Raw genomic sequence first — 57,671 nt, 5'->3', positions numbered from 1 at the left:
CCTCACATACCGTGTGCAGCGTCTTGCCGCGCATCATATTTTTTAATTCTTTAAAATTGTCGCCTGTCGCCAGCTTAATTTTAAGCCAATCCGGCTTGCGTTCTATAGGTTGAGTAGACATGCCATAGGTCCCTGCTTTCTCGTTCTCTTTGTCCATACTCTTGAAGCTATTATATCAACGAAAGACGTAACAATCCACTTTCCTTTTGAATTGTGATAAACTAGGAGGGCGTATATTCACGACAGCAAATTATACATACCACTGCGGAGGACTGGCTTTCATATGATAAATGTTGAATCGATTTTAAAGTTGGTGCGCTCCGGTGATTTGGATGTAGCCGAGGCCCAAAAGCATCTGGAGGAAATCGCCCAAGCATCGGGCTCGCAAGGGTACCGCGTCGACGACCTCGGGTTCGCACAGCTCGATGTGGACCGCGAGCGACGGACCGGCTTTCCCGAGGTTATCTTCGGCGAGGGCAAGACAGCGGAACACATTTGCATGATTTTCCAAAGGTTTATGGAGCACAATGACCGTGTGCTTGCCACCCGGGTCAGTAAGGACAAGGCGGAATTTATCCAATCGCAAATCGCAGACCTGTCCTATCATCCAGAAGCACGCGTACTGAGCTGGGTGAAGCCGAATGCGGCTGTCCCATCCCAAGAGACCGATTACATTGCCGTAGTATGCGCAGGCACCTCCGACCTGCCTGTGGCGGAGGAAGCGGCTCTTACGGCAGAGCATTTAGGCTGCCGTGTGGAAAGGATCTACGACGTTGGCGTTGCCGGCATTCACCGCCTGTTCCGGAGGCTTGATGTGATCCGGAATGCAACCGCTATCGTCGTTGCCGCAGGTATGGAAGGAGCCCTTACAAGCGTGATCGGAGGCCTTGTCGCCAAGCCGGTCATAGCCGTTCCGACCAGCATCGGCTACGGAGCAAGCTTTAACGGGATTGCCGCACTGCTGGCCATGTTGAACTCCTGCTCTCCCGGTGTATCTGTGGTAAACATCGACAATGGCTTTGGCGCCGGTTATAATGCCGCATTGATTTATAAAACAACGACAAAGAGGGATTAAGATGAAAATAGCCTATTTGGACTGTTTTTCCGGAATTAGCGGGGATATGACCCTCGCAGCCTTGGTGGATGCCGGTGCGGACCGCAGCTACATCGAGGAAGAGCTGAGTAAAATCAGCATCGAGCCTTTTACCTTGTCTTGGAAGCGAGTAAACAAAAAGGGAATTTCGGCATTGAAAATGGATGTTGTCCTGGATCCGAACCAGCCTCCTACCTATCATCGGCACTACTCTGAAATCGTTGAGCTGATTCATCGTGCGGGCTTTAACGAACGGGTCGTCAGCCTGAGCCTGGCCATCTTCGACAAGATTGGCGTGGCCGAAGCGAAGATTCATGATATTCCGGTGGAAAAGGTCCATTTTCACGAGGTGGGCGCCATGGATTCTATCGTCGATGTCATCGGCGTCGCATTAGCTATGGATTCCCTGGAAATCGAGAAAATAGTGGCTTCGCCTGTGCCTTTGGGCTCCGGTACAGTGCATTGTGACCATGGAATTTATCCCGTCCCTGCTCCTGCGACACTCGAAATGATGCGCGGGCTGCCCATCGCTCCGACTCCATACGCACTGGAAATGACAACGCCTACAGGGGCTGGCATTATTTCCGGGCTTGTGGACGAATTCAGCAAAGGCTTTCCGCCGATGATCGTCGAGTCCATTGGTTACGGAGCCGGCACTCGGGATCTGCCGAATCAGCCGAATGTATTGAGAGTCGTCATCGGTAAGGCCGATCCTTTCCTGCATAAATTCCAAGTACATCACCAGGAAATTCAGCACGCTCATGAGCCCCACGCGCACCACCATCATGAGCACAGCCACGGCCATCATCACGAGCATGGACACAGTCACGACCACGGGCATGACCAAACACAACCGCACAGCCATGAGCATGGACACCATGACCACCACCATCATGCTCATGACCATCATCACGAGCATTCAATCGACCACGATCATGATCACGATAGTCATAAGCACGAGCACGATCATGGCCATCACCATGACCATCACCATGACCATGACCATGACCATGACCACGAGCACGGGCATCATCACCATGAGCATCATAAGCATTCTCATGCCCATGATCCCGTCCGTCACGGACAGGATCCTGATGGCGATTGCCTGCCGCTCAAGCAATAAAATCCATCGGGCAGATCGACCCGACTCTCAAGCAGCCGTTAGCTGCTTTGAGGACGGATCGATCCTTGCCCTCAATGGATGAAATCTCTTTGGTTGTGCTGGACTTGTCAAATGAATTAAAAGGCGCAGAAATTATATTCAAAGGTGAAGGGACAGGAATTCGTATTGGTGACCATAAATCTGCAGAATTTGGGCCAATGAGGAACAGACTCGAAAGAAATACAGCTTTCAGCGCAATTCCCTTGGGGCGAAACAATAAGCTCAATTTACGATAAAGCAATTATACGCTTGGCAGTGGATCACACTTCTACTTTATACCTGATGAAGAATTCGCTAATAAGCTGTTCCTTGGCTTTGCGGAGGGAATACGCCTAAGCAAGCGTAGTATTGATAAGGCAAACTTAGGCTCTTTCGTAAATATTCCAAATCAAAATGAAGAGTGCAAATACGTTATAGCAAGTGCAGAAAAATAGAACTACATTATTTAAAGATAGTACACATAAACAAGAATGGCCACTATGGATCAGTGGGATCATTCTTGTTTATGTACACAAAAGATAATTCTAGAATAAACCGGCAGCTTATGAAATATTACATATGCCAGGTTATAAATTTGTACAGTGCTATACTTCGTACAGGGTAAAATGGTACGAATCAGATGAGGTATATGGAAATATTTATATCAGCTTTTTTTGGATATTAAAGCTAACTTATTCCCTGTGTTTTACCAAGGCACGACTCCATTTTCATCAAAAAAGCCACCAGTTGGACCATCATTATTGATTGTCGCAAGCTTCACAACACTAGAAGCTGCTTGTTCGACTGTACGATAGCCACTATTACCATTTAAATCGGTAGCTGTAAATCCTGGACAAACCGAGTTGAATTTAATAGGAGTATCTCTTAATTCTTTAGCAAAGAGAACAGTTAAAGCATTTACGGCCGTTTTGGAACTATTGTAGGCGAGCGAATTCACATTATAAAATTCCGACGTTGGGTTAGAATTCAAATTCAAGGAACCTAATCCGCTAGAAAGATTGACGATTCTTCCGGCGGAAGATTTTTTGAGCAATGGAAGTATTGCTTTAGTGACAGAAAATACACCGAAAACGTTTGTTTCATATGTTCTTTTGAGAACGGACAGTTCCAATTCACTTGGAGGTGTGTTGCCTTCAAAAAATACGCCTGCATTATTAATCAAGATATCAAGGTATCCATATTCTTGTTCAATCCATTCTACTGCGGATAGAACGGAGCTGGGGTTTGTGACATCAAGAACAACTGTTTTAGCTTTATTGTTCTCCGTTTCCAATAACTTTACGGCCTCATGTCCCTTTTCTTCGCTTCTTGCTCCTATTAAAATCTCATACCCCATGTTCCCCAATTGTCTTGCTGTTTCATAACCAATACCTTTAGCAATTCAATAATTTCAAAACTCGGATAAGTAAGTGTAGCTGTCTGATATGCTAAAGCTATCGCTTTAACAGCAAGACACCTGGAGCGGCCTTCTACCAGCAGGTGCGTTTTTTTTCGTTTTCCCCAAATCGTAAGGTGTCCGGTCCTTCCTTCATGTTTCCGGTCCATCGATTGATTTATTATTTGTATATTGATTGACCAAATCCGTTAATACATCGAGGATGAATTGAGCATCCCTCAGCATGTAGGCAGACGATGCGCTTGAGATATGTTTACCGCTTTGGGCTTGAACTTCGCGCATAAATTCCCGCAAATCGCCATGATCCAGTTTTCTTTGCAAACTATTGGCAATGCCTGCGTTATCGATCCATTTCATATCCGCAAACCGCGCAACTAACGCATGCAACGAATCCAGATTGGCGTAAGTCGAAAAGGTTACCGTTACGTCCCCCACGTTCCCTGCCATATCGCCAGACGATATTTTCACGGTGTTCGGGCCAAGCGGCAGCGTATAAAGAGGGATGACGGCTCCCAGCGGAACAGGTTGTTCATTCAGCGTTACGGCGGCCTTGCCGGCGTCAACCCCGGACAACACGTCCGACAATGTATACTGTACCGCCAAACCGCCGGAATCCAAGTAACTGCGACCTGCGATCGGCGAAGCAACCGAGATTGACGGAGCGGAGCTGTCCAGTTGAAAGCGGATCGTTTTAGGAAGCTCTTGATTGTCCGCCAGGTCGGTCGAACGGTAACTGATCGAGTATCGGCCATCCTGACGAAACGTGACCGGCCCCGAGTACAGCTGCCAGTTCGTGCCGCCGTCCGCACTGTAGACAGTCTCGGCTACGCCGGAAAGTTGGTCCGCTCCCGTGAGCTGAAGCGTGACCGGTTGCGTATACCAGCCGTTCATTCCATCCGGAGCGGAAGGCGATAAGGCGCTGCTTGTCTCCGGCTTCGTTTTATCGATATGGATGTTACGGATCTCAGTACTGACCTGATTGCCTGCCTCATCGACAGCCGTCCCCGTTACGGTCTGGTTCCTCCCTTCCGTCGATACGATAATATCTGGAGTAACCGAGGCCACCCCCGATCCGTTATCGTAGACGGCAAAATGTACCGTCACGTCCCCGTTGAACCAGCCGTTTCCGTTCGGCGGCGTGAGGAATACTCCCGTGATGACCGGAGGCGCCGTAAAAAGATTAAGAATTTCATGAAGTAACGAGCCTTCTGTGTCGTTATCAATAAACTCACGATCTGCTCCTACAACTATAAGCCCGCTATTATCCAAGAAAATATCTTGACCGATCATCTCACTCAGCACTCCGAGCGGTACAAGTGTTTCTTCACCTATTAGCTGGGGAGCGCTGCTGATATAGTACCCTTGCCCATCTACGTAAATGGTATGATTGCCAATTTTCATCTTTATGACCTTATCGCCAACAACTATTTTCATTCCCGACGTCGTTGCATCCCACTCTGTTTTCGCACCAAATCCTTCCGCTATAAATTTCAACGGTACCCATGTAGTGCCATCTTGAACAATAGGCGTAATGTGATTTTTTTCAACATCAATTTGTGTTTTTATACCGTTTTGATAAGCAATTGAACTTCCAACTTTTAATGCCATAACATTACTAATCTTATTTTTCACCAATTCCTGAACGGTTATCGGGCTTTGCGATAATGTAATCTCACCAAATGCAGTTGTATCTTTAGAATTGTTTTTTGTTCCTGCCCAGATCGTTTTATAATCACACAAAACAGAATCATGAAACAAACCATCATCATCATCATAAAGTACATCCAGGCCAAGCCTAGCGCCCATCACTGGAACAACTCCGAGATTCGAGAACGGTATTGCCATCTCAATACTCCAACCTCCTACTACCTCCTGCTTTGCAAATTTCACCCCGGTTGAATTAAATTTAGCACTCTTTCCGTCACTATAAATACCTTCATATTGTCTTCCAATGATATACTGCCTATCATTTGCATCATACTGAGGACTTTTTTCATTGCCACCGTCAATAAACAATTCCATCGCATCATCTTCCCAGACACTAGGTTGTGAATTGGCAACATTCACCTCATCTTTTGCCATAAAACCTACATATAAGTTGTTATCATCCCATCCAACCATGAAATAGCTTGCTTCCGGATTTCTATTGCGCAGATTTTTACTTAACCTTGCCTTTGTTGCCGATTTCCAATAGTCTTCATCTAATTTTCCATCAATATGGATAGCCTCATCTACTTTTCCCGCTTGATATTTTGTTTTATCAGTTGCCCTTCTAGGAACCGGGGCTGCAGGAAGATCGTCAGAATCAACGATCTTTATATAATCGATATTCACAGTTCCACTTGCAACGCCTTGTGCAGGAGAAATTCTTAAAGCCTCTATATAGGCTTTCCAGTTAGGTATGGAACTAAGATCAATGCTATATTCCGTATAATCCTGATCATTAGGCTTGATGTCAAAATATATCGTATTCTCAACCAGAAAGCCTCCTGACGTATATGGAAAAGAACCGACCATCGCTCCATCAATTCTCCAAGCTACAGCTCCTTTGGTCGCAGCTGTGTTATTTTTCATTTTAATCTTAATTTGTCTGTATCTCCCTGAATTGATATGAGAAGCAGTTCCATTATGCGGCCGTATTAAACCCGGATTGTCATTCTTCACCGTAAGATTCAAATTTCCGTCTGAAACAACCCCGCTGGCATGTCCGTTTCCTTCAATAACCCATCCTCCAAAATCGCCATTACGATCAAAATTGGCTGCTATGTCATATGGCGCCGCATATACAGTAGAAGGTATGATCATCGCTGCCAACAAAACAAATATCAATACTAGCTTTTGGATGCAAAAAGCTCTACTATGCTTCACCCTCTCATTCCTCCATAACTGTACAGTTTCACTATCTCATCAACAACCGCCGACTCATTGGTAAAATCAATTGTATTTCCTATCATTATTAAGCCTTTATCGTCCTTTACATAACTTTTTCCAAGCGCCTCTGCCAGTTGTTCAACCGGTATCAGCAATTCTGTACCTGCTTTTAACGGCACAACTCCCATATCCATTGTTTGTCCATTGACCACCATATTTGTATCTCCTTCATTCAGGACAATGTTTTTGTCTTTATAAGAAATACTCATGGATGTATTGGACCCGTTCCATTGCACCGAAGCCCCCAGCTTCTCAGATACAAACTTGGCAGGCACAAAGGCAATTCCTCCTGCAAAAACCGGGGATTTGTCTGTAGATCCCCCATCAATCTGCGTCCTTGTTCCATTGACATAGGCATCCCCGCTTCCGTTATACATCACTACAGCATTATCAATTTTATTTAATATGTAAGCAGATACATATATAATTCCATCGGTATAGTCGGCAATCCCAATGTCTCCTGACATAGTTGCAGGCATACCCTCCACTTTATTGTTGAATAAGGTTATATTCGTCGCAGCGGTAACATAAATACCATATGATGGAGCAGGATGAAAACCGTATACGGTTCCTTGATTATTGGGAGTCGGATCACTATACGGATGAATAACCCTGTTTCCTTCTATTCTACTATTTCTTGCATTTGACATATAAATGCCAACCAATGATGGATTTGTAATCGTATTTCCAATAATATCAATATTAGAGCTTGGCTTTTCTTTGGATAAAATATCCGTATCATTTAAAACTGTAATACCCCCAATTAAATAGTGTCTATTACTCAGAAGTATATTGGTATCTGAAATTTGATTTCCTTTAACCAAAACATTGCTTGGTATTGCAGATTCCATCCAATATCGTTTTCCGCTTACTAGCACACCTGCGTGTGCTGTGCGTTCAATTCTGTTATTTTCTACTATTGCATTGGTACTGATCACTCTTACACCATTGGCAAACCCATCATGATAATAATTATTCCTGAACACGGCGCCCTTGCCCATTTGATCCTGACTGTTCAACATATCAAAAGTTCTTACTTTGACCGGTTTATCCAGTTTCAAGGTATACATCGAACCCCTATATAAATTCGTTACATCATAGCCGGTCTGCATCCTTGCCAATGTGTTAAATTTTTTGGCATTTTCTATCAGGGTAGGATCTTCGATTTGCTTCATGTCAATGATTTCCGCTCGATCCAAGTACTTTAGGGATTCAAAATCGTAAAAATCAACGGATGAACCCTTCAAAAAATCAACAATATTTACAGTTACTACACGAATTTCATCAGGCGCCGGTTGATCATAGACCATACTGAAGAAACCATGGACATTAGAGAGGTCATCTCCTGCATGAGAAAACTCGGAATCTTCTACCAACGGTCCGTTTTTTACCATCCATGAATGAAAAGCATCGGTATTAGATACGAGAAATCTTTTCGTTCCGGGACGCCGTATCATTTTTATCCTTTTATAGGTATTACCACCATTTCCATACAGTTCATGGACACCAAAACCCGGTGATGCATAGATAGTAATATCTTCAAAAGTCATTTTTTCGCTGTTTGTCGAATAGATCACAATTCCTCTATTCCATGCAAATATATATTTGTCCCCAATCACTATATTGCAATTATTATTAAATATTGCGTTATTAACAAACCTAACACGGAATTCATTTGTTTTTCCTTCAACGCGTTCAATAGTTTTTGCCCAATCCATCATGCCTTTTTGGCGAGATCCATCCGCAGCATAAAAAATGGCTCTCATATTATTTCCCGCCGTTCCTTGAATCCAACTGTCATCTAGAATCGGAAAACCATCATCGATTCTAACCACGATATACTTATTAACTGTGTTAATTTCAATAACATCTCCCTGCGAGGTTGGCAAAGGATCATAATCAATGGTTATTCCTTTCAATGTAACGTTCTTGCATTGGTCAAAATAGATGGCTTGCGAGGCCGGAGCTTCATTCCAAAAAGTAACCTCGCCATTTGCTTCTATTGTAAAATCAAGAAGTTGTTTGAAATAAAATTTGGTGCTATTATTGAACCGATAATTTCCAGCGGGTATCATAAATGTTTTTTGACCGCTGCTAATTGCATTATTTATGTCTTTCATCAGTTTATTTGCAGCTTCTCGCTGTCCTGCCTTTACATTCTCATCCCATGAAGCAATAGGCTCTGGAAATGCATAATTATATTTGGGAGCTACTCTTATATAATCAATTAACGCTTCTGTTTCGGCAGTAGTTGTTGTATTACGACTTGCTGTAATCGCTAAATACTTCACTGTATAAGTATCAATTTGTACATTTGACGGAAAGTTATAAGGTCCATATTGTTTTCCATTAAGAGATATTGTATATTTTTTTTGCGTTCCTGTTGTAAAATCAAGTTCCAAAGCAATGTTATACCATTCACCCAACATATAATCTGCAATTTTTTGTCCATTGGCGTTTTGCACCTGATTACCGGAAGCAAATCGAATAGGCGCAATATCCGTGATTCGGTCATTCCCATTAAAAGCAGATAATGCAAAAAATAGTCCCCCTCCTCCAACGGTTTGCACTTTAATGCGTCCTTCTAAACTATATTTAGCTCCATTTTTAAAAACCAAAGTCTTATTCTTCACATAAGTCGGTTTCGCCTTGTCCGAACCTGCATTTGTACTCTTTACCCAACCGTAGTTTTCACTGCCATTAACGATCACCTTGGTTCCTTCATTTTGATTGCCAATTTCCTGCCAAGGACTTGGTTGCGTATTAGGAATGGGCATATTGTTTATATATTCGCCGAAATCCTCGCTAAGCATGCTTTCTGCATGATCCGCTGCCTGCACAAGTAAACTTGTTAGGTTGTTCAAGACCAAACTTATGACTATCAGCAATATCAAATGTTTTATCGTTACAAAATCTCTCATTCTATCCCCCACCTTTCAGGTGAACTAGTTATTTGCATTGTTTGCGCTTTCATTTTGTCCTTAAGTTCCTTGATTTTCCCTAAGATAGTTATCCCTATACTCCCCAGAGGTTAAACCCGTTTCTTGACGAAAAGCGCGGGCAAACGATTGGGATGACAAGTACCCGACTTTCTCGGCAATATCCGCAATTTTGTTATTCGGATTCTCCAAAAGTCTCTTCGCCTGTTCCAAACGTACATTTTGAATGAAATCTTTAAGAGTCTGCCCCTTCTCCTCCTTAAACACCTTCCTAAGGTGGGAAGCGCTTACGCCAAACAATTCTCCAATCCGGTCTTGAGACAAGTCTTTGCTCAGATTGGCGCGGATATAATTGCAAATCGCATCGGAAAGCTCTTGATTCTTGGCGTTGCGTTTGGTGGACATGTATTGGAAAATGACAAGATAAAATTGCTGCAAGTAACCTAGCATGTCCGGAATTGTGTCCATTTCCATCAACTCTAGGCTATGCGTAAACTCCAACGTCGCTACTAGATCCGGATTAATCTCGAACACGCACTTGAGTGAAGATGAATAAAGTTGAATAAAGTAGTACTTGATAATTCCCCGATTATAGGGAGCCATATCTAGGACGTACAGGCCAAATTCATCTAAGGCTTGCCGGGTACCCGCTTCATCCCCCGATTTCAACGCAACCAGTATTTTCTTCTCGATAGCATACGGATAAAGAATCATCTCGTTCCTCGTCTTGACATCGTTATAGAAATTTACGGAATTGCCGCCATAGATGATCTTGTCATGAACTGCGCTCTGGGCTTCGTAATAGGCAAGGCTGATATCACGTAAACCTTGTTGAGCCTTGCTCACTCCAATCGTAAATGTGTAGAGACCCTCCGTATTCGTATTCATTAATGCATGCAGCCGCTGGGCAGTCTCCTTTGTCAACTGCTCTACTTCCTCCGAATCGATTTCGTTATTCAGAAGCAGCACGGCTGCAATCTGCCCGGAGTCAAGCTCTAGCACGAAGCCTCGGGATACCGACAGAACCTCCATCTCTATCGCATGAGCAAGTTTCAAGAACAGGGTATTTCGTTCCTTCTCCGAATGCTCCTTGCAATATTTGGTGTATTGATCCATGGATACCAGCAGCGCAGTATACCAGCTTTCTTCATTCATTTCGTGTCCGTAATAGCGGAAAGTCTCTGTCAGCTTTCCATCATCCGCTTCCTGTTTCCCCTCCAGCAAACCATGCAAGAAACGCTTTCGAATATCTGCCTCGTAGGACTGCAGCATTTCCTCCATATTCCTTGTTCGATGGAGTATCGAATGAATATTCATCTCCAACTGCGAGGTCTCCTTGGCGGCGGGCGGAATCTCCGCCAAGCTGCTTTCGGATCGGAGCAATGTGAGCATTCGTCGGATCGGAGTCAATATCCGACCTGATAACAGATAAGATCCCAAGATACCGAGCACTGTCATGACCAACCATATAAAGAACAGGGTCTGCCCCCATAGCCGGATACTCCCGGTTACTTCCGACATAGGAATGGTGTAGAGGAACATCCAATCATGACGTTTAGATGCTACGTAAGAAACGAGTGTCCCCTTTGTCTTGGAACCAAGTATTTGGTACCCGTTTTCAACTAGTTCACCGTTCGCTAATCGTTCAGATAACTCAGACTGAATAGCTGTTGCTTGACTGGACTTCTCCGCAATCAATCGTCCTGTGCGATTCATAACCATAATTCGAGCATTATCATTCGTGTTGATCATATTAAGAGTACCTAACAGATAGGAAGCCTTGACATTAACAACCAGGTATGCAGTTGGGCTTTGGGAGACTAGCGGGATCGTCTTGACCAGCGTGATCACATCTTGCGCCTCAACATCCCAACTCCCCTTTAACTTCCGGGTCATGACTTCTCCCCTGGGATTCGGGGTACTAAGCATCTCGGAGATAAATCTTCGGTCGTTAAAGTCCTCGATTGACTGTACACCTGTTTGATCGCCCAATACACGATTATAGCCGGGATACACCAAATAGAGGGAATGAATATATTTATTAAGGAAAACAATATTATCCAGCTTCTTCTGCACATCGATCATCATCAGAATATCCTGATTCTCATAATATTCATTGAATGAGGCGTAAACAGAATCAAAAAAGATGCTCTCGAGAGACCTATCCACTTCATTCAGAACAGTTTCCTGAGCATTTCTCAGCAACTGGAGCGTATTGCTATTATTCTGAATAGCCTCATTGGCAAGCTTCTCTGAAGTATAATAATAGATAGCACTGCCAAATAATATAATCAGCAAGGATGACAACAGAAGAAGATAAACAAAGTATTCCAGCCGATTTCCCCGGATAAACCCCCATCTTTTCACGATTATGTTTACCTCCCCTGACGTATCAACAAATTGTAAAATCTATGATACAGAAGCCTTTGGAGTCTGGCAAGCCACGAATAAATCCGCGGGAGACTGACTCCTACGGATTTATTGATATGCCTTTCTCTCAAAGACCTGGGGACAGCTTAGTTCCTTTCAGTTCGTTGTATTTCGCTACGCGAGACTCCAGAATTTTCTGGCCGCCTTTCTTCTTCCACTCACTTACGTAATTGTCCCAATTGCTCAGCGGCTCTAAACCAGTTACGAACTTGATGAACATATCTCTTTCGTATTTGGTCAAATCTGAACCGAGGGTCTTCTGTTCTTCAGTTTGAGGTAAACCGTAAAGCGCATCATTGAACAGCGGGTATTCAAGCCCCGCCTTCATAAATTGGTAGTCCTCTACTTGTTCAGGCGACTGGCCTGAAGCAGCAGCTTTTTTGAACAGATCGGTACGGAAGATGACCTGCCCGAGCGGGTCCAACCACTTCTCGTCACTGGCCTTCTTGCCTTCCGGCAACAAACCTTCTTCGACTGTATTGTAGTGGAGACCTTTGACCCCGAATCTGGAAAGCTCCCAACCCTCGTCCGTAGCCAAATAATCAAGGAATTTGATCGCTGCCGCCGGATCCTTAGCATTGGACGATATTTGTATCGATCCGCCGATTTCCCCGAGGGACAACATAGAAGCTTTCCCGCTGGGACCTTTGACCAGCTGCGTGAATGGATCCAACTTGGCGCCTGGTACGACTTCTTTCATTTTCAAATTACGCGTCACAACTTGGGGCCCTATGGACCACCATGCTTCAAAGGTACCGATCTTACCTTGAGCGATTTTCTGTTGCGCTGCATCCGACTTGATAATAAAGAAATCAGGGTCGATAACTTTGGCATCCCATAGTCCCTTGATATACTCAATAGCCTGTTTGTACTCCGGAGTAATGATATGCGGTACAACCTTGTTGTCCTTAATCTCATGCTGAAACGGGAATGCTCCAAAAGCACCGAAGATCATCATTAGATCCGTTTGCCAGGCACCTGACCCTGCGCCAATTCCATAGGTATCCTGTTTTCCGTTCTTATCAGGATCATTGAATGTAAACTTCGTGACGACATCCTTGAATTCTTCCAGTGTTTTCGGCTGTTTCAAACCTAACGCTTCCAGCCAGTCGGTCCGAATTACTGGTACGATTTTCCCTGGTGTGTTCTCGTAAGGAATCGCAAAGGTTTTGTCCTTATACTTGAGAAGATCCCATGCTTCCTTACTTATCTTGGACTTCAGGTTCGGTGCATTCTTTTCCACCAGATCCGAGATTTCCAGATAAACTCCACTATCCGCATAATTTTGGAATTCAAATCCGTTGGTCTTACTGATATCCGGCAAATCGCCGGCAGCAGCCAAAACACTATACTTATTGGTATAGTCCTGAGAGTTGCCTGGAACTAATTGAGCGTCGATGATCGTGTTTGTTCGCTTCTGCAGCTCGACGATGACCGGGCTCTCCGGCTTCCATACTCGTGCTCCGTCAGGAATCATGATAGACAGCTTGGCCGGCTCCAGCTTCCCTCCCTGGCCGTTCTTCTGGTCAGATCCACTGGGATTCTCTTTACCGCCAGAGCAAGCGCTGATTACGCTTACAGACAATGCAACTACACCCACTGCAGAAATCCATGACCGTTTTTTCATCTAGACATCTCCCTTTTTCACATCAATAATATGGTCAAGACAGGCGGTAATTCATCATTTCCACCTGTGACAAGTACTCTAACCTTTAAGTGACCCAACCATCATTCCTTGGACAAAATACTTTTGTAAAAACGGATATACACAGATGATAGGAAGGGTAGCTACCATTACAGTAGCAGCCCTGACAGAATCCAACGGGGGAGGCAGTCGCTCGCTATCGAGCTCCATTGTGGCTGCCGCATACATATTGCGCAGCAGCACCTGCAAGGTGACAATCTTGTTATTGTTAATATAAAGCACAACCCCTGTATATTCATTCCAGTGCGCTACCCCATAGAACAAGGCAAGTGTCGCAAGCATTGGCAAGGAAAGCGGAAGAATGACTCGTACGAGTATGGCAATCTCCGAAGCGCCGTCCATCCGGGCAGATTCTCTGAGAGCCATCGGAATCCCCTGAAAGAAGTTTCTCATTAGAATAAGCAACCATGTGCTGACGAGACCGGGAAGGATTAGAGCCCACATCGTGTTGACCAAATGAAGAGACTTCACAACCAAATAGGTCGGAATCAGTCCCCCGCTGAAGAACATTGTGATGAGGACAATGGTCATCAGAAAATTCCGGCCCGGCATCTCACGGCTGGACAGAACATATGCCCCAAGTGTTGTCATAATCAAATTCAAAATTGTTCCCAACACTGTAATCAAGATTGTAAAGCTATAAGCGCTCAGAAGTTGTGCATGCCGGAATACGTAGCTGTACGCATCGAAGTTGATATCATTCGGAAACAGAATGATCCCCCCGTTCTGAACTACATCCCGGATATCGGATACGGATACGAAAAACAGGTTTAAGAACGGATATAAGGTAGTAAAGGAAAAAACGAGCAGAATGACTGCAATAATAACGTCAACAATGCCTGCCTTTGGCTTTTTCGAATTAGATAGCGCTACCATATTCCACCGTCCTCATCAATTTTTTTAGCTACAAAGTTGGCTATGATAACTAAGATTAGTGCTAATAAGGAACGGAACAGCCCGATAGCTGTAGCATAGCTTTGGTTGTTAATATCGAGCAAGCCTATGCGATAAATATAGTAATCAAGCACTTCCGCCACATCCGTAACCATCGGATTCATCATAACGAGAACCTGCTCAAAGCTTACCGACAGGATTCCTCCCAGGCTGAGCACGAACATAATACTGACGATGCTGCGGATGCCGGGGAGCGTAATATGCCATAGCCTGTGCCATCTATTCGCGCCGTCAATGGATGCCGCTTCATACAGATCCGTATCCACTCGGGTCAATGCAGCCAAATAAATGATAGCTCCCCAGCCTATCTCCTTCCATATGGCACTGCCGGTAAACATGGTACGGAAGTACTTGGGATCTCCCATGAAAGGAATGCTTGCTTCACCTAGTTCTACAAGTAACTTATTGATAAGTCCGTCGGATGCGAAAAAGTTGTATACCAAAGCATAAACGACTACCCATGAAATGAAGTGAGGCAGGTAGGAAATCGTCTGAATCAGCTTCGTAAACCGGGTAAAGCGGAGTTCATAAAGGAGAAGCGCTAAAATAATCGGTGCCGGAAATCCAAAAATAATTCGATACAAAGCCAGAACTATCGTATTGTTCAGAACATTCCAGAATTCGCCGCTAGTCCAGAACCGTTCAAAATGCTTAAGCCCTGCCCAAGAGCTGCCCCAAATGCCGTCAAGAAAGTTGTAGTTTTTGAAGGCGATGATGACTCCTGCCATTGGAGCGTAGGCAAAAATTAAATAGTACGTAAGAACCGGCAAAAACAACAAGTAAAGCGGTACAAAACGTTGGAGCTTCCTCACAGCACTTCCTTTAGAGCTAGTCAATCTTGTTATCGTTACATTGTAATTTGCAGCGGGTACGTCTGCCACATTCTCCACCCCTTTTCTGTTTCTCTCCTGCTATCGTTCTTGATACCGGCCGATGCATGCATGCGCTTTTATCCGGTACAGATCGTAGAGTAACACTACTCATTGAGATTGCCAATGAACCAACCCGCTTTTTAAGTCGGAATCGTTTTAGTCACTTTTACAAATACGCTAATTTGTAGCATTTTCGCTATTTTTATTGCTCAATTGGGGGAACTGATATCTATCGATAGAACCGTTAGGCAAACAGACTTGCATGAAGCACAAGATCATTAGTTGCAAATTGATCTGCGTGCACAGGATTCCTGCTCGCATTGAGATCGTAGTGTAAACAATAAAGCACCCTGGAAGCGATGCCTCCAGGGTACTTCTATGACGTCTACCAGCCCATGCGGTCGCATAGCCGTGAAATATGGGCGATGTGATGGCTGCCATGCCAAGCATTGAGGCAAATGTTCCAGTTAAGCCGGACGTTTGGCCGGATTCCGGGTGAATGAAAGTGCGCGCCAACTGATCGTGATGCAGCGACCACAGTACGATCACCCAACGGCTGCTTTTGCACTTGATAAGTATCATTTAACCGAATTACAGAATAGGATAGGCATACCAAATTATTGGATTAAACTAGGCCTGTTGATTAACTAAATTATGTAATCTGAATAATCCCTTTGGAGTTATGTGTTTGCACAATATATTGAATCTTTACAAGCCATTCAGCAGGTAACATATGAAGAGCGAATAAACGTGTAAATCGGACAAAAGAGAGTTCTACATGGAGAGATACTGATGAAGAGACGGAGTCAAACAGCCATTTCAGCAGAACGTATACCATCAATACTGCAAATAACTGACCATAAACGGCGTTCTCTATTGTCCCAAACAACGTAGGAATGTTTAAATGTTGCTTAATCCAACGAAAGAATACCACTATCTTCCAACGGGCTTTGTACACTACCAAACATGAAGTATGAAAACAATAGATAACTAGAAGAAATGTCGAAAAAGTCCCGTACCTCTCCGCCGCTCGAGGTGTTTTTTTGACCACACAGGCCCTTAAACTAGCATCTACTCTTCCACGGTATCCTGCGCCCTACGGTTCAAATAATTTCTCCTGACCTCATCATATACGAGCTTTAAGGGCACACCATGTGTTTTGGCCGCCTGTTCGCATTCCTTGAACTCCGGAGCAAACTGGACCAGCTCGCCGCGGTGATAGCCGATTTTGACATGAATATCTCCCCAAGGCGTCGTTACCTTCTCAAACTCCCGCCCCAGCCGGTGACAAGAGGCACGCAGGTAGCGAAGTCCGATCGTCGTCGTCTCGCGGAAGATGATCTCTTCCACAGCCTCCAGCTCCCGTTCGTCCAGAAGCACGTTCAGCATCACGCCTGGACGGCCTTTTTTCATAATAATCGGAATCCAGTACACATCGTTTGCCCCTGCATCAAACAAGCAATCCCCAATATAGGAGCACAGCTCCGGATTCATATCGTCAATATTTGCCTGCACCAGCAGCATGTTCTCATCTGTATGCTCTTCCCTATGCTGAAATCCCATGGGCTTGCTCCTTCACCATTGTTTTATGTGTATTATAAATGGCTTCAGCCACGAAGAAAAGCGTTAGTTCTGGGATAAAAAAATAGTTAGCAACACACTCTATAAGCAACTATTTTTTGTCGAACGATTTTTGAACTGTGGAGGTAATATGCTTATGGCCGCAACATGGATACGATCAAGCCTTGCACTGATGTTATGCGGAAGCCTAATGCTGGGAGCCTTGCTGCCCGCAGCCGCTTCAGCCGCACCCAAACCGAAGCCCGACAGCAAGAGCATGAAGGTTATTTTTAGTGAACGCAAGGATTTGTTTGATAAAATCAGCGCCGTAACCGGGGTCCCATGGTATTATTTGGCCGCAATTGATCAATATGAGCGGACTATAAATCTGGCCCGTAAGCGCCCGATCCCCATGGATGGGTTAGTCGGTATTTATTTTAGCGACCTTCAATGGGGCGGGATGATGAACCCGGATCACGAGGATACGAATCCTTCCACAATCGCTCTGTTCGATGGGTTGGGGAGAGACGGCTCCGGGGACGGAAAAGCGGACCGCAAAAATGACGCAGACCTGCTGTATTCCATGGCTATGCTGCTTATGAGATACGGCACGGCCGAAGAGGACCTGCATATCGGCTTATGGCAATATTATCAAAATACACGAAGCGTGGAACGTATTCAGCAATTCGCCCGAATTTACGCTAAATTCGAAACGCTGGATTTGCACGAGCATACATTCGTCATGCCGCTGCGCTCGGATTATTCCTATCGAAGCACTTGGGGAGCGAGCCGCGGGTGGGGCGGCTTTCGGATTCACGAGGGGACCGATTTATTCGCCGGCTATGGCGTACCGGTTCGCAGCACTGCCTACGGCGTCGTAGAGGTCATGGGTTGGAACCCTTACGGAGGGTGGCGTGTCGGGATCCGGGATCTGAACAATGTGTATCACTACTACGCTCATTTATCCGGCTTCAATAAGGAGCTGAAGGAAGACGATATCGTCAAGCCAGGGCAAGTGATCGGCTGGGTCGGCAGCTCAGGCTATGGAAAGCCGGGGACATCCGGCAAGTTTCCTCCGCATCTTCATTACGGCTTATACCGGGATAACGGTTTGACCGATTGGTCGTTCGATCCTTATCCGCATCTGAGAAAATGGGAGCGCGAAGAGCGCATGCGCAGCAAGAAGTAACATCGGCTGCTTGTATACGCTTTGGTTATGAGAGGAACCTTTTATTTGTGGGGTGCAGCCTCTTGAGGCTCCGCCCCGCCAGTTGAGACACCTTCCTTGGGGGTCGTCGTGCTGACCTTCGGCAGGGCCAAATTAGGCAGCGTAGGGGCATTGCTCCCGCCTCCAACCGGATTTCCTTTTCCATCGTAATAATAGGCCGGGACGTCGCCTACCACAAGCGCATAGGAGATAGGCACTTCGGTTTCCACGACCTCCGGTGCGGCATCAAACGGGATAATCACGGTAACCTCAGCGATAATGCGGATGAATACCTCAACGAGAATCATGTTGATGCCGGCATTTTGAGTGCGTGTATCGAGATCCACCTTTACTGCACCTGCGGGGACCAACCGGATTGGAATATTCGGTCCGAACGAGGCGAGAATCGAGCTGTTCATCGCCTGCCCGAGCGGAATATGCTCCGGAATTTCTTTGAGCGAGGTTAGTTGATTCTGAACTGTGGATATCGTATCCGCTGTAATTTTCATATGCTCCGCATAATTTAACATGAAGCCTGTGATCTTCCCGTTGCGGTCCGTTCTCCAATCGATCAGTTTATCAAAATTGGTATTCCTTGCAATTTTATCGGATATGGCTGTATTAATCGATTGCGTAGCGATTTGTTTGATCCGGATTTTGGCCAGATTGGCCAGCGGCGGCGTTAAATTTTTCTCGATATAAATAAATGATTGCACAACAAATAAAAGCAAAATCAAGGAAATGATCAGTATGTTCCGCTTTGTTTTTTTGGCTCCTGTCGGGCTGCTTTTCCACCTTCGCCTGAACACCGGCATAGCCCTCCCCCTGTCCTCATGTGCTAAAGCATGTACGCTACTTTACAGCTTATGCACGAGTAGGACAAAAAAGAAGAGCAGGCCCCCGGGGTCTGCTCTTCAGTACGTCTAACGGAAGACGCCTATGCTGACCTTACAGCTCTGCCAGCTGGCGAAGCACAAAATCACGGGAGAAATCCATGTTCTCGTGCTCCACGCCTTCCATCGTGATGTGAACCTTCGGCTTGTGCTTCTGTACAAGCTCCATAAACATGCGGTAATTCAGGTTCCCTAACCCGGACGAAACGGTTTCCATCTTACCGCTGCTGTCCAGACGGAAATCTTTGGCGTGAACGCTCACAATCCGGTGACCGTGAAGGCGGAAAGCCTCCTCCATCACTTCGTGCTGCTGCGCGTAGTTTTGCTGGTTCAGCAAGTTAACGGGATCCATCACAACGCCGATATTGGACGAAGGGACTTCGTCAATAATTTGGGCAAGCTCCACAGCGCTGCCTACCAAATGACGCTGCGCGGCCTCCAAGCCAATAATCGCGCCCCATTTTTCCGCTTCCTCTACAAGCTCCTCGACGGCGCTGCGTAAACGCTGCCAATGACGGTCTCTTTGATCCGTTTCAGGCACGCCAACCTCCGTCGCTACAATCGCTGTACCAAAGTGTCTGGCGTGACGCAGATGCTCCTTGAAGCGGTCTACGTTATGCCTGTAGTTGGTGTCATCCAGATCGACCAGGCTCACGTAGCATCCCAAAACCGGGATGGATACGCCGTGCTTATCGAATGCCTCGGCGATACTGTTCGCCAAACCCGGACTCAGCTTTCCCAAACTGCAATCTACATCCGTGATCGCCTTCGAAAGGGCGAGCTGGACATATTTGAATTGGTTCGCCCCCACCTGCTTCGCAAGCTCTGCATAAGGAAGCGTCCCCACATTATGCGCCAAAATTCCTACCGACATGTCCTGCTCATCTCCTTTATCCATATAACCTATACAATGACTTGGAAATCATCCGACGATTCGGAACCTATTCACGCTTCCTCCGTCTGACGGACTCTTTAGTACAAATCATAACTGATTTTGTCGAGATAGGAAAGACAAGCCCTTGGCTCCGAAAGGGTGGCGAGCTTACGCTATCACTTTTCTCTGACCTCACCATAAATAAACGTATTGTCCGTCTCATGACCATACCCGTCGTGTGCCGCTGCGAAAAAGGATTTGCCGCCGCAGTACATCGGCACCCTCGTCCGATCTCCCTCCAGCTCGGCCGCCAAGTGCAGCAGCGCCAACGGCTCCAGAGCGTCGAGCTTCGCATATCTGTGATGCGGGCTTGGCATGAACAGTCCGCGATGATGCCGGTGCAGCAGCAATTGATCCCCGATCCGCTGTGCCAGCTGCAAAAAGCGGCTCCGCCCCGTTGCCCTGTACAGCTCCAGCGCAGCAAAAATCCCGACCGGCTTCGAGCAGCGGAACGCCAGGTTCAAGCCAGAGGGCTCGCCGGATTCGGTTCCGATATCTCCAAGCCCAATCCCCTGGGCCATGCTTCTCGCAATGCTCCACAGCGTTTCATCACCTGTCAGACGATACCCCAAAGTATACGACCAAAGAAGCAGCAGATCCGCCTTCGCCGAATTCAGCCTCTCCCCCCGCTTCCCGTAATAGCCGCTTTTCTCCAGTACAAGTCCTGTCAAACGGGTCCCGTTCGTTAATACCGGGTGAATGGAGTGGTCAGTAAAATCATATGAGTATTGACCGTAGGATAATAAATCCTCAACGGCACGGTCTCGAAATAAAGCCCCTGCCTCTCCAAGGGCTTCGCCTAGCAGCATACGGCAAAGAGCGGCTTCCCCGATCACCGTATGCACTTGTCTGGGCATCGAAAGGGTTGCTTCGATCGGTGCATGCTCCTTCAGCTGCTCGCCGAATTGTTCCACGGCCCGGTCTCCCCGTACGCCGGGCAAGACCGAAATGCTGAATTGATACCCGCCAAGCCCTGTCTCAGGGTTACGGGTATCCGTATACCGCTCCGCCAACCGCTTTGCCCAGCGAAGCGGCCGCTCGTCTCCGCTAAACCGGTACAGCATGGCAGCCGCATAGTACAGATCACTGCCTGCATTGATGAAGGTGAGCCCCTTTCCCGTGAAAAAAACCGGGCTCTCCTCATACCCCCGATCCCAGACCGGGCTGCCGCCGCCTGCTGCGGGCTGGCCGTGCCTGCTGAACTCCAGCCGGCTCCAATCGGTCACATGGGACTCCCAGAGGGCTCCGATATAAGCCTTTGTCCGCTCCGGGTTGACGCGGTTCATGAGTTCATAATACGGATAATGACATTTTAGCTCATGCTGCGGCCCTTTGTCCGAAGCATATACCGGCTGCCGGGTTTGCAAATCGAATGCCATATGGCCGCCCCAATACAAGAGCTGTCCGTAGCGCAGCTCTTCCAGTGCATAGCTTACCGTGTGCTCCGCACGCTCCCGATAACGGGAAAGCCCCGTAAGCTCGGATAGTCCATCGAGCGTACGGAGCCAATTTTGCTGATTCGCGAGATTCGACAGGACCCAGGTTTCCCCCTGGGACTGCCATCGGACAGGCTCGAACGTTAGGGAATCTACGCCATCCGCAAAAAGCGGCGTGGAGACGGTTCCGAAACGGTCGCTTGCTTTATCCAGCATCAAATCAGCGTAACGACGGACGGCTTGTATAAAGCGCTGACTCATTTTGCCGCCTCCCATAACACATGATTACTTCAAATTCCCCGAGAGCACCTCGTCGATGCGAACCGCGCGCTTCTCCTTCACTGAACGCCATACAGCCTCGCCCGTGCCGATGGAATAAGCGCCATCCTCACTGCCGGACAGGATCGTATAAGGTCTTGCCGGATCCGGACCCAGGAACAGGTCTTCCAGTAAAACAGGGTCTCCGCCGCCATGGCCGCCCTCGCGGTGAACGACGTGGATCGTTTCCTTCGAGCCGAACAGCGGGAAGTAATCGATCGTTTGCACGTCTGTCGGGAATGGCGTCCGTGCAGGAGCATGATACTCCATCGTTTCCAGTCTGCCTTTGGTACCGTTGATCGCCAAACGATACCCCTCGTATGGAAGCGAGAAATTTACCGAGTAGCTGAGCAATGCGCCTTGATCATAGCGGACCGTACAGGAGTACGTATCTTCGATGTTGATTTCCTCATCATAAATACAGGCATCCGGACGGTAAGTGGAATAAGCCTGCTTCCCCTGCTCCTCTTTGACCGTACCCAGGTGATCGTCTTTAATCTGCACATCCTTGCTGCGAGTGGACCAGCGGGTGTAATACGTGCAATCCTGTTTCACTTCACAGGTGCCGCAGAAGCGTCCGCTTTCTTTCTTCGGGTTCAATTCGCCTTCCGGACCGTAGTAGTTCAGCGCGCCGAAAGCAAATGCTTCTACCGGCTTCTGGCCGATCCACCAGTTCACCAGGTCAAAATGGTGGGAGCTTTTATGAATGGACAAACCGCCCGAAACTTCACGGACCCGGTTCCACCGTTTGAAATAGCTGGAGCCATGATAAGTATCGATATACCAGTTCAGGTCGATGGAAGTAATGCGGCCAAGCTTGCCTTCGAGCACCATTTCTTTAATTTTGGTATGAATCGGAGCATAACGGTAGTTAAACGTAACCGTCACTTTGCCTTTGCTTTTCGCTTCGGCATCCATAATCCGGCGGCAGTCCGCTCCTGTCGTAGCCATCGGCTTTTCCGTTAATACATCCAAATCTTTTTCCAACGCTTTAATAATATAAGTCGCGTGGGTATCATCACGGCCAGTCACAATAATGGCGTCCGGCTTCGTTTCTGCAACCATCCGATCGAAATCGTCCGGGCCGTATTCGGCAACGGATGCCAGCTGCGGGTATTTGGTTTTGCATACCTCATGGCGCCGCGGGTCGATATCCAGCAGCCCCACAACCTCACAATGAGCTGAGAATGTATTCAACATAGGCCCGATGAACATTCCGATGGCCCGATTGCTTACTCCACATACTGCGTATCTTTTCTTCATGGTTACTAGCACTCCTATTCATGTTGTGGTGTTCGAATATGATTTGGAACAAAGATGCGCAACAACCAAGTATCCTTGATTGCTGCGCTCTATTTACGCTGATCAGCTAATTGCTTAGCCCTTCACCGAACCAAGCATAACGCCTTTGGCAAAATGCTTTTGCAGGAACGGATACACAATCAGAATCGGTACGGTTGCAAATACGATAACCGCCATACGAATGGTCAAAGGCTGAATCTCGGTTTCTTCGAAGCCTGTGTCCCCGATCCGGCTTTGCGCCAGAATAACGATTTCGCGCAGCAGTACCTGTACAGGCCATTTGTGATTGTCATTGATGTACATGATCGCATTGAAGAACTGGTTCCAGTGACCAACCGCGTAGAACAAGCCGAAGGTCGCCAAAGCCGGCATAGACAACGGAAGAACGATACGGAACAGCACCCCTACATCATTACAGCCGTCGATTCGTGCGGAATCTTCGAGGCCATCCGGAATTTGCTGGAAAAAGTTTTTCAAGACGATCAGGTTAAATGCGCTGATCGCGTTTGGAATCATCAACGACCATAGGGAGTTTGTGAGCCCCATCGCTTTGACAACGAAATACGTCGGAATCAGACCGCCGCTGAACAGCATCGTGAACAAAACAGCGAGCAGGATCGTCTGGCGACCCCGAAGAGTTTGGCGTGCCAACGGGTAAGCCATTAAGGACGTGAACAACAAATTGATGGCGGTACCGATGGTTGTGATGTAGATCGATACACCCAAGCTTTTAATCAATGTGTCGGTGGAGAAAATGTATTTGTAAGCGGACAGCGACCATTCCTTAGGGAACAGGATGAAGCCGCCTTTGGCTACCTCGTGCGGGCTCGTAAAGGAAACCGCCAAAATATAGATGAACGGAAGAACCGTCGCAATACCGATGATGGCCAACAGCACGTAGTTCACGCCGTCGAATATTTTATTGCCTAATGTATTATCATGATTCATTGTGGTTACCTCCTAAAAGTTTTCGTAAGAAAACTGACTTCGTAAGGATGTGCTGAGTTTTTGCGTCAGCAAAAACTGACTTCGTAAGCATAAGCTAAGTTTTCGTAAGAAAACTGACTTCGTAAACTTCGATCCTAGTAAACGCCTTCTTGACCGAAACGTTTGGCCAGCCAGTTCGATCCAAGCACCAGGATGAGACCTACTGCGGATTTGAACAAGCCTACTGCCGCACTATAGCTGAATTGCGATTGCGTCAAACCTTTAACGTATACGTACGTATCGAAGACTTCACCGACCTCGCGGTTCGTAGGCGTCAGCATCAGGAAGATGTGCTCGAAGCCGGAGTCCAGGAAGTTACCCAAGCGCAGGATTAACAGAATAACAATGGTGCCGCGGATCGCAGGTAGCGTAATATGCCACAGCTGTCTCCAACGGCCTGCACCGTCCATCCGGGCCGCTTCATACAATTGCAGATCGACGCCGGACAATGCCGCCAGGAAAATAATCGTCCCCCAGCCTACCTCTTTCCATATCGATTGAGACACAATCATTGTACGGAACCACTCAGGCTCCAGCAGGAATGCGATTTTGGTACCTGTAATCGTATACAGCAATTCGTTAAGAATCCCGCCTTCTGTCGTTAACAGGATGTAGAAAATACCTACAACGACAACCCACGAAACGAAGTGGGGAATGTACACCAGCGTTTGGACAAAGCCTTTAAACTTGTCATTCCGAACCTCGTTCAGCATCAAAGCCAGAACAATCGGCAGCGGGAAGAAGAAGACCAGATTGTAGACCGCTAACAGCACCGTATTCCGGAACAAATCCCAAAACTGCGGCTCGCTGAAAAACCTCTCAAAGTGCTTGATGCCTACCCAAGGACTGTTCATAATACCTAAGAACGGCTTGTAGTCCTGGAAAGCCATCAGGATCCCGTACATCGGAACATACTTGAAAATAATGAAATACACGATCCCCGGCAATAACATTAAATACATCCATTTGTCTCGAATGAGATCCTTTGCAAGCGCGCTTCTCTGAAGGACTTTACTCTTTTTGTTAATGTTGTTTGTACTTACTTCAGCATTGTGCGTACTCATCAGCTGTCCTCCTAACCTAATCGTGATTCGTTTTGTTGTCCTCATTATCTCCCGGCTGTTGAGAACATGCTATCGCTTGTATTCAACTTGTTATACCTAATGGCTGAGCCTGCATAAACACTGAGATTCCGGCCTTGAATAGACGAATTTTAACCTCATAATACTCTCGATTTAACTTATGGATGACAAAACAAAAAAGACCTGAAATGAGCATTATCTCCTCATTCAGATCTTCATCTAAAAGTTATCCTTCTTTGTTATGCTGATCCCGGTATTGACCCGGCGTCATGCCGACAATTTTCCGGAATGTTCGTATGAACGCCGTCGTATTGGTGTAGTTTAATTTCTCTGCAATTTCGGAAACCTTCAGATTGGTGTTCTCGAGCCACGTTTTGGCCATGTTCATCCGGTAATCCGCCAAATACTCGCTGAAATTAATGCCGATTTCTTTTTTGAATACGCGGCTTAAGTATACCGGATGGAAATTCAAGGTGGAGGCGCAGGCTTCAAGCGAAATATCCTGATCATACCTCTCGTGAACCAGCTTTACCATCTGGTTGGCGATGTTCACATACTGCGATTCCGCCTGATGGTTCAAAAATCCGATAATCGGGTCGAATAATGTCGATTTAAACCATTTAATAATATCCTCCAGCGTGTTCAGCTTCAAGAAATAATCGATCGTCGCCTTGTCACCGAGCACTTTTTTGACGGCGCCGCCTTGCTCCTGCACAAGCTGGAACGCCTTGGAGATCAGCTGCATCATCAGGACCGGATACTCATTGAAATGAATATCCTTTTCCACAATAGCCGAAATGTATTTTTCGAAAATCAGATCCACTCTCTCCATATCCCCAAGCTTCAGCGCGTTGATCAATTGGTCCTCCAGCAGCTTCAGTTGGGTATACACTGTGACCTCGAGGTCTTTTTTGCCTGCATCAATATCCTCATAATGAACGATGATGTCATTGCCAAGACTCATTCTGCATTTCAAAGCCTCCAGACATTCCGCATAGCCATGTACTGATTCCGAGGCTTTCTCGAACGGACGGCTGATGCCGACACTGACTCTCAGCTGCAAAAATTCGCGAACCTTCTGCTTAATAAGCTCGGCGGTCTGGAAGAAATGAGCCTTCAGCTCCGCCTCATCATCGGTTTGGCAAACGAGCAGCGTCACTTGAGACTGGTCGAGCAAGACCGGACTGAACCGTTCCTGCTGAGGCACAAGCTCTCCTACGATGTTATTGATCGCAAAGAGCAAAAGCTCTTTGTCATGCTCCTGATATCTGGTTTCCTGCAGCGTATCAATCTGCACCGCAAGAACACCAAGACGCCTCCACTCGGTAGGAAAGCCGTACATTTGAGCGCGGTAAGCGAAATCCTTATCCGAGATTTGACCGGTAAACAGCTTTAATACAAAAAATTCGGTCAATTGGCTGAATTGTCCCTGTACCTGCTGCTGCAGCTTCTTCTCTGTGCTGAACAAGGTGCGGAACCGTTGTTCGATGGAAACAAGCTCATCCTTATGGTGCTGGTCCTCCACTTCAATATCCTTCGTAAATTCAAACAGCCGTTTAATCGGGGAATACATGCGGCGGCTTCCGTAAAACGCAAACAGCGCGACTAATACAAAAATGATCGTACAGGCATAAAAGGTAACCCAAGCGATTTTCTTCGATTGCTTCGTAATATCCTCAATCGAAACAGCAGATACGTAAGTCCATCCGTTATAAGGAGAAAGCCGGTACGATATCCCCATCTCCTTATTGTTGATTTCGGCATTGAAAAAACCGGTTTCCTCATGGCTCTGCTGTACTCTCTCCGTCACCATCGTATACATTTGCTGGTTCGGATCGGCATCGCCGCCTTCATATAAAAAGTTTTGACCGTCACGGTCAAGCACATACACATCGCCTAGATTCGTATTCGATGAAAGCAGCGTCTTGATCTGGCTGTTCAAAATTTCTACAATCAGGAGCCCTTTGGGCTGGTTGGTTGCGGAAACGACCGGGATTTTATACACCATCCGAATCGATTTGGGACTGCTGGTATCCTCGACAGTCGAATCACCGTCCCCCGCCGCCGGGTTTCCTGGATCCGTACCTGCAATAGCGCTGGTGGTTCTCGGATTTTTGGTTAACCAGAACAAGCTGTTCGGATGCTTAGCATAGGACATGAACAAATCCTTGTCTGGAGAGGTGCTTATTTTACTGAAAATGGAAAAACTCATCATCCAATCCATATTTAAGTTGACCAAATAGGCTTCCCGGATGGGAGTAAACGTTTGCAAGTTATAAAGTCCGCGAGACAAATCTCTCAGCTTGAGGAAATCGTCGGCAGACAAGTTCTCAGTTAATGAAGAAAGCACCAACGGCGAATTCACATACTGGAGCGATGTTAGCTCCAATGTTTTGAGCGACTGCTCTACCCGCATCTGCGTTTGGAGCAGGACCTGCATATTGCCTTCCTTGACCTTGTTCTCAATATCTCCCGAGGCGATATAATACGAAATAAGCCCGATCGATATAACAGGAATCGCCGCAAGAATAAAATTCAAACCCAGTAGACGCAACAAATATTTCGGCATGGCGATTCCCTCCCCTAACATCACTTAGATGAAGCAAGCTTTAATCCCGTTTCATCCACTTCATCTCTATACAGACCAAGCATGGCACAGATGGCCTGTCCATGGGTCCGGCATATGCCGATTCATAAGCAAGGCTTACTTTCCAAACATGCCGAATAACTCCGGTTCATTATACAGCATGCCTTATTTTACTGCAAACGGGCCTGTCATGTAAATTTCACCCAGTCACATTTGATTTGAATAGAGTCCTCATAGGTTAAAATCTGCTTATTCCACCGGTTCGTCATTCCATTCATCCCTTCATTGTAATCATGAAACCAGCTTCTTTCTCTATCTTGAAATAAGTTCCGATTACAAGCCATAGTCCAAATTTAACTTCGTTGTCCGTAATGCCATGAAAACCGAGGGCTCACGCCAAAAAGACGATTCCGTTTGTGCAGCGGAAACGCCTTCGATTTGAAGTCAATCAATTGGGGTTAATTTGAATTGTTGTTTAGACATGCTCCTTGTTTCGTTCAAGCAAATACACGCTTTCCTGAATGAGCGGATTTCTTCCGTATTTCAACCGGAACTCACCCGGCGTCATTCCTTGTCCCTTGCGAAAGGAACGAATGAAGTTTTGGGAATTTTTGTACTGCAGCCTGCAGGCGATTTCCTTGACCGGAAGCTCTGTCTCGATCAACCATTTTCTGGCCATATCATGGCGGTACTTGGCTAAATATTCACTGAACGTAATATTCATTTCTTTATTGAATAGCCCGCTTAAATAATTCGGGTTGTAGTGCAGCCGGCCGGCAACCGACTCCAGGGACAGCTCGGTATCATACTCCTCGTGAATGATGTGAACGATTTGATCCAGCAGATGCCTCTTATGCGATTTCATCGTTCCTTCGATGGCCCGGATGCAAGGCTCCATCAAGGATTCCTTGAACCACCGCTCCGCCTCCGCGGCGTTCCTCAACTCCAGAACCTCCTGGAGCAGCGATGTTTTCAAGGACGGAGCCGGCTCATACACCGTCCCCCACTGCCTCATATGGTCCAGGAAGAGAAGCAGCAGTCTGACCATGGACATCTCCATCCCAAGCGGATGCAGAGAAGTTTGAAATAAATCTTGAATAATTTGCTTCATCAGCATGTCAGCCCGCATCGTTTCACCCGATTTCACGGCCTCCAGCCATTCCGGCTCTAACGGATGCGCCTCTGGAAAAGGAAGCCCCTGCCCCGATTGCATCGCTTCAAAATAAAAAACGGATTGCTCCTGCCCGGACCAATTATGATATTTGAAAGCTTTGACGCTTTCGTGAAAGGCGGCAGGACAATCCTCGATCCGACCAAAAACACCGCTAACCCCGATGCAGGTTTTGAGCTGAATATAATGGTAAACCGCTGTTTGCACCGTGGCAATCCAGCCCTCCAAGGCCGCCCGCAAGGTTTCCTTCGTTCCCTTGTCATTCATGACAAGCAGCACGATCGTATGCTCCAATCGAACCGAGGGCAGCCGGTTGGCTGCAGGAATCAGCTCTTCGAGCATATTTTGAACGGAGAAATAAAGCAGCTCCCGATCCTTCTCCTCAAAGCGGGTTTGCTCCAACGGTTCGATTTGAACGGAAACGACAGCATACCATTGCTGATGTTCGAAGCTGTAGCCCATCGCACCAAGCTGACTCATCATCTCTGCCGTTTCGAAGCCGCCGTGAAATAACGGATGGATCATATATTGCTTCAACCGGTTCGTCTGCGTCTTCAGCTGCTCCTCCAGTTTTTTTTGGCTATCGGTCAAATAATTCAGCTGCTCTTGCAGCCGTTGGCTGCTTTCATCACCCGTATGTACCGCTTTAAGCGTTGAAAAGGCAGGGGACCGCTGCAGGTCTGTTTTGCCCCATCTGATTTTGCGTCGAAAAATGAGAAGTCCGATCACCGTAACGACCAGACCGTAAATCAATAAAATCCATTCACTCCAGGGGACCGAGCGATTCCCCTCTCCTTGACTTCCCTGCTCCCATAAAATAAGAGACATTGCAACGATGCCAAAAGAAAGAGGAACTAGCAGCTCCTTGTAAAGAAGTTGAAGTTTACGTGTCCGCGGCAAAAAATCAGCCTCCTTGGATACTATCTTTCATTGATCTGGAATTTATTGTAGCTTCTTTTTTATCACACGCCATCATCTATTATTAACTTCCGTCCGCTTTCGGGACAGGTAAGCAAATTCAGCATATCGATGTTTCTGGAAATTTAAGGAATATAAATGCTTTAATACGAAAAAAGAGACCACTCGCATTCATACGCGTATGGCCTCTCTTCTCTATGTGATGTGGGATCCCTTACTTCGGGAGACAAGCTTAACCTTGCTTGAAAAAACGTACGCACGTCGGTTGAGCGATTGAAATGTGCTCTCCCGTTGTGTGCAGCTTGCCGCTTTCTTTATCTACACGGAACACATGAACGGAATTCGAATCCTTATTCGCCGCAAGCAGGTAGCTGCCGCTCGGCGTCAAGCTGAAATGTCTCGGGTGCTGCCCCAGGGTAGACTGATGCTGAACCAGGCTCAACTTGCCGCTATCCTTATCGATAGAAAACACAACGATACTGTCGTGGCCTCGATTGGATCCGTAAAGATACGAGCCGCATGGAGAAATTTGCACTTCCGCAGTAGAGCTGGTGCCTTCAAAGTCGGCCGGCAGGGTCGTGATACTTTGAATTTCCGTCAGCTTGCCGTTCTGCCTGTCATACGTAAAGGCGGTCACCGTCGAGCTCAGCTCCTGAATCACATAAGCGTAAGGAAGCGCCGGATGGAATGCAAAGTGCCGCGGCCCCGATCCTGGAGCGACAGCCACTTCATCATGCGGCTGAAGCTTCCCGTTGTCGCGGTCCAAACGGTACACGATCAATTTATCCAGCCCCAAATCCGGAACGATCACGAATTGATCGCTAGGATCGGTATAGATAGAATGCGGATGGGCACTGTCCTGACGGCCTTGGACGACACTTTTACCTTGATGATGTACTTTGTCGGCCACAGGCCCGATCGTTCCGTCCTCCTGCAGCGGGAACAAAGAAACCGTACCTCCGCCATAGCTCACCATCAACGCCTGCCGTTTCGCGTGATCCAGATTAATATGCGTCGCTGCAGGCTCGGAGGTCGGCTGCTCGCCGATGCCGCTCAGCTTTCCGCTGACGGGATCGATCTTGTAAGTCAGTCCGGTTCCGCTGGCTTCCCCCGCCACGGCTTGGCTGTAAGTATAGAGCAGCTGCCGGGCTTCGTCGATCGCAATGAAGGTCGGATCCTTCAAGCCGGATAAAGATTCGATAAAGGTTAACCGCCCTGTCGCCTCGTCGAATTCGTAAGCGTATAGGCTCGGACTTTGCTTGTCCGCATAAGAGCCGAAATAAGTTATGTATTTGGACATCTGCTGCATCTCCCATCTCATTCGATATGATTCTCTTCTATTGTAGCTTAAATGAAGCAACAAAAAAATAAGGTCCCCTCATTCGGGAGACCTTGCCGCATCAAAGCTATCCTTTCACCGCCCCTGCGGTCATCCCTTTCATGATTTGTTCCTGAAACACAAGGAACACTAGGATCGTAGGCAGCACGGCAATGGACAATGCGGCCATCGTCAGCTTGTAGTCCGTCGCATAGCCGGTAGCGAAGACGGATAGGCTGAGCGGTAATGTTTTCAACGCAGGCTTGCTGATAAAAACAAGCGCAAAGGCGAAATCGTTCCAATAACGCAAAAAAGCTAGAATGGCTACGGTGGATAACGCGGGGATGCTCAACGGCAGCATCATCCGCAGGAAAATGCCCCAATATCCCGTCCCGTCGATCAAGGCCGCTTCCTCGATTTCTTTCGGAATAGAAGTCAAATAGGCAGCAGCCACGAATATCGCAAGCGGCAGCTCGAAAGCCGTGTAAGGCAGAATCAGCGCCCAGTACGTGTCCAGCAGGCCGATTTTTTTCATTATAATAAATAAAGGCACAAGTGTACTGTGGATCGGAATCAGCATGCCAAGCAGCAGAAGTCCCATTGTCGCGGTTCGCAGCCTGAATTCAAACCGGGCCAAAACGTAAGCGGATAAAGCCCCCAATACGAGAGTAAGCGCAAGGGAAATCACCGTAACGATCGTTGAATTGACCAGTGAAATGCCCATGCCGGCCACTTCCCAGGCGCGTACGAAATTGTCCCATTGGAGCCCTTGAGGCAGGGAGAATGGACTGTTGAAAAATTCCTCGTTTGTTTTGAAAGAGCTCATAAATAACCAGAACAACGGATACAAGGTGACGATTGCATATATGGCAAGCAGCGTGTTTATCATGCCTCTGGTCCATATTTTTCCTTTCTTGCCGCGCAAGTAAGTACCCATATTCATCGTAGAAGCCTGTTCCATCAAGATTCCCTCCCTTTGTTAAAATTGGACGTCATTGCACAGGAGCTGCCGAACTTACCGGGTATCCCGCTTCATGACATACTGGCTCGCTACAATAAGAAGCATGCTGAGAATAATGATTGCGGTAGACACGGCGCTGCCATATCCGTAACGGAATACATTGAACGTATTATTGTACATATACGAGGCCAGCAGCTCGGTGGAATGCGCCGGACCGCCTCCGGTCATCACATAAATCAGATCGAAGGACTTCAAGCTTCCGGAGATGCACAGCACCACCGCGACTTTGATCGTATCCCAAATCATCGGCAGCGTAATCCAGAACAGCTTGCGGACGGGACCGACTCCGTCGATTTGCGACGCGTCGTCAATTTCCGGGGAAATATTTTGTAATGCGGCAATGAACATGATCAGATAGGGGCCGATATAATTCCATATGATAGGCACCATCAGCGCATACATCGATACTTTGGGGTCGGAGAGCCAAGCTTTTTTCCAGGAGGATAATCCGATATTGTCGAATATAAAGTTCAAAATGCCGATCTGCGGGTGATAAATATAGCTCCATATAATTCCGACCACCACAGAGGACAGCACCATCGGCATAAACACCGAAGCGCGAATGATCCGTTGAAAAAGTGTGCTGCGCATCAGCAGCAGCGAAAGTACAAGAGCGATCGGCACTTGGCCGAATACGGATGCGGCGACGATCAGCATGTTATTCTTGAAAGACCGCCAAAATATCGGATCTTGAACGACCTCTACATAATTGTCGAGGCCGACATATTTGGAAGCGCCAATGCCCTTCCAGTCAAAAAAGCCATAATAAGCCGACCAGAAGATAGGGATGATGACGAAAAAGAGATACAAAACCAAGGTCGGCAGCAAGCCGACTATAATAAATCCTCGAGCGCGTGCCGCTGTTGTCATAAGGTTCCTCCTGAGGGAGCTTTCGGGGCGTATCGTAAGAAATTGAAAGGCTGCTGGTGGCTTGATGAAAGGAGGCATGCTGCTCCGCCGGCTTTCATCAAACCATCTCCTTTCAAAAAGCCCATTAATCCGCTCCGAAAGCAGGATATTAAGCATGCAGAAAAGGCTCCGGCCGCATAAAGGACAACCGGAGCCGTAATGAATTATGAAAACAATTATCCTTATTTCGCGCCCACGGATTTAGCCTGGGCATCCTGAATTTTTTTGGCAATATCTTCAGGCTTGCCTCCCATCAGCAGCTCTTGGAGACCATTGTTGAGCACTTCGCTTGCTGCAGAGCTTAGCGAGCCGTCATAAACCGGCGTGCGCTTAACGGTACCGAGCATGTTGTACACCTGGGCGAACAAGGAGGACACCTTGCTCTTATCCAGCTCCACCTTGTAGCTGACGAGCTGATTGCTTTCCAGCGTCACCTTCTGGGCCTCCGGGCTTGTCAGAGCGTAGATTAGCTCATAGGCCGCCTCTTTCCGCGCACCTTCCACCTTCTTGCTCAGCCCCGGTCCTGAGCCTACGACACCGGACAACGAATTCGGATCGCCTTTGCCGTTCGGAATGGACGGCAGCACGGTGACGCTGAAGTTGTCCAACGCTTCCTTGGTCGAGTTGGCCGCAAGATTCGTCAGCGCCCAACCGCCATCAATCATCATCGCCGCTTTGCCTTGAGCAAACATTTGCTCCATCTGCGTATTATCGATGCTGTTGAAGCCCTCCTGGAACGCTCCGGCTTTGCCCAATTGCTGCAAGTAGCCCAATGCCTGGACGAATTGCGGATCCGTAAACTTCGCGCCATCCTGGGCTGCCGCCTTCAGGAACCATTCCGTTCCGGTCACGCGATCGGCCAGCGAGCTAAATATACTCGATTGCGCCAGCCAAGCGGCTTTGTTCCCGAGCGCGATCGGCGTCACGTTGTTCTTTTTGAACGTGTCGACCAGACTCAGCAGGTCGTCCCATGTTTTCGGCGGCTTCACGCCATATTTATCGAACAACGCTTTGTTGTAGTAAAGAAGGGAGGTCGGGGACAGCCCCATGGGGACGCCGTAGGTTTTCCCTTGGATTGTGTAATCGTCGAACGTTCCGGACAAAAAGCCGTTCTTCCAGTCGGGCTTGCTGTCGAGCAACGGATTCAGCGGCTGCAGCAGATCGCCTCCGGCGAATTCCTTGGTCATAACCCCAGGCCACATAATGAACACATCGGGCATTTCGTTGGCCGCAGCGACGGTTTTCAGACGGGCGCGGTAGCCGTCGGGCGGAATCCCCTGAATGTCGAGCTCAACCTGGGGATGGTCTTTCTTGTACTGCTCCATGATGCTTCTCATGGCTTTGGCCCGCAAGTCGTCACCGGTGTAATTATGCCATAACGATAGCTTGATTTTATCCGGGGCTTTAGCTCCCTTGTCTCCTGCCTTTTTACTGTCCGTACCTCCCTGTGCGCCGCATCCGGCAAGTAGGGATAAGGACAATGCGCCTGCTAGTGCGATTCCTGTCGCTTTGTTCAATTGAGCTGCCTCCTCGTCTTGTGTCGATAGGCTAAGTATAGGGGACAGCCGGCGTTGCCAAAAGGGAGAGACTTCGGCGGGAGGGGGGAAATAATTCAGCCTTTTGACGATTGGCGAAACTCGGACGGTGTCCGCCCGGTATGCTTTTTGAACTGCTGGCTGAAATATTTGATATCCTCATAGCCGACCAGATTCGCTACGTCACCAATTTTGGTCTGGGAGCCCTGCAAAATTTCCTGCGCCTTCCGCATCCGTTCCTGCGTAACGAATTCAATATAATTCAGGCCCGTTTCCCGCTTAAACACTTCGCTGAAATGATTCGGATTCAAGTGAACGAATCTTGCAACCTGCTGGAGCGTTAAATTTTGATCCAAATTTTCACGGATATAGACGATCGATTTGTGAATATAAGAAAACCGGGTGTCGGCAATGGATTGGTGAAAGGCTGTCATCAACGAGGAGAGCAAGCGAAACACATCCTCCTCCGGATGCCCCTCCGGTTCGTAGGTGTAGACCGGATGCGGAGTCTGCTCCGGCTGCTCCAAGCCTTGGGTGGATAAGCCGCGGTCAAGCCAGCGATGGCCGGAATGAACGATCGACTGCAAAAAAGCCTGTACTGTCTTCGGCGTCACGGCAGGGTCCTCCAGCTGCCCTCTCACCTTTTGATTGACCCAGTGCCGCAGCTCCGTTGCATTGTTGCTCATCAGGATGGCTGCCAGCTCTCCTTCTTCCTTTTGCGAGCAGAAGGTTCTCCCGCCCTTACGTGCCTGTATATCCTCCAGCGTGAACAGCCCCGTATTCCCCATCAAGCCGCGGAAGGAGAATACATGCTCCGCTTCGCGAAAAGCCTGCCGCAAGCCGGTGTAATCGGATACCGCACTGCCGAGCGCAGCGAACAGCTGGCATTTCAACGTCTGGCTCACCCGCACCAGCACGGACTTCAACGCGGATCGGTCCGTCAAGCCGGGCTCGAAGCGCAGCACCAGCATAATCCGGTCCTGCTTCAGCATCGTCACGCAGGGAAGCAGCTCGAACAGCATGTTCTCCGCAGCCCCAAGAAGCAAGCCGGCGAACGGTCCCTCCCCCCAGCCGAAGGCAGATAGCACCATAACCTGCATGGAGGATGGCTCATGAGAAGATATGTCCTCCCGTGAATCCGGCTGCACACCGTTCTGAACAAACCAGCTGCGTACCTGCTCCTCTTCCGAATCATGGCCCAGGCCCTGTGCGAGCAAGCGCTCCAGCAGCTGGTTGCGGAGGGCGGCCGTCTGCATGCTTTCCTGCTTCAAGGACTCCCATTTTTTCCAGATTCGCTGCTTGGCCTTCACCGCCGCTTTGATGATTTCCTCAGGACGGCTCGTTTTGAGCAAATAGTCCGAAACCCCTTCGCGCAGGGCTGCCTGGGCATAGGCAAAGTCGTCATATCCTGTCAATATGACAATTTCCGTATCGGGCAGCAGCTCCTTTACTTGACGGGCCAGCTCAATCCCGTCCATGCCGCCCATGCGAATGTCCGTCAGCAGAACATGAGGCTTCTCCTGCGGGATCCGCGACAGCGCCTCCTCGGCCGACGAGGCTGGCTTCAGCAGCTCCATCCCCAGCTCCCTCCAATCTATGACGGTGCTTAACCCTCGGCGAATGACCGCTTCATCGTCAACAATCAATACTCTCATGTAGGCTCCTCCGTTTACTGCATGTTTAGCAAGCTGTTGAATTTCCTGCCCACTGCGCTCATTGTCCATCCGTCTCGAGCACAGGAATCGTAAAGGAAACCTTCGTTCCCTTACCCGGCTCACTCTCAATAACCAGGCCCGCATCGGGTCCGTAATGCAGCAGCAGCCGCTGATGCACATTACGCAATCCATAGCTGATGGAAGGCTGTACCGGCTCGCCTTCCCCCGCTGCAAAAAGCTGCCTGCGGATCTCACTCAGCTTGGCCGGCTCCATACCCAATCCGGTATCTTCAACAATGAGCCTCATCTGCGTGCCTATTAGCTCGCCATGGACGTAGATGCTGCCGGGCTCCGCCTTTTTCTGGATTCCGTGAATCAGGCTGTTCTCAATCAGAGGCTGGAGCAGAAGCTTCAGCATCGGAAGCGGCAGCAGGGCCGGATCGATAAAAAACTCGATCTGAAATTGACCCTCAAAACGAATCGCTTGAATGTATGCATAATTTTGCGCGTGCGTCACCTCCTGCTGCACCGGGCAAAATTCCTCTCCCTTGTTCAGACTGAACCGCAAAAAGTCGCTGAGCGCCCCGACCATTTCCGCTGTTTCCGGATCCTTGTTCATCAGGGCGGTCCAGTGAATCGAGGACAACGTATTGTATAAAAAATGGGGATTGATTTGCGCCTGGAGCGCCAAAATATCCGCTTCCTTTTTCATGGCTTCGTTTCGCTGCACCTGCTCCTTCAGCCGTTGAATCCGGTCGCTGAACTTGTTATAGCTCCGGACCAGCAGGCCGACCTCATCCGTGCTTCTCAGCTCGAAGGTCGGGATCGGCTCATCCGGGTTCATATCCTTCATGTTCTGTGTCAGCCGGGTTAACGGACGCGTTACCCACTGCACGAAATAGACTACCAGCGCGCTTGCTATCAGCAGCTCCAACCCGACCGCAACAGCGGTAACCATGAGCACGTAGCTGTTTTGCTTTTTGTAAATCTGTGTGGGAATCACCCCTACCAGCTTCCAGCCCCGATCGGGGAGCGTATAGTACAAAATGGTGCGCTGCTCCTTGCCCTCGCCTTCGTTCAATACGCCGCTCTCTTCCCCCATCGACGGCATATTCGGAATCATGTCGGTGACCGGACGGTTCAGCCACTTCGGGTCCACACTGGTCAACACATGATTGTTCTGATCCAGCAGGAGCACAAAGCCGCTCTCCTCCCACCCCGACTCCGCCAAATAACGGGCGATCTCTTCTTCGTCGATGCTGACCGACAAGGTGCCGAGCTCCGCAAAATTATTATAATTGCGAACAGGCCTGACCAGAGAAAAAACGGTTTTGACCCCCTCCGTCGTCCGGTTCTCATACACCGGGGACCACCATTTGATGCTGCCGCGGTATTCCTGCTCATGCTGCTTCAGCACGTCGGGCAGACCGGAGCGAAGCACGGTCGTCGTGTTCAGAGGAGGCCTCCCGCTGGCCAGCGTAATATTGATGTTGGATATATATTTTTTGGAAAAAGCGAGATTCGTCAAAAAACCGACGTTCATCGTATAGCGGACGGCATCGTCCTGCTCACTGTCCAGATAAGCCTGGATGTCCCGCTGTCCGATGAGAAAGATCGACATATTCTCCACGTCCTGCACAATGAATTCCAGCTTGCCTGCGATCTGTCTAAGCGTGTTCATGCCCGACTGCTTGGCCTTATCTCCGGTAATGGCTGACGCAATTTGATACGAAACCATCCCGGTCAGCAGGAGCGGCAGCACGATAGCCACCAGCAGCAGCAAAGACAGCTTCCGCTTTAAAGATTTGCCAAACCAACGTCTCATCCTCGTTCCTCTTCCCCGCTTTTTCATGTCCTTTCGTACAAAAGACCCGCAATGATTGTATACTAGCACACTTTTTTGTTTTTGGGTTTAACATTGCAAAAGGGTGTGTTAGTATCTTGTCATAGTCGCCTGTAAGCAGGTACTCAGGAAAAGAAGCCTGACTGCGAGGCGCATCATCGCTTTCCCCTGTTTCTTGAAATGATCCGATTCATCTAGGTTTGTGGTTGATTTCGCTTAATTCAAAGGAGGCGTTTGTTGCATGGTCACCCTGCGTTTAGTACATACTCACGAGTTAAAGCAAGCGGCGGCTTTGGCCGATTCGATCTTCCGCGATGAGGAACAATCGTCTATGGGGACGGCGTTCCCCGCCATCTTCTCCCCGGGGCAGAGCCATTCGTACGGCGCCTTCGTCGAAGACCGCCTCGTGTCCTTTATGGGGCTGGTGCCGTTCATCCTGCAGGTCGGCCCGGCCCGGCTGAAGGTGTTCTCGATGGGCGCCGTCTGCACCCATCCGGATTACCGCGGCCAAGGCCTCGCCGGCCGCCTGCTCGATCTGTGCAAGCAGCACGCGGAGGAAGCCGGCGCCTCGCTGCTGTTCATCTCGGGCGACCGCTCGCTGTACACACGGGTGCACTGCTACCCGTTCGGCCGCTCCGAGCGGTTCGCGCTCGATGCCGCCGGCGCCGCACGCTTGGCAGGCGCCGCCCGGAACGCCGCTGCAGCCGAGCGGCGGCTTCGCCCTTACACGCCGGCGGATGCCTTCGCCGTGCAGGAAGCCGCGTCCGCGCGCAGCGTCGCGTACGCGCAAAGCCTCACCGAGCTGCTCAGCCTGCTCGGTGCGGAAGCCTACGCCAGCTGCGCGAAGCTGGCGCATCAAACGCTCGTCGCCGCGCAGGAGCCAGGCGGCGTTGATGCTTTTGCCGTGATTGCGGCACCCGGCCGCTATCCCGGCAAGTCGCCCGCGCAGGCCATCGAATGGGCCGGCGCGCCGGAAGCCGTCGCCGCGCTGCTCGGCGACGCGGTGGAGCGGTTCAGCCTCCCGCGGCTGGAGGTTGCCGTCGGTTGGCAGGATCGCGAGCTCGCTCAGCTCCTGCGGGCAGCCGAGGTCCCTGCGGAGAGCTCGGGCAACGGAGGCACCGTCTACCTCGTGAACGCAGCGCGCCTGGCCGAGCAGGCCGCCCCATACTGGGCGGCGAGCGGCGCTCCCCAGCCCGCAATAGCCGCCCTGGAGGACGGCTCGTATGAGCTCGCGCTTCCGGGCAGCACGCCGGTCAGCCTGGCCCCAGGCGAGCTGATCTCCCTGCTCTTCGATCCGGAATCGCCGCACAGCCAGACCGTTCCCGGGCTGCTGCCGATTCCGCTGCCTTACTTGAACGGGCTTCATTTTATTTAGCCCTTGAAAATGAATAAAGCTCATTTCTCCCCCCGCATGGCTCTTGCCTAAATGGGGGGAGAAACGAGCTTTTTTTATCGAAAAAGAGTACACTGGAAGGACAAGCATGCCGAAGGAGAACGGAAATGAATAAATGGATTGCAGCCGGAGTCTATCTCCTCATGATCGTTTTTTTGTACCTGTACAAGGATGAAATACTGCATTGGATCCAGTACGGGGAAGCCCCGCTCGCCTTGGTTTTCGCGGCAGCCTTAGGCTTTATCCTCGTACCGGTGCTGCCGTATAAAATCATTATCGGACTGTTCGGCTTCAAGTACGGCCCCTTGATGGGAGCCTTTATCAGCTGGTCCGCGGCTTCCGTCGCCTCGGTGATCGCCTTTTTGCTGGCCAGGTATTTGCTTCAGCAGCAGGGCAGAGCCTACTTGTCCAAATACAAGCAGCTGGAACGGCTCCGAGCAGCCATCGAGAAAAATCCGTTTCTTACGATTTTGTTCGCCCGGCTCATCCCGGTTATCCCTCAAGCCGTTGTCAATGTATACCCGGCGTTGACCTCGATCCCGGTAGTTACTTTCGCCGTGGCGTCCGCCTTGGGTAAAATTCCCGCCATGCTCCTGTTTGCTTTTATCGGGAGCCAGCTGTTTGCCGGCACGGACCGCCTCCTGCTTTCGATCGGGGTGTATGCTCTATTCCTGGGCATCGTCTACCTCGTATACCGGTTGTGGCTGAAGAAACGCTGGCAAGCTTAGATAGGGCTGTCCGTCCAAGATATGAAGACGCAGCCAAGGATAACCGGCTTCGCCATCTTTCAGGATGGCATGCGGTTGTCAAGGTAGACGAAAGTTGTGAAACTTATACTTTCCTATCCACAAAAAAATCACGGCGCCGCCAGGACCAGCAGCACGTGATTTCAGATCATTTCATCCTCGACCGCAAATTCAAAATCATCCAGATCGTACACCTGAACCGGGATTTCGCCCTCAATCACCTTCTCGATAAAGTCCGGCTGGTCCGTCAGCAGCGGGGCCTTTTCCCGAATCGAGGTCAAAATGAGCTCCGTCTCAATCGGATCGAAGCCTTCCCCGTACTCCTCGTTCTCGTAAGAAGAAACGACCGTAAAGGTGACGCTATCGCTCAGCAGCAGAGGCGCCTTGGCCCAAGGGACCGTCAATGCCCTTTCCAGCTGCTTGCGGTAAAACGGCTGCTCCAGCAGCTCGATCAGCTCCTCGATTTTGGCCCTCACATGCTTTTCATCGTGAGCGTCGGGCATAATCGCCTCTTGGCTTTCCTTCAGCTCGTACAGTTCCCTGATCGTAGAATAGGGTACCAAATAATCAACCGCCTGGCTTGGAGCAAGCAGTTCTCCATAGACTGCAATCATGACCGCTTCAATGACAAAAGACTTCCGCATTCCTGCACCCTCGCTTTAATAAAAAGTAAACGGTGAGCCTTGACTCCGCCGATCTCAACATGCTCAGAACTTCGTTCATGGCTTTGTATAACGTATAGTATACCTCGAACTTGTGCCCCCGTCACGTTGACTGCGGTGCTCCTTGATTTCCGCCGAAAAAACTGAAGCTCCAAGCCCGGCTCAAGACTCCTTGCTGATTCCCACGGATGTCGAATACAGCGGCTTGCCTTCGGACTGGACCCACTTCACAAATTCATACGCATGAATTTGCTCCATCGCCGCAAGCAGCTTATCTTGATTGCTTACTTTGAGACTCAGGGACAGCTTCATCGTCGGGATCTCGTCTTCCTCCAGCGAAGCCGGGTCCTCCGAAATCATTTTGACATGATCGATCGCAATGCCCTGTTCGCCGAAGGCCGAAGCGATTTTGCCAAGCACGCCGGGAACATCCTTGGTCATGATCGTTAATTCATGCTGGCGCCGGTGCCGCATCAGCTGCTTTTCCCACTTATTCAGCACAAACAGGCTGATCAGCACCATCCCTGTCGAGAAAAATGCCGCATACAGAAACCCCGCTCCCACGCATAACCCGATAGCCGCCACGACCCATACGGAAGCTGCCGTGGTCAGGCCGCTGATGATCGAGCCGTTGCGCAGAATTGCGCCCGCTCCGAGAAAGCCGATGCCGCTGATGACCTGTGCAGCCAGACGCGCCGGATCGATGCGCACATTAGGCTCCGCTACGAAATCCGAGAAACCATAGATGGACAGCAGCATGATCGTCGCGGACCCGAGACATACCAAAATATGCGTCCGGAACCCGGCTGCATGATGATGCCATTCTCTTTCCATCCCTACCATGCCGCCCAAGACGACAGCCAATAATAAGCGTAGCAGTAAATCCCCATGTGATATATGCCATATGCCTGCCGCCTGTATCATCCTAATCCACTTCCTCCACAAAAATCGCATTCGTAAAGCCGATCATCGTATGCGCTCCGCAAAATACCCCGATGAGCTCCGCACGAAGCCATATCACACCGGCGAGAGACAGCGTCACGCTGGCTTGAGGCTGTTCTCTCGTCACCTGCAGCTCGGCAAGCTCTCCCTTATTGCTGACGAGCCGCAGCTTTAAGGTTGATCCGGCCAGCTCCCAATGTCCTTCCCTTGCTTTGAAATCGGTACCAACGATCACTTGGACATTCCCTTGGCTGCCCCGGCTCAGGACCGCCGTGTCCCCGATTCCCCATAGGCTTCCATTCGCCGGGTCGTGCACAAACAAATCCGGCCGAGGTCCCATGGAAACGGCTATTGTCCCCCGCTGGATAGCCTCGATGGCCTTGCCGTCGGCAGCATCGCCATCCATTCCGAGAAAGGTCGCCGCCACAGGCTCGGTTAACGGCTCGGTGCTTTCATGCCAATCTCTGCCTGACGTTGCCGCGATCCGATAGCCTCGGTTCAGCAGCTCCGTCCACCACGCAAAAGCCCTGCCATTATTTCTGCGAATGGAGGGGAACAATCCGGACCATACTTCAATATAGTCGACTTGGCTCCAATCGGTCACTTCAAATTCCCAGAAACACCCTGTACACATCGGACTGCCGACTCTGAACGGATGTGCGACTCCGACGACCCCGCCCTGTTGATGAACGCCGTCGATGCCCCGATGAATATGAAACGGGCTTAAGCCGCGCCAATCCACATATTCCCGAATCCCTAACGTAAGCATATGTCCAAAAAAGGTCGTCCATTCCAGGCCTGGAATGATATGCACTCCGGTTTCCCGGAACACCGTTTCCCTGCCGGCGAGCCCGGTCATCGTATTGTGATCCGTCAAGGCAGCACCCGACAGTCCCAACGCCTTGGCTGCCGAGGCAAGCTCGGCAAGCGATTGCTTGCCGTCGCTGTGAAAGGTATGGCAGTGCAGCTCGTACGGCAGCCATTGCAGCGGCCGGTCCGGTTCCGGGGAGTAGAGCCCCCCTCCACTAACCGCACGCACAATCTCTGTTACACTTGCTCCACTCTCCATGTCCTCTGCACCTGCGCTTCCACCCGCCATGCTTGCCCGATCCTCGCGCTTCATGAGGTACTTCCCCCTTCCCATACATGCAGCTTGTAACGGCACTGAGCCGTGACGATGCAGTGAAGGCTGATCGTAATACGCAGCTGACCGCGCGGAAAGCTGCCGGGAATCAGCCCCGGGGACGCGTTGTCCGGACCCGCAACCAGATGCTGCACCGGATCGTGCCGGTGGGCCGCACCGCGAAACCCGGTTTCGTCATCCAAAGAAATCGTCAGCAAATTTTGCAAAGGGAGATAAGCTTTCCAATTATCGGTATACGCCCGGACGTTATCGCCTGCATTAAATTGGTGAAGCCCCGCCTCAATCAGCCGCTTGGATTCCGCTTCATCCTCCAGCTTCTTCGGCGCATACTCGAATTCCACATGCAGGTCATGGCAATCCTGATGAAGGTGCAGCGTATACGTAATATGGCTTTTGGAGCCGCTGGGCGTAACCGTTCCTTCGGCAGTCAGTAATGTCGTCGCTGTCACTGTGCATCCCCGCCCATTCTCTGCTCTGCGGGAAGCCTCCGCCATAACGTTTGTCTCGGCTGCTCCTCCGTAACGATTACCTTCACCGAGCTGCGGATCGGTACGTTGGGCTCATACTCCTCATTCAGGAAAAAGCCTTTAAACTCCGGCACCTCCACCGACTTCTCCCCTCCCGGCAGCCAGACGGCGCACACCTCTTCAATATCTGCGATTCCCGTTCCCTCCGGCAGTTTGACGGTCGTCGAGAATTGGAAATACGGCCCGTCGTAGGCGCAGCGAAAATTGCCGTACCTCAAGTCGCCGAAGCTTCCCGAGAACCATCCGTTCACCCCGGCTATTTTCACCTGAATGTCGATGGAAGTCTTGAGCTGGGGATTTTCCGTTACTTTCGCCGTCTGCACGTACAAATAATTGCGCAAGTCGCCCAACTGGAATGAATTCGCCAGCACGGGCCGCTCCATTGGAAACTGCCGCAGCATCTCCCAGGCAGTCACCTGGTACGTGAATGGAAAAGCGTCCATGACCCGTTCCCTCGGCTCCCGCTCCGGTCTCCACTCATAGATTGGAGGAAAAAGAAACCGGTACGACGAAGTGACCGTCTGATCCACCATCCCGTTGGCTGTAGCAATTTGAAGCACAGGATGACCGCCCAGGGCAGATATGCCTTCATAATCCGTTGTCCTGTGGTCCGGCCCCTGAAAGGTGGCGCCCCGCACCTCTCCCGCTTCATCCAATACAACCCGGTATACCCATTCGATATCCGTAGTTCGCCCCCATTTGCTCATTAATAACGGGGTCGGCGTGCCTTCATCCTCATGCGAGAACAGGATCTGGTATTCAATTGCCCTGCCGCTCCCTGCAGGCTCCGTCCAATAAAACATCAGCATCGGCGTATCCGTGTACCGATTATCGTAGTCATGGTACAAGTTGCGTCCATACAAAACCGGCACATGCTTGTAGATGACAAATAAATCCGATTCCGCTGTAACCGCGTGGAGCTTCACCTCCTGTACGAAGGCCCTCCATACCTCCGGCGACGAGATAATCGCGTTAAAGGCGAGACGCAGCTTGTACGCCCCGGCCTTCATGAAGCCTAGCAGCCGGGTATAGGTCAGAGGCCTGTTGCCATAAAACAGGATACAATCCTGGTTATATTCTTCTTGAACCTCGATGCGAAGAACGGACGATTCGTAATCCGGCAGCGTCCAATGACTATCGGATTTCGCCAGCAAATCCAACTCTACATACCCATCCTGCTCCAGATGGAACTCCATCTCAAAATCCTGTTCTTCACGAATTTCCATCCAATCCAGCTCTCCCGAGACGGCTATCTGCTGTTTCATTCCTGTTTCCTCCTCTTAAAATGCACCTCCCCCCGCAGGGAAAGGTGCATCCGCCTTAATGTGACTTATCGTCTTTGATCATCGTACGAATATAGAAGTAGCCCATAAAGGAGCAAAGCACAAACATGAACACTGCGTTGGCGCTCGCCAGCTGCGTCTCTTGGTATACCGAGAAAATTTGCTGCATCGCCACCCCCAGTACCTGGGGGGAGTTGGGCCCGATCAAATAAGGTGCGGTAAACCCGCCGATTATTCCCATGAAAATAAAAGTAACGGCAACGAGCATTGTCCGGTACGACAGCGGCACGATAAACTTCAAGAACAGCTGTACACGGCTTGCCCCTACATCCTTGGCGCTCTCAATGACCGCATTCGGAATGCCTGCGAGCGCAGAGCTGAGCAGCATGGTCGTGAACGGAATGTTGAACCACAGGTTGGCCAGGATCAGGCCCTTGTAATCGAAGATGAGCTTCGGCAGCGCCTCACTCCCGAACAACAGCAAAATTCGGGACAGCCATCCGTGATTCCCGTACATGTTAATCATGCCGTACGAGGCGATAACGGATGGAATAAACATCGGAATCATATACATTTTTTGAATCCACTTCACGATAAGACCGCTGCTGAAGCGTAAATAAATGGCCATGATATAAGAGATCAGCAGGACGAGCACGACGGAGGTCAGCGTTATTTTTAACGTAAATACAATATTGCCAACGCTGACCTTATCCGTAAATAGGTAGATGTAATGCTCCAGGCTGTACTCCCCGGCGCTGTTCTGGAAGCTCTCGTTTATCGCGAGCACGATCGGGACGATGACGACGAAGGTCAGCACCAGAAAGGAAGGAAGGACCAGCAGCAGACCCCATATACTTTGCTTCGTTCGCTTCGTCATTCGCCCGCAACTTCTCTCTGCCAGCGCTTCTGAATCTCCTTGCCCAGGTCGCCCAGGTTAAACTGACGGTAGCCGCCGGCGACATCCTTGAATTTATCCCTCAGCTCCTGCGGCATTTCCGACCATTTGATCCCCGGGTAGCCGAACATTTTATTCACGATGACGGTTTGCGCTTCAGGCGACAGTACGAAGTCCAGAAACTTGTTGATGGACTCCGAGTGCTCCGACAGCTTCGGCACCATCAAGTACGTCGGTCCGCCGGTAAAGGCCGGATCGATTTGCGTCATTTTGACCGTATCCGGTAAAAGCTTCTTGTTCAGCTGCTCGAGCGCCATGTCCGACCAAGCCGGAATCATGTCGACCTCCCCGTTAGCCAACAGGTCGAGCGTACCTTGATTTTTCTTCGGGAACACGCCCTTCTGGTACATATAAGGCTTCAATTCCTTCAGCAGCGCAAAGCCTTTATCCCATTGGCTCATTATGCCCGGGTCGGAGTTGCGCATCGCCTCGGCCGGCAAAAAGTTATAAATGGCCGTCTGCACGAACGAGTCGCCTGCGCCTCCGGTGGACGGATCGTTGTAGGCGAACCGTCCGGGATGCTTGCGAATCCAGTCGTACAGCTCATTGGCCGTCTTCGGAGGCGTCTGCACCTTCGCGCTGTTGTAAGCGAGGATGACGGCAGAGGCCCGGTAAGGAATGGCATTATTTTTCAAATCCTTCAGGAAGCCCTCGTCGACTTTGCCGAGATTCGGAATTTTCTGCGTATCCACGGCGCCCCATAGGTCCTCCTTGATCCCTTTGGTCACGTCGCTCAAGCCGGCTTCGTAGAGATCGATATTGCCTGACTTTTGTCCGGCCTGCTTGGCGGCGATCAGCCGGTCCAGCGTGGATTGCCCGCCTGCCCCCGATTCGATATGGACCAGCTTTACCTTGATGTTCGGATTCTTCTTCTCGAACGTCGGAACGAGCGTTTCCCACAGCTCTTTGACGTTCAGGGAGCCTGTGAAGTAAAACGAGAATTCATCCTTGCCTGTGCCTGCGGCCGCTCCTCCGCCTGCTGTCGGCTTCGTCGAGCTGCTGCAGCCGGCCAATGCCGATAATGCGAGTACGGATGCTAAGACGATGCTTACCCTTTTTCTTCGAATCGATTGGTTTACAGACATGGAATGCCCCTCCTTAGGATGGTGAATGCCCGCGCTTACGCGGACGGATAACACAGCACTTTGGCACACGATACTTGAACCTGCTGACCTGTATACAAATCCCTGACCTGATCTCTCGGCAAAAAGGCCTTCAACGGGCCGCACCCGGTTTCGAGCGATATTTCCGCATAATGCCCCAAAATCATTACCTGATGAATCGTCCCTGCCATCCCTTCTCCTGATTCCCTATTACGCATCACGCTGACATCCTCGGGACGAACAGCTAACGTCACCTCACCTTGAAGCTGCTTCGGATTGTCGAACTCCAGCCCGGCCATCCGCACTTTCCTCCCCTCTGCCACCCCTTTCACAAAGTTCATCTTGCCTATAAATTGGGCAACGAATAAGCTGCTCGGATTGTCATAAATTTCTTGAGGCGTCGCAATCTGCTCGATATGCCCGCCGTTCATCACCACGATATGATCGGAAATGGAGAGTGCCTCCTCCTGATCGTGCGTCACAAAAACCATCGTCAGCCCTGTGCTGGCCTGAATATCCCGCAGCTCCTCCCGCAGCTCGTGGCGAAGCTTCGCATCCAGCGCCGAGAACGGCTCGTCGAGCAGCAGCACCGCCGGCTCCAGCAAAAAAGCCCGCGCCACCGCGATCCGCTGCTGCTGTCCGCCGGACAGCTGCCCCGGGAATTTCTGCTCCGCACCGGGCAGCCGGACCAGCTCCAGCACGCGCTTTACGGCGGCGGCAATGTCGCTTTTGCTCTTCTTGCGCAGCTTGAGACCGAAGGCGAGATTGTTGTAGACGTTCATATGCGGCCACAAATTATAGCCCTGGAACACCATACCCGTCGGTCTTTTTTCCGGTGGCAGCTTCAGCACACTCTTGCCCTCGATAAGAATATCGCCGGCATCCGGCTCGAGGAAGCCGCCGATGCTTCGGAGAACCGTCGTTTTCCCGCAGCCGGACGGGCCGAGGAGCGTGACCAGCTCCCCTTTCTTCACATCGATGCTGATGTCCGTTACCCCTTCCCCTGTCTTATAGCGCTTGGTTAAGCCTCGAATCGATAGCTGGTTCATAAGCTTAGGCTCCTTTAACAAAATTTCGAAAATATGGCCTGCAGACCGCCTTCATTTCATTTGGAATCCGCTCGACATCACATCGGCTGTCACAAACCGCTGTGCCGCAAGCAGCAGTACAATCGTCGGCAGCGTCAAAATAATCGAGAACACTGCTCCGGCCGTGCTCGGATAATCGGAAATGATGGAATACATAACGACAGGCATCGTGCGGAAATCGGGAATACCGACGAGATACGTCCCTTGTGCTTCATCCAGCGAATTCAGAAACGTAAAGATCGAGGCAACCGTAATCCCGGGCAGCGCCATCGGAAACGTAATGTGCCAGAACACCCGGAACGGGCTCGCCCCGACATCCCGGGCCGATTCCTCCTGCGCCTGATGCACGTTCCGGAAGGCGGATGAGGGAATCCACGTCATGAACATCAGCGTATTGACGATATGAATGAGCACTACGCCGGCAAACGTGTTCATCAAACCCAGCTTATAGAACAGAACGGCGATGGAGACGTAGAGTCCCATTTTCGGGAACGCATGAGTCAGCAGGAAGGAGAACAGGAACATTCGGCTGAGCGGAAAACGGATTCGCGCGAAAGCATAGGCGGCAGGGATGCAGATCAGAATGGACAGGACGGTGACGACCGCAGCAATTAAAAAAGACAGCCCGATCGATTTCACCACCTCATCCTTGGCCAGAACAAACCGCCACCAGTCCAGGGACCAGGATTGCGGCAGGGCGGCGGGGTACTGCCACTTTCCTGTAAACGCTAACAATAGCAGATTCATCAATGGACCCATGAAGAAAAGAGCGAAGACGACGAGCAAAATAAATTCAATGATCTTGCGTCTGCCAAGCGCTTTAAAGTACCACATGATCAGGGAATCACTCCTTCCGATTAGGGATTCAAGCAGGGAGCCGAGCGCAACAGTTAAGCGGTTAATCTACGATTGTAATTTAGACTATGCATGGCTGATAAAAACTATGATGACTCCATGGGACAAAATCAAAGCCATCGCCTAAGCGCTTAACTTATCCTCGGTTGAACAGAGATAGCATGCACATACATGCCCCTGCCTTCGCTTCTCATTTCGCATTCATTTTTCAAAGAACCGCTAGCCTTGCCTATCCCTGCAGGTCAACAACCCCTTTACACGTCCATCGAGGGATAACCTCAGGCTGGGTTATACAAGACGCAGGGTGTGCAGCTCGAACGGCTTGGTGCGGATACGGACAGTCCCCGTCTCTCCCGCTCCTGAGCGATTCAAGTCTACCCCCTCCAAATCCCGCTCCAGCAAATCCGTTATTGTGACCTGCCGAACGCCGCCTGCAAGGACAAGCTGCAGCTCGCGGCTTTGCCCCCGGCACTCACGCAGCCTCAGAATGAAGCCCTCTCCATCCTCAGCCGGTTTAAAGCAGGTGACGGCCAGCCCATTCAGGTCGCCGGGAAGCAGCTCTGTCAACGCTTCGTGAGCTTCAATCGCACCGCTCCCCAACAAACCCGAGGCAGGAAGCACCATCGGGGGCGCCATCGTCTCCTGAGCGGTTTTCCATACCTGGCCCTGCAGCCAATCCCCTTCATGCGGCACAAGTCTATACCGATACTTCAGGTCGCCGCCGACCCACTGCGGGAAATTCGTCCCCCACCAATTGTTAAACAGGTTAAAGTTCACTTCCGGCTGCACCGGCTTGTAATCCGGCTCAAAATCCCACATACCATTTCTCCCCAGGAAAAAAAGCGGGGAATCGAGCGGAATGACCGCCATCCCGGCAAAACCGTTGGACACATCGACGAAATGCTCGCAGCAATGAACCAGTGTGCTGGAAGAAGGGATCAGATCGGTACAAGGGTCCAGCACGGCGCCCAGCTTTTGGACCCGGAATTGCGGACGGTCCAGCTTGAAGGGGAACATCATATGGCCCGACTCAGCCTTCGGCGTTTCTTCTTTGCCTGACAAACGCCATTCCATATCTACAAAAGGCGAGGCTTCCGTCAAAGTAACGCTCCAACGCACCTCCCTTGCGTTGCCATACTCCTTCACGGACACGTCCGGCACAGACGCCGAGCAATGAATGCTTGCCGTCCGGCCCTCCTGCACAATGCGAATGTCACTCAGCTTTTCCGTGGTGCAGGACAGCCGCTGCTGGTGCTCAGGATAGTCTGTTTTGCCAAAATCGTGCACGCCCCAGTCATAAAAGCGGTAGGCGTATTTCTTTAAATACCGGGTAATCTCCCGGTTTGAATACACGTTATATTCGTACTGCCCAAAGCCCGATGCAGCCTGGGCATCGACCCATTCCTTGCACAGCCTCTTATCCCACAGGCTGGTTATCCAGCCGGTCGAGCGGCTGACCTTCACGGTCAGGAAGGGGTTCTCCAACACCGCTTCGGTATCGGTCATGTAGGCCCTCACCGTGCCGGCAGCCCCCGGCTCGTCCCCAGAGCGCTGCCCTGTCTTGGCATACGCCAGCGTCTTGAACCCAAGCGCAGGCAGCGCCTTCACATGCGCTATGGCTCCCTGCCCGCATGGCCTCAGGGCGAGCACCTCCCCGGTCGCGGCATCCATCAGCACTTCATCCTCTGAGGGAAGAAGGCTTGTCCCGATCCGAACCTCAGCATCCCGCTTCCACCCCAACGTGTTATAGACCCTCAGCTGTTTCACACCGGCACCATCCTTAGGGGTCCCTCCGCAGGTTAGGCAGCCGGACATTGCTTCAACCGCCTGGCCTAATGCCCACTCCGCCTTATCGAGGTAACCGGCCTGCTCCCTCCACGATGCCTCCATCAGCCGGTAACGCTCACTCTGCTTCTCTTTGCGGAAGGAGGGCTTATCGTAGGTTCTAGGAAAGAGGAACGTTTTGCAATCCAGGCCCCAGGTATGCTCGCCGAATAACAGCGTCTGCTCGTAGCTCGTGTCGATAAAAGCCTTGCTCCTGGACGCAGCTGCCTTCTCTCCTGCAGCCGGGCCCCCTTGCCGCCTCCCGGTAAAAAGATTGACCGCCAGCGCGCTTTCAGCCGCAACGATACGGCCCCGCAGCTCCCGCACCCGGGACACCTCACGCGGAGCGGTACCCACGCCATGAATCCAGGAGTCCGCCATATCTCCTCGGATGACGGGAAGCTCCGGATTTCTCGACAAGAAATCCGCTGCAAAGTCTCCCAGGCTGCCAATATGCAGCTCTGCCTGCAGGCCGACCTCCTCGATGGAGGCCTTCATCTCTTGAATAACCGAAGCATCATGCGGACCATGGTTATCGCTCGTCTGGATCATCGCAAGCCATACGGGATGCGGCCAATCGTCCGGCGGCACAATGCCGGTCCCGTACGCGCCCTTGGAGTAAAGGGTAAGCAGCCTGGCTCCGTCCGGCCCTTCCCAATAAAATACCGGCGGGACATCGGGCGGCGTCGTGGCCGGGTTGCAGCCCAGATGAAGGATGTGCACCCCCGCCTTCTTCAGCAGGGACGGCACCATCCAGGTATGCCCGGGCACATCCGTCATCTTCGCATCCTTCGGGTCATAGCCGAACCGTTCGGTCAGTCCCCGGGAGACGTACATCCCCCGGATCCATTCCTCCAGCCCGCAAAACTCCGTATGCGTCGTATAGGGAAGCTTATGCCAGATCAGTTGCCGGTCCCTCACCAGCTCATCCGCCTTGCGCTGATCCTGCGGCTCGCTGCCCTGCAGCGATTGGAGCAGCGGCCAAGCCGCCATCGTCCATACGTACTTCTCGTGCTCCCCATGGCCTGAGGTCTGATCGCAGATGTCGATCACATCCTTCAGCATCTCCTTGCGGTACCGTTCCACAACCTCCGACGCCAGACCGGTAAAGCCGATATCAAAATGAGTTTTGAACACGACATAAATTTTTTCCAGGGGCTGTCTCATTCATCCATCTCCTTCGTTCCCTCTTCCTGCGCCAAGCGTCCTATAAATCGGATTCGTCAATGCCGCCAGCAGCACTCGCTCCGCTTCCTTGAAGGAACGCCATACCTCAACCCGGTAAAAGCTTCGCCCCTCCCACGCCTCAGAGGGCAGCTGCAAAGCTGCTTGCGACTGCTCCAAGTCACCTTCCCCCTCCAGGCAAAGCTCCTTTTCCAGCCCCTGGTTACTAATCCAACGAACCAGGTCACCCGGGAGCAAGCCGGCGGCTTCAACTCTTAAAGCTCCGGTCGATTGCCCGGCAGGAACGAGATCCCCTGCTCGATAGGCTCCTTCCCCGCATGTCAGCTCCAGGAAAGGGCCCTCCGGGGCAAAGCTGATACCGACGTGACCCTTGCCGATTCCATCCAAAATCCCTTCCGCAGTCCTGCTCTCCGCATAAACCCAAGTACAGGGCATCGCGTGCTTGACCATCGGGTCCGGCCGATGCGTATCGCTCCCGCCTATCGCCACCAAGCGGCGGCCTCCTGCCAGCTGCTCCTGCCACCATTGCAGCGTCCGTTCATTGCGGGCGGACCAAGGCCCGTTCCATACCTCGACCCAGTCGTGATCGACGGCAAAGTCCCATTCCCACGGACAATAATCACAGTGCGGGTGGTTCAGCACGATCCTCGCTCCCCGCTCCCTTGCCATGCGGAGCCGTTCGTTCACATCCGCCTGATGCCGAACCCGAAAATCATCCAGCGGATCGGCCACGCCCAGTAAATTGCTGTGCCCGAAGTTGGTCGTAAACTCCATGCCCGGTATCATTACAACCTTCGTATTTCGGGGATAAGCGAGATTCTGGCTGACGGCGTTATGATCCGTCATCGCGATGAAATCACAGCCGAGCTCCTCCATGATCGCCGCATTCTCCTCCAGCGTATACGTCCCGTCGCTGTGCACGCTGTGTGTGTGCAGATCCCCTCTGAGCCAACGGCCGCCAAGGTGGCGAAACTCCACCGTTATCGTCACCTCGCAGCCCTCCTGCGGCACTTTATACGCATTATGCAGGACTGCCCAACTGCCTGGGTCCAGGTCGCCGGGAATATATCCCGGCGTTGCTGTTTCCCTTCCAATGCGAAATCCGGCTCGCGCCCCTCCGCTCCAGCCCCTGACCCTGCGGCTGTCCCTGACGCCGAGATCGATCACCGCCCCGGGAGCACCGAACGATTCAACGCGGTACGTCACCTGTATTTCCTCGACCCGCTCCGGCATGTCAAACGGCACTTCAATGTAGCTGCTTTGCTCTTCACGGCTGATGCGGCGTGTAAAAACGGCAACGCTAGTATGCGGCAAGCCTGTGTTCAATTCATTCACGCTCCCTGCTCCGTTTTTATTGAATCGTTCGCTTATTCCTTGTTGGCGCCTACCATAATGCCTTTAACAAAATATTTTTGCACATAAGGATAAATGATCATTAAAGGGATCAGAGCGATGACGATACCCGCCATGCGTACATTCGTCGTAATGACGAAGTTGCTTGAGGTCGAGTCCGTGTCGATTATGAGCGATTTCAGCGCAATTTGCAGCGTGTACTTCGCATGGTCGTTAATATACAGCAGGGCCGGAGTAAACTGATTCCACCGGCTGACGAATTCAAACAGCGATACCGTAGCCAGCCCTGCGCTGGCCAGAGGCAAATACATCGTCACGAAAATCCGGAAATCTCCCGCTCCATCGATCCGCGCCGATTCTCCCATCTCCGATGGAACGGACATAAAAAAGTTGCGCATAAGCAATATGCTGAATCCGGATACGAGCCCGGATAGAATAAGCGAGGTCAAAGTGTTCAATAAGCCGAGCTCCTTGTTGACCACATACAATGGAATCATGATGGCTTCGCCCGGTATGGTCATGGTGAGCAGGATGAGCGATACCATCCACTTTTTGCCCGGCAAGCCTTGCTGCACGAGCACATAGCCCGCCATTGAGCACAGCAGCACGTGGCCGACGGTCCCCACCAGCGTAACGATCACATTATTCGTAAAAGGAACATACAGCTGCATCCGGTTCCATACGGTGGAAAAGCCCTCTATGCTGAACTCTTTAGGGAACAGCACAATCCCCGGCTGCATGGATGCGAAGTTGGTAGAGAAAGCCAACGCGAACGTATTCAGGAAAGGAATAATCATCGTAGCTACCGTTAGCAGCAGCAATCCGATATTGAGCGTGTCGAACGAGCGGCTTGCCCATCCGGTGTACGGATTCGTTGCTTTCATCCTCATAAAATTGTTCTCACCCCTCGTCATAACGAATGATGGCTCTGGTAATAAACGTGATGATCAATGTCGCCAATATCACTAAAAATCCTGCGGCCGTGGCCAGGCCGATCTTGAACTCGAGAATTCCTTTTTGATACGTATACATCATCAGCACATCCACCGATTTGGCGATGGCCCCGTTGCGCATCACGAATATTTGATCAAACATGCGGAGAATTCCCAGCACATTCAACATGATAACGACCTTCATCGTTGTAACGAGCGAAGGGAGCGTCACGAAGCGTACCAGCTGCCAGCGATTCGCACCGTCGATTCGCGCCGCTTCATATAACGCCGGATTGATGGAGACGATAGCAGCCAAATATAAAATGCAGGTGAAGCCCATTTCCTTCCATACCGAGGTCAAAATCATGACCCAGCGGGCATAGCTTTCCGTGGACATGAACGCAATCGGCTTAGCTGCGCCCAGCAGCTTCAGGATTTGATTCACAATCCCCGTATCCGGCGAGAGCATAAGAATCCACATGCCCCCGACAACGACCCATGAGAATAAGTGAGGCAAATACACGACCATTTGGGTCACCTTTTTGAACCAGGTCGAGAACACCTCGTTCAATGACAAAGCCAGCAGAATCGGCATCACAAACCCAATAATTAACGTTCCTCCGCCCAACAGGAGCGTATTCTCCAGCACATGCCAGAAGGAGCTGTCCTTCAGAACGGTGCTGTAATTTTGGAGCCCGATGAAGGGACGGTTGCCGATCAGCCGAAATTCCTGAAAGCTTATGGTGAGGCCGCGAACGAGAGGATAGTAGGAGAAGATTGCAAAATAAGCCATGATGGGCAGCATCATGAGATAGAGCATTTTAAATTTCCATACCGCCTTCAAACGAATGCACCCCCTTGCCTGCAATAGTTGCGGAACGGGAGAACCGGCAGGCTGCCACCGCTGGAGCTGCCGCCCCTCCCTTCCGGTAAACCTTCCAAATCTAGTCGATCAGCTTATTCGCCTTGAGCTGCTCGCGCATTTTCTTAACCGCCTCGGCTGCCGGCATTTGGCCTTGAATTGCTTTGAACGAATACTCGTTAATGATTTTCTCAGCGTCGGCCCACTTGGGAGGCGTCAGCTCCAGCGTTGCATATTTCAGCACCAAATCCTGGGCATCCTTGACGCCGGGCAGCAAACCGAACGGGTTCGGGAACTTTTTGTTGTACCAGAACGGCACGCCATGGTCCATCGCATGCTCCTGACCGGTTTTGGTCAGCTCATATTTACCGCCGTTCTCGGTATAGTCATTGTCCTTAATCCCCATGCTTCCCAGGACGATGCCTTCCTTGGAATGCCACCACTCAATAAACTCAAATGCGGTTTTGGGATGCTCTGCATTAACCGGAATCACCCATACGTCCGGATCGCCGCGACGCAGCATGTAGCTGCCGTTAGGCCCTGCAACTCCCGGCAGTCCTTTCGCTTCGAACACCGTGCTCGCATCCTGCTGCTTTCTCGTATTGTTCAGCATGCCGACCCACGCATCCCAATAAGTAATCATCCCTACACGATCGGTCAGGAACAAATTACGCATCTTCCCCGTATCGTTCGTCGCAAAATTCGGATCGAGAATGCCTTCCTTGTACAGCTTGTTCAACCATTCATATACCGGTATTGCAGCATCCGTCGAATAAGGTACATCCAGCTTGCCGTCCTTCTCCACGTAACGCTGCTTCAAGCCCGCTCCGCTGAAGAAGCCTTGAAGCTCATACATGCCCGCCGTACTCAAACCGTAGGTGTCCTTCTTGCCGTTTCCGTCCGGATCCTGCTCCGTAAAAGCCTTCAATACTTTATAGTAATCGTCAAACGTTTTGGGCTCCTGCAAATTCAGCTTCTTCAGCCAGTCGTTGCGCACGATGGGCATCGTACCGCCCTGAAATTTCGTGAACACGCCATAAATTTTGCCGTCCTTTGTTTTGACCTGCTCCCACTCCTGGGGAGGCAGAACGTCCGGATCCTGCAGCACCTTGGAGCCCTTCACCTGATCTGTCAAAGGTGCCAATACGCCTTGCTCGATGAACAGGTTCATCTTTTCCTTGCTCACCTGAAGCAGGTCGAACTTTTCACCGGAGGCGATAGCCGCCAGCAGCTTTTGGTCATAATCCGAGGCCGGCTTATCCAGCTTCGCTTTGATACCGGTTAGGCGCTCAATCTCCTTTTCAAAAAGTGTATTTTCCTCCGGGGTCTTGCCTCCGATAACTCCCGACATCATCTTCAGCGTGCGTTCTTCCTTCTTCTCCTGACCTTGAGGCTGCCCGGACCCATTCGGAGCGGTGGCCGAACTGCCGCTATCAGAGCACCCGGCCGCGATACTACAGACTAGAATGAAGGCCACCATGGTACAGACTACGTTTGCTTTTCTCATACATCGTTCCCTCCCGGATTTACGAAATATTAATAAAGCGCTTCCAAAAATAGGTTTATAACGCCTCCGAAGCAGGCTGCGCGCTACCGCAGCTGCTTGCAGGATTCGCGGTATACCAATTCCGCTTGAACGATATGATGACGCATTACAGCAGGATCCCTCATCTTCTCTACCAGCAAATGCGCAGCCTCCGCCCCCAGCTTCTCGGCTGACAGCTCCACGGAGGTCAGCTTCGGCGTCATCTCCTGCGCCAGCTTCGTATCATTGCTCAGCGCAATGACGGACAGCGTGTCCGGCACCTTGATCCCGAGCTCTCTTGCGGCTCTAAGCACACCAAGCGCTACACGATCGGTATCGGTAATAACGGCCGTATACTCCAATCGCTGATATGTATTGTGAATCGATATGTAGCCGTATTCCGTCGGGCTCGAGTGCAGCCTGCGGGAATAATTAATGACATACTCCTTATGCAGCGACAAGCCGTGGCGTTCGAACGCCTCTGCCAGCCCGCTCTCGCGGTCGTACGCCACCGTCATATCCGACGATGCGTTCAGAAACAAAATCGATGTATGTCCGCTGCGAAGCAAGTAATCCCCTACTTCATAGCTCAGCTGGGTGTTATTGTTATCCACGTAGCTCACTTTCGCGTCGATGGGATCCGGTCGGCCTACGAGAACTAGCGGAATGCCCATCTGTTCGTATCTGGCAATTCTCGGATCGTGCTTGCGCGGATTGAGCATGATCATGCCGTCTACAGGATCGCTTGAAAATTGGTTCGGGTCATCATGCTCGGGCAGCGTATCCAACAGCACCCGGTACCCGTGCTTCGAGCATTCCTTGATAACCCCGTTAATCATCTGAATCTCAAATTGCGACATGATGCCATCCTTGGAAATCGGCATTTTCAAGCCGGCAATCATCGTTTTCTTCATAGCCAGGCTTCTTGCGATATGATTCGGGTAATATCCCAGCTCCTTGGCCACCTCCAGCACCCGCTCGGTCACTTCTTTGCTGATCGGTCTCTTTTTGCTGAATACGCTGGATACAGTGCCCTTAGAAACCCCGGCGAGCTTGGCAACATCATCAATGGTAGCCATGATCCCTCCCCCTTTCACTTCAAATCTACCATCGTTAAACCGGTTTAATTAAACC

44 protein-coding genes (1 of these 44 running past the window's edge) are annotated in these 57,671 nt (G+C 50.4%); 6 read left to right on the top strand and 38 right to left on the bottom strand.

Going from position 1 to position 57,671, the window contains the following annotated elements; genetic code table 11:
- Positions 1–121 carry the 5' portion of a lipoyl synthase gene (gene lipA / locus CF651_RS04045; RefSeq protein ID WP_094013599.1) on the bottom strand. It extends 755 nt beyond the left edge of the window, so only the first 121 of its 876 coding nucleotides appear in the window; it begins with the start codon at positions 119–121; its stop codon lies off the left edge, out of view.
- Between the two features lie 162 nt (positions 122–283).
- Between lipA and larB the strand changes: the two genes are divergently transcribed.
- From larB to CF651_RS04030, 3 genes are read left to right on the top strand one after another with little or no spacing between them, the layout of a single operon-like run.
- Positions 284–1,075, top strand: a complete 792-nt coding sequence (larB, locus tag CF651_RS04040) for a nickel pincer cofactor biosynthesis protein LarB (protein WP_094013578.1) — start codon at positions 284–286, stop codon at positions 1,073–1,075.
- Position 1,076: 1 nt separating this feature from the next.
- Positions 1,077–2,216, top strand: coding sequence for a nickel pincer cofactor biosynthesis protein LarC (larC, locus tag CF651_RS04035; protein ID WP_094013577.1), 1,140 nt, complete (start codon positions 1,077–1,079; stop codon positions 2,214–2,216).
- The gene (locus tag CF651_RS04030; protein WP_094013576.1) at positions 2,195–2,491 is read left to right on the top strand and encodes a hypothetical protein; all 297 of its coding nucleotides are present in this window, start codon (positions 2,195–2,197) and stop codon (positions 2,489–2,491) included. The genes larC and CF651_RS04030 overlap by 22 nt, the downstream gene beginning before the upstream one ends.
- 449 nt (positions 2,492–2,940) lie before the next feature.
- On the opposite strand, the gene CF651_RS04025 is transcribed toward CF651_RS04030, so the two are convergent.
- From CF651_RS04025 to larC2, 8 genes are all read right to left on the bottom strand, one after another.
- A complete protein-coding gene (locus tag CF651_RS04025) occupies positions 2,941–3,591 on the bottom strand; it encodes an SDR family oxidoreductase (protein WP_245855684.1) in 651 nt (216 codons plus the stop codon).
- 192 nt (positions 3,592–3,783) lie between these two features.
- Entirely contained in the window at positions 3,784–6,519 is a 2,736-nt protein-coding gene (locus CF651_RS04020) for a sugar-binding protein (protein WP_094013574.1), read from the bottom strand.
- Positions 6,516–9,503: a stalk domain-containing protein gene (locus CF651_RS04015; protein ID WP_094013573.1), complete on the bottom strand. Its 2,988-nt coding sequence runs from the start codon at positions 9,501–9,503 to the stop codon at positions 6,516–6,518. Before CF651_RS04015 ends, CF651_RS04020 begins: the two co-directional genes overlap by 4 nt.
- Before the next feature lie 60 nt (positions 9,504–9,563).
- Positions 9,564–11,888, bottom strand: coding sequence for a helix-turn-helix domain-containing protein (locus CF651_RS04010; protein ID WP_094013572.1), 2,325 nt, complete (start codon positions 11,886–11,888; stop codon positions 9,564–9,566).
- A gap of 130 nt (positions 11,889–12,018) precedes the next feature.
- Positions 12,019–13,578, bottom strand: coding sequence for an extracellular solute-binding protein (locus tag CF651_RS04005; protein ID WP_094013571.1), 1,560 nt, complete (start codon positions 13,576–13,578; stop codon positions 12,019–12,021).
- 78 nt (positions 13,579–13,656) lie between these two features.
- Positions 13,657–14,532: a carbohydrate ABC transporter permease gene (locus CF651_RS04000; protein WP_094013570.1), complete on the bottom strand. Its 876-nt coding sequence runs from the start codon at positions 14,530–14,532 to the stop codon at positions 13,657–13,659.
- Entirely contained in the window at positions 14,526–15,491 is a 966-nt protein-coding gene (locus CF651_RS03995; RefSeq protein WP_144029008.1) for an ABC transporter permease, read from the bottom strand. Before CF651_RS03995 ends, CF651_RS04000 begins: the two co-directional genes overlap by 7 nt.
- Positions 15,492–16,553: 1,062 nt before the next feature.
- On the bottom strand, positions 16,554–17,045 hold the full coding sequence (gene larC2, locus CF651_RS03990) for a nickel pincer cofactor biosynthesis protein LarC2 (protein WP_094013568.1): 492 nt from the start codon (positions 17,043–17,045) through the stop codon (positions 16,554–16,556).
- 154 nt (positions 17,046–17,199) lie between these two features.
- Between larC2 and CF651_RS03985 the strand changes: the two genes are divergently transcribed.
- The gene (locus CF651_RS03985; protein WP_094013567.1) at positions 17,200–18,231 is read left to right on the top strand and encodes a M23 family metallopeptidase; all 1,032 of its coding nucleotides are present in this window, start codon (positions 17,200–17,202) and stop codon (positions 18,229–18,231) included.
- Between the two features lie 41 nt (positions 18,232–18,272).
- Here CF651_RS03985 and yunB read toward each other — a convergent pair whose 3' ends face one another.
- The 14 genes from yunB to CF651_RS03915 all read right to left on the bottom strand — a co-directional run bounded on the left by yunB (position 18,273) and on the right by CF651_RS03915 (position 38,140).
- On the bottom strand, positions 18,273–19,064 hold the full coding sequence (gene yunB, locus CF651_RS03980) for a sporulation protein YunB (protein ID WP_245855683.1): 792 nt from the start codon (positions 19,062–19,064) through the stop codon (positions 18,273–18,275).
- A gap of 133 nt (positions 19,065–19,197) precedes the next feature.
- Entirely contained in the window at positions 19,198–20,016 is an 819-nt protein-coding gene (locus CF651_RS03975) for a sugar phosphate isomerase/epimerase family protein (RefSeq protein WP_094013566.1), read from the bottom strand.
- Between the two features lie 176 nt (positions 20,017–20,192).
- Complete coding sequence (locus tag CF651_RS03970; protein WP_179232671.1) at positions 20,193–21,773, bottom strand: hypothetical protein; 1,581 nt, start codon at positions 21,771–21,773, stop codon at positions 20,193–20,195.
- 24 nt (positions 21,774–21,797) lie between these two features.
- The gene (locus CF651_RS03965) at positions 21,798–23,093 is read right to left on the bottom strand and encodes a Gfo/Idh/MocA family protein (RefSeq protein WP_094013564.1); all 1,296 of its coding nucleotides are present in this window, start codon (positions 23,091–23,093) and stop codon (positions 21,798–21,800) included.
- A 114-nt stretch (positions 23,094–23,207) separates the two neighbouring features.
- The gene (locus CF651_RS03960; protein WP_094013563.1) at positions 23,208–24,080 is read right to left on the bottom strand and encodes a carbohydrate ABC transporter permease; all 873 of its coding nucleotides are present in this window, start codon (positions 24,078–24,080) and stop codon (positions 23,208–23,210) included.
- 134 nt (positions 24,081–24,214) lie between these two features.
- Positions 24,215–25,183 carry an ABC transporter permease gene (locus tag CF651_RS03955; protein WP_094013562.1) on the bottom strand — a complete coding sequence of 323 codons (969 nt, stop codon included), beginning with the start codon at positions 25,181–25,183 and terminating at the stop codon, positions 24,215–24,217.
- Between the two features lie 244 nt (positions 25,184–25,427).
- Positions 25,428–27,770 (bottom strand): helix-turn-helix domain-containing protein, encoded by a 2,343-nt coding sequence (locus CF651_RS03950; protein WP_094013561.1) that lies wholly within the window; start codon positions 27,768–27,770, stop codon positions 25,428–25,430.
- A gap of 493 nt (positions 27,771–28,263) precedes the next feature.
- On the bottom strand, positions 28,264–29,859 hold the full coding sequence (locus CF651_RS03945; protein ID WP_094013560.1) for a helix-turn-helix domain-containing protein: 1,596 nt from the start codon (positions 29,857–29,859) through the stop codon (positions 28,264–28,266).
- Positions 29,860–30,109: 250 nt separating this feature from the next.
- Entirely contained in the window at positions 30,110–31,177 is a 1,068-nt protein-coding gene (locus CF651_RS03940; RefSeq protein ID WP_179232670.1) for a lactonase family protein, read from the bottom strand.
- Positions 31,178–31,283: 106 nt separating this feature from the next.
- Complete coding sequence (locus CF651_RS03935; protein ID WP_425436200.1) at positions 31,284–32,132, bottom strand: carbohydrate ABC transporter permease; 849 nt, start codon at positions 32,130–32,132, stop codon at positions 31,284–31,286.
- 78 nt (positions 32,133–32,210) lie between these two features.
- A complete protein-coding gene (locus CF651_RS03930; RefSeq protein WP_094013557.1) occupies positions 32,211–33,086 on the bottom strand; it encodes a carbohydrate ABC transporter permease in 876 nt (291 codons plus the stop codon).
- A gap of 221 nt (positions 33,087–33,307) precedes the next feature.
- Positions 33,308–34,642, bottom strand: coding sequence for an extracellular solute-binding protein (locus CF651_RS03925; RefSeq protein WP_094013556.1), 1,335 nt, complete (start codon positions 34,640–34,642; stop codon positions 33,308–33,310).
- Positions 34,643–34,737: 95 nt separating this feature from the next.
- Positions 34,738–36,315, bottom strand: coding sequence for a response regulator (locus CF651_RS03920; RefSeq protein WP_094013555.1), 1,578 nt, complete (start codon positions 36,313–36,315; stop codon positions 34,738–34,740).
- Positions 36,316–36,373: 58 nt separating this feature from the next.
- Positions 36,374–38,140 (bottom strand): cache domain-containing sensor histidine kinase, encoded by a 1,767-nt coding sequence (locus CF651_RS03915; protein WP_094013554.1) that lies wholly within the window; start codon positions 38,138–38,140, stop codon positions 36,374–36,376.
- Between the two features lie 259 nt (positions 38,141–38,399).
- Between CF651_RS03915 and CF651_RS03910 the strand changes: the two genes are divergently transcribed.
- Positions 38,400–39,533: a GNAT family N-acetyltransferase gene (locus tag CF651_RS03910; RefSeq protein ID WP_094013553.1), complete on the top strand. Its 1,134-nt coding sequence runs from the start codon at positions 38,400–38,402 to the stop codon at positions 39,531–39,533.
- A gap of 125 nt (positions 39,534–39,658) precedes the next feature.
- The gene (locus CF651_RS03905; RefSeq protein WP_094013552.1) at positions 39,659–40,279 is read left to right on the top strand and encodes a TVP38/TMEM64 family protein; all 621 of its coding nucleotides are present in this window, start codon (positions 39,659–39,661) and stop codon (positions 40,277–40,279) included.
- A gap of 161 nt (positions 40,280–40,440) precedes the next feature.
- Here CF651_RS03905 and CF651_RS03900 read toward each other — a convergent pair whose 3' ends face one another.
- The 15 genes from CF651_RS03900 to CF651_RS03830 all read right to left on the bottom strand — a co-directional run bounded on the left by CF651_RS03900 (position 40,441) and on the right by CF651_RS03830 (position 57,616).
- The gene (locus tag CF651_RS03900) at positions 40,441–40,941 is read right to left on the bottom strand and encodes an ADP-heptose synthase (RefSeq protein WP_094013551.1); all 501 of its coding nucleotides are present in this window, start codon (positions 40,939–40,941) and stop codon (positions 40,441–40,443) included.
- A 180-nt stretch (positions 40,942–41,121) separates the two neighbouring features.
- On the bottom strand, positions 41,122–41,883 hold the full coding sequence (locus CF651_RS03895; RefSeq protein WP_094013550.1) for an MgtC/SapB family protein: 762 nt from the start codon (positions 41,881–41,883) through the stop codon (positions 41,122–41,124).
- A gap of 1 nt (position 41,884) precedes the next feature.
- Positions 41,885–43,024 carry a CehA/McbA family metallohydrolase gene (locus CF651_RS03890; protein WP_245855682.1) on the bottom strand — a complete coding sequence of 380 codons (1,140 nt, stop codon included), beginning with the start codon at positions 43,022–43,024 and terminating at the stop codon, positions 41,885–41,887.
- Positions 43,021–43,494: a hypothetical protein gene (locus tag CF651_RS03885; protein ID WP_094013549.1), complete on the bottom strand. Its 474-nt coding sequence runs from the start codon at positions 43,492–43,494 to the stop codon at positions 43,021–43,023. The genes CF651_RS03890 and CF651_RS03885 overlap by 4 nt, the downstream gene beginning before the upstream one ends.
- A complete protein-coding gene (locus tag CF651_RS03880; protein ID WP_094013548.1) occupies positions 43,491–44,837 on the bottom strand; it encodes a hypothetical protein in 1,347 nt (448 codons plus the stop codon). Before CF651_RS03880 ends, CF651_RS03885 begins: the two co-directional genes overlap by 4 nt.
- Positions 44,838–44,892: 55 nt before the next feature.
- Positions 44,893–45,732, bottom strand: coding sequence for an ABC transporter permease (locus CF651_RS03875; RefSeq protein WP_094013547.1), 840 nt, complete (start codon positions 45,730–45,732; stop codon positions 44,893–44,895).
- On the bottom strand, positions 45,729–46,895 hold the full coding sequence (locus CF651_RS03870; RefSeq protein ID WP_094013546.1) for an extracellular solute-binding protein: 1,167 nt from the start codon (positions 46,893–46,895) through the stop codon (positions 45,729–45,731). The genes CF651_RS03875 and CF651_RS03870 overlap by 4 nt, the downstream gene beginning before the upstream one ends.
- Before the next feature lie 35 nt (positions 46,896–46,930).
- On the bottom strand, positions 46,931–47,962 hold the full coding sequence (locus tag CF651_RS03865; protein WP_094013545.1) for an ABC transporter ATP-binding protein: 1,032 nt from the start codon (positions 47,960–47,962) through the stop codon (positions 46,931–46,933).
- 51 nt (positions 47,963–48,013) lie between these two features.
- Positions 48,014–48,835, bottom strand: a complete 822-nt coding sequence (locus tag CF651_RS03860; protein WP_425436195.1) for an ABC transporter permease — start codon at positions 48,833–48,835, stop codon at positions 48,014–48,016.
- Positions 48,836–49,144: 309 nt separating this feature from the next.
- On the bottom strand, positions 49,145–51,847 hold the full coding sequence (locus CF651_RS03855) for a DUF5054 domain-containing protein (protein WP_094013543.1): 2,703 nt from the start codon (positions 51,845–51,847) through the stop codon (positions 49,145–49,147).
- Positions 51,848–53,200 (bottom strand): CehA/McbA family metallohydrolase, encoded by a 1,353-nt coding sequence (locus CF651_RS03850; RefSeq protein WP_245855681.1) that lies wholly within the window; start codon positions 53,198–53,200, stop codon positions 51,848–51,850.
- Between the two features lie 32 nt (positions 53,201–53,232).
- Positions 53,233–54,108 (bottom strand): carbohydrate ABC transporter permease, encoded by an 876-nt coding sequence (locus tag CF651_RS03845; protein ID WP_245855680.1) that lies wholly within the window; start codon positions 54,106–54,108, stop codon positions 53,233–53,235.
- Positions 54,109–54,118: 10 nt separating this feature from the next.
- The gene (locus CF651_RS03840; protein ID WP_094013542.1) at positions 54,119–54,994 is read right to left on the bottom strand and encodes an ABC transporter permease subunit; all 876 of its coding nucleotides are present in this window, start codon (positions 54,992–54,994) and stop codon (positions 54,119–54,121) included.
- A 100-nt stretch (positions 54,995–55,094) separates the two neighbouring features.
- Entirely contained in the window at positions 55,095–56,519 is a 1,425-nt protein-coding gene (locus CF651_RS03835) for an extracellular solute-binding protein (protein WP_094013541.1), read from the bottom strand.
- 83 nt (positions 56,520–56,602) lie between these two features.
- Entirely contained in the window at positions 56,603–57,616 is a 1,014-nt protein-coding gene (locus tag CF651_RS03830; RefSeq protein WP_094013540.1) for a LacI family DNA-binding transcriptional regulator, read from the bottom strand.
- Positions 57,617–57,671 lie beyond the last annotated feature (55 nt).

It is taken from the genome of Paenibacillus rigui, from assembly GCF_002234615.1.
Lineage (GTDB): Bacteria > Bacillota > Bacilli > Paenibacillales > NBRC-103111 > Paenibacillus_S > Paenibacillus_S rigui.
The sequence above is the reverse complement of the archived record's forward strand: the minus strand, read 5'-3'. Positions and strand labels throughout refer to the sequence as shown.

What these genes read in the sequence shown, in the direction of transcription:
- larB (WP_094013578.1), top strand. Translation starts at nt 284, where the DNA reads ATGATAAATGTTGAATCGATTTTAAAGTTGGTGCGCTCCGGTGATTTG.
- larC (WP_094013577.1), top strand. Translation starts at nt 1,077, where the DNA reads ATGAAAATAGCCTATTTGGACTGTTTTTCCGGAATTAGCGGGGATATG.
- CF651_RS04025 (WP_245855684.1), bottom strand. Translation starts at nt 3,591, where the DNA reads ATGGGGTATGAGATTTTAATAGGAGCAAGAAGCGAAGAAAAGGGACAT.
- CF651_RS04015 (WP_094013573.1), bottom strand. Translation starts at nt 9,503, where the DNA reads ATGAGAGATTTTGTAACGATAAAACATTTGATATTGCTGATAGTCATA.
- CF651_RS04005 (WP_094013571.1), bottom strand. Translation starts at nt 13,578, where the DNA reads ATGAAAAAACGGTCATGGATTTCTGCAGTGGGTGTAGTTGCATTGTCT.
- CF651_RS04000 (WP_094013570.1), bottom strand. Translation starts at nt 14,532, where the DNA reads ATGGTAGCGCTATCTAATTCGAAAAAGCCAAAGGCAGGCATTGTTGAC.
- larC2 (WP_094013568.1), bottom strand. Translation starts at nt 17,045, where the DNA reads ATGGGATTTCAGCATAGGGAAGAGCATACAGATGAGAACATGCTGCTG.
- CF651_RS03985 (WP_094013567.1), top strand. Translation starts at nt 17,200, where the DNA reads ATGGCCGCAACATGGATACGATCAAGCCTTGCACTGATGTTATGCGGA.
- yunB (WP_245855683.1), bottom strand. Translation starts at nt 19,064, where the DNA reads ATGCCGGTGTTCAGGCGAAGGTGGAAAAGCAGCCCGACAGGAGCCAAA.
- CF651_RS03975 (WP_094013566.1), bottom strand. Translation starts at nt 20,016, where the DNA reads ATGTCGGTAGGAATTTTGGCGCATAATGTGGGGACGCTTCCTTATGCA.
- CF651_RS03970 (WP_179232671.1), bottom strand. Translation starts at nt 21,773, where the DNA reads ATGAGTCAGCGCTTTATACAAGCCGTCCGTCGTTACGCTGATTTGATG.
- CF651_RS03965 (WP_094013564.1), bottom strand. Translation starts at nt 23,093, where the DNA reads ATGAAGAAAAGATACGCAGTATGTGGAGTAAGCAATCGGGCCATCGGA.
- CF651_RS03960 (WP_094013563.1), bottom strand. Translation starts at nt 24,080, where the DNA reads ATGAATCATGATAATACATTAGGCAATAAAATATTCGACGGCGTGAAC.
- CF651_RS03955 (WP_094013562.1), bottom strand. Translation starts at nt 25,183, where the DNA reads ATGAGTACGCACAATGCTGAAGTAAGTACAAACAACATTAACAAAAAG.
- CF651_RS03950 (WP_094013561.1), bottom strand. Translation starts at nt 27,770, where the DNA reads ATGCCGAAATATTTGTTGCGTCTACTGGGTTTGAATTTTATTCTTGCG.
- CF651_RS03940 (WP_179232670.1), bottom strand. Translation starts at nt 31,177, where the DNA reads ATGTCCAAATACATAACTTATTTCGGCTCTTATGCGGACAAGCAAAGT.
- CF651_RS03935 (WP_425436200.1), bottom strand. Translation starts at nt 32,132, where the DNA reads ATGGGTACTTACTTGCGCGGCAAGAAAGGAAAAATATGGACCAGAGGC.
- CF651_RS03930 (WP_094013557.1), bottom strand. Translation starts at nt 33,086, where the DNA reads ATGACAACAGCGGCACGCGCTCGAGGATTTATTATAGTCGGCTTGCTG.
- CF651_RS03920 (WP_094013555.1), bottom strand. Translation starts at nt 36,315, where the DNA reads ATGAGAGTATTGATTGTTGACGATGAAGCGGTCATTCGCCGAGGGTTA.
- CF651_RS03915 (WP_094013554.1), bottom strand. Translation starts at nt 38,140, where the DNA reads ATGAGACGTTGGTTTGGCAAATCTTTAAAGCGGAAGCTGTCTTTGCTG.
- CF651_RS03910 (WP_094013553.1), top strand. Translation starts at nt 38,400, where the DNA reads ATGGTCACCCTGCGTTTAGTACATACTCACGAGTTAAAGCAAGCGGCG.
- CF651_RS03905 (WP_094013552.1), top strand. Translation starts at nt 39,659, where the DNA reads ATGAATAAATGGATTGCAGCCGGAGTCTATCTCCTCATGATCGTTTTT.
- CF651_RS03900 (WP_094013551.1), bottom strand. Translation starts at nt 40,941, where the DNA reads ATGCGGAAGTCTTTTGTCATTGAAGCGGTCATGATTGCAGTCTATGGA.
- CF651_RS03895 (WP_094013550.1), bottom strand. Translation starts at nt 41,883, where the DNA reads ATGATACAGGCGGCAGGCATATGGCATATATCACATGGGGATTTACTG.
- CF651_RS03890 (WP_245855682.1), bottom strand. Translation starts at nt 43,024, where the DNA reads ATGAAGCGCGAGGATCGGGCAAGCATGGCGGGTGGAAGCGCAGGTGCA.
- CF651_RS03880 (WP_094013548.1), bottom strand. Translation starts at nt 44,837, where the DNA reads ATGAAACAGCAGATAGCCGTCTCGGGAGAGCTGGATTGGATGGAAATT.
- CF651_RS03875 (WP_094013547.1), bottom strand. Translation starts at nt 45,732, where the DNA reads ATGACGAAGCGAACGAAGCAAAGTATATGGGGTCTGCTGCTGGTCCTT.
- CF651_RS03870 (WP_094013546.1), bottom strand. Translation starts at nt 46,895, where the DNA reads ATGTCTGTAAACCAATCGATTCGAAGAAAAAGGGTAAGCATCGTCTTA.
- CF651_RS03865 (WP_094013545.1), bottom strand. Translation starts at nt 47,962, where the DNA reads ATGAACCAGCTATCGATTCGAGGCTTAACCAAGCGCTATAAGACAGGG.
- CF651_RS03860 (WP_425436195.1), bottom strand. Translation starts at nt 48,835, where the DNA reads ATGTGGTACTTTAAAGCGCTTGGCAGACGCAAGATCATTGAATTTATT.
- CF651_RS03855 (WP_094013543.1), bottom strand. Translation starts at nt 51,847, where the DNA reads ATGAGACAGCCCCTGGAAAAAATTTATGTCGTGTTCAAAACTCATTTT.
- CF651_RS03845 (WP_245855680.1), bottom strand. Translation starts at nt 54,108, where the DNA reads ATGAGGATGAAAGCAACGAATCCGTACACCGGATGGGCAAGCCGCTCG.
- CF651_RS03835 (WP_094013541.1), bottom strand. Translation starts at nt 56,519, where the DNA reads ATGAGAAAAGCAAACGTAGTCTGTACCATGGTGGCCTTCATTCTAGTC.
- CF651_RS03830 (WP_094013540.1), bottom strand. Translation starts at nt 57,616, where the DNA reads ATGGCTACCATTGATGATGTTGCCAAGCTCGCCGGGGTTTCTAAGGGC.